This is a genomic window from Polaribacter reichenbachii (assembly GCF_001975665.1).
Taxonomy (GTDB): Bacteria; Bacteroidota; Bacteroidia; order Flavobacteriales; family Flavobacteriaceae; genus Polaribacter; species Polaribacter reichenbachii.
In genome coordinates, this window is sequence record NZ_CP019419.1 from 3,661,615 (window position 1) to 3,719,285 (window position 57,671).

A 57,671-nucleotide genomic window follows, 5' to 3' on the forward strand; every position below is an offset into this window, starting at 1 on the left:
CTTTAGAACCTTCTAAAAGCATTATTTTATCGATAATACCTGTTATTTGTGGCTTAATTTCAATTTCTTCTAAAGGAGTTACTTTACCTGTAGCTACCGTTTTTTTAACAATTGTAGTTTTAAAAGGCGTTTCTGTTTCGTATTCTACAATACTAGTTTTGTTCTTTTTTCCGAACCAAATTAACGCTGCAATAAAACCTATTGCTATGATAATTAAAATAATTTTTGCTCTTTTACTCATGATTTAGTTGATTGATTTTCTTTATTCTTCTCTTAATGCTTCTATTGGTTTTACTACTGTTGCCATATGTGCAGGTATTAAACCTATCATTGTACCTAATACTATTAAGGTAGCAAATGCTATAAAAATAATTGGTATGTTTACTGTTGGGTTTATTAAAATGGCATCATCTCCTTGCCCTAAAAAGTTGTCGATTAAAAATAAGATAAAACCACCAAACACAATACCTAACATACCAGCTATTGTTGTTAGAAAAACTGATTCTAATATAATTTGCTGACGAATACTTTTTGGTGTTGCACCCAAAGCGCGTCGAATTCCGATTTCTTTTGTACGTTCTTTTACAGTTATTAAAAGGATATTACCAATTGCAAAAACTCCTGCAATTAAAGTTGCAATACCAACGAACCATGTTAAAAACTGCATACCTGTTAAAAAACCGGTTACTTTACCTATTTCTTTACCTAAATTTACACTACCAAATGCTCTTTTATCCTCTGGATGTACTTTGTGTAAACCTTTTAAAGTTAAAAGAATATCGGTTTCCATTTGCTCAATATCTGTACCTTTATGAGCAGTAATCATCATCCAATCAACTTTATTAGCTGTGTTATATACTTTTTTAAACGTTGTAAAAGGTATGTAAGCTGTATCACCATCAAAATCTATTGTATTTGAGGGTTTATAAACACCAATAACCTTATAATTTATACTGTTTATTTTAATATATTCTCCAATTGGCATTTCACCTTTATCAAACAATTGTTTGTACATATCTTCTGATATCACAGTAACTTTTGAATTTAAAAGGATATCATTTCCATTTAAAAAACGCCCAAATATCAATTGCTTTTTTTGAATTTGATCTAAAACAGGATAATCTCCACTTACTCTAAAATCACCAGATTTAAAATTGTGTACGAGCAAATTATTAGTTTGATTTCTTGGTGCTAATAATTGTATTTCATCTGAAAATTCTGATTTTAAAACTTCAATATCGTTCATTGTTAAACGAAACCTTCTACCTTCTTGAAAACCTTTAAAAGGTGTATCTGTAGATTGAGTCCAAACAAAAACACTATTGGTTGCAAAGTTTCCAAACAGTTTATTAAAACCATTTTCCATTCCTCTTGCTGCTCCTAAAAGCACAACTAAAAGGAAAATACCCCAAAGCACACCAATAATTGTAATTACGGTTCTCACTTTATTTTTACGGATGCTTCCGTAAATTTCTTGCCAAGTATCTGAATCAAATAAAAACTTCATAATCAATCTGCTCTTAATGCTACAATAGGTTTAATATTTGCTGCTCTTTTTGCGGGTACATAACCTGCAATTAATCCTGATAAAACTAGAATAATTGTTGCTCCAATTACAATACCTGGACTTACACTTGGGTCTTTAATAAAGTAATCTTTTTCTAAACTATCTCCAATCAAAGACAATAAATAAGTACCCAAAGACAAACCTAAATAACCGGCAATTGTAGTGATTAAAACAGATTCTTGTACAACCATACCTACAATAGATGATGGTTTTGCTCCAAGTGCTTTTCTTATCCCAAATTCTTTAGTTCTTTCTTTAATTACAAAAATCATAATATTAGAAATACCTATAATACCTGCAACTAAAGTACCAGAACCAATTAAGATTACAATTGCATATAATGCTCCCATAAATTGACCAACTCCTTTATTCGCTTCTGCCATATTTCTAACAGAAAGGGCACTTTGATCATCTGGATGAATGCTTAATTTTTTACGTAAATCACGCTCCATTTTATTACCAAAAGCAACTGCAGCATCTAAACTTAAATTTGGGTCATAACCCAATGCCATTTGACTAATGTAATCATTGTTACCATAAATCATTTGTGCTGTAGTTAAAGGTATAAAGGCTTTTCTTTCTTCATTATCTCCACCTTCATCAGAAAAAACACCAATAATTAAATAAGAACTTCCATTAACATTTAAACGTTTACCTAAAGCAGGTCTTTCTCCAAATAGATCTTCTTTTATCAATCTACCTATAACAATTACTTTAGATTTTTCTTTAATGTCTCTTTCATTTACATACCTACCTTCGTTTATGATGGTTTTTTCTAAAAATTGATGATCAGGATGTATTGCCATAACACTATAAGTGTCTGCATTATTCTTGTATTTTAAAACAAAGTTTTTATAAATTCTTGCTGACTGATATTGTAATTTGTCTCCAAATTCCTCTTTTACAAAATTATAATCGTCATTTTTTAATTGGATTCTTCGACCTGTTTGTAAACCTTTATATGGTTTAGAAGATTTCCAAACCCTAACAAACATTGCATTTTGAGCATCATCTGCAAAAGCACCTTTAAAAGTGTTACTTAAACCACTAACTATACCAAAAAGTAAGGTGAATAATAAAATGGCAAAAGCTACAGTAAAACCAGACATTACAGAACGTAATCTGTTTTTATTAATGCTTTGAAAAATTTCTCTCCATCTGTCTAAATCAAACATAATTATACTGCTTTAGACGCTTTTGTTAACTCATCACTAATAATAAGACCATCTTTTAAACGTACAATTCTTTTGGTTTGTTCTGCAACTTCTTCTTCGTGTGTAATTACAAAAACTGTCATTCCTTCATCATTAATGTCTTTTAATAAGTCCATTACAGAATCCGTTGTCGTAGAATCTAATGCACCAGTTGGCTCATCTGCTAAAACTACTTTTGGTTTGGTTACTAAAGCTCTTGCAATGGCAACTCTTTGTTTTTGCCCTCCAGAAAGTTCGTTTGGTAAATGGTTTGCCCAATCTTTTAAACCTACTTTTTCTAGATAATCTAAAGCAACTTTTAAACGGTCTTTTCTATTCATACCTTTATAATACAAAGGTAATGCAACGTTTTCTAATGCTGTTTTATAAGAAATTAAGTTAAAAGACTGAAAAATAAAACCTAAGAATTTATTTCTTAAAAGCGCTGCTTTTTTCTCATTCATATCTTTAATTAGCTGACCATTTAAATAATAATCACCTTCGTCATGAATATCTAATAAACCAACAATATTTAATAATGTAGATTTCCCTGAACCAGAAGAACCCATAATAGAAACAAACTCGCCTTCTTTTATGTGTAAATCAATTCCCTTAAGTACGTGTAAAGAATCTTTTCCTATTGGATAAGATTTGTGTAGTTTTTCTATTCTAATCATTTGGTTTGGTTAATTTAACTACTAATGTATTGAATGCTAATGATAGCTTTTATTAATTTTATGTTAAAAGCAATTTCTAATTAACAATACAAACATAAGACGTTGCAATTAAAAAAATGTTACAAGGTTTTTTAAAAAAAGTTAAAGTAATTTTGTTTTTTTACTTTGTAAAGTGATTTTATGGTCGATATTCCTTTAAATAAAAAACTAATTCTTTTTGATGGCGTTTGCAATCTGTGCAATAATTCCGTTTTAAAAGTTATAAAATACGATAAGAAAAATACCTTTCTTTTTACTGCTTTACAATCTGAAACTGGTAAAAAAATCACAAAACAATTACATATAGATACTCAAAAAGTAGATTCAATAATTTTATACGAACCTGGCATTTCTTATGATATAAAATCTACAGCTGCTTTAAAAGTTATGAATGATTTTGGAGGAATTTGGCAACTTACCCAAATAGGATTTCTTTTTCCAGAGTCTTTCAGAAATTTCATTTACGATTTTATTGCAAAAAATAGATACAAATGGTTTGGTAAAAAAGAAAGCTGTATGATACCAACCAAAGAATTAAAAGCTAAATTTTTAGATTAAAATGAAAATACCAAAAGAAATTAAATGTGTTATTTTTGATATGGATGGAGTTATAATAGACTCAGAAGAAATTCATAAAAAAGCGTATTATGAAACATTTACGTCTGTTGGGGTCGATGTTTCTCCTGAACTTTATAAAACACTCACAGGATCATCAACCATAAATACATTTCAGAGATTAATAGCGCATTATAATTTAGATGTAAAACCAGAAGACTTAGTTATTGATAAAAGAAAACGTTATGTAAATTTCTTTGAAAACGATCCAACTTTACATTTAGTAAATGGCGTAGAAAACCTTATAAAATATTGCTACAACAAAGGGTTAACTTTAGTTTTAGCCTCATCTTCTGCAATGGTAAATATTGATAGAGTTTTTAATCGTTTTAATTTAAACTCTTATTTTAATGCTAAAATTAGTGGTGCGGATTTAACGGAATCTAAACCACACCCAGAAATCTTTGAAAAAGCAGCAATTTTAGGTAATACTCCAAAAGAAAACTGTATAGTTATTGAAGATTCAGATAACGGAATTAAAGCTGCAAATGATGCTGGTATTTTTGTCTTCGGATTTAAAAATCCTATGGTTGCAGATCAATCTTTAAAAAATGCTGATTTTGTTATTGATGATTATAACACCATAAAAACGTATTTATAAAACTATTTATTGCCTAAATATTGTTCAATATCTTCTATTTGATGTTGTAAAGCCTCAGCAGAAATTTGAATTTCTTTAATTAATAATGCCAAAGAAATAAGCAGTAAAATTAAGCCAATACCAAAAGCCCAAACTGCAATTATGTAAAAATCAATATAAATTAAGAACATTGTTAATACGCAGAATAACAAACTTGTAATTCCGAATATTTGCATATATCTCGTTAAATTTAAACGAATTCTTAAGTTTTTAATCTGTCTTAAAAGAGAGTCATCATTATTTTCTAAATACTTAGCGTGTAAATTTCTGATAACAGAAGCATACGCCAAAAATCGATTTGTATAAGCAAGCATAATCAAAGAAATCGCCGAAAATAATAAAGCTGGTGTGGTTAAAGTAAGTTGTTCCATATATAACATCAAAAATAAAGAATAATTCCGATTTAAGGTAGGCTTTAATTTTTTCTCTATTTTTGAAAAATGAAAAATATTCTTTTTTTAATCGCTCTTGGTTTTTGTATTACAATAAGTGCTCAAAATTTACCAAAAGGTTTTGTGTATTTATCTGATATTGATGCTTCCATCCAAAAAGAATTACGTTATTTAGGTAACAATAATTTTATAGGTAAACCTATTGATGGTTATATAAACAATTGTGTTATTGTTAGTAAAGAAACTGCTAAAGCTCTAAAAAAAGTACAAACCATTTTAAATAAAAAAGGCTTAAGTCTAAAAATTTTTGATGCTTACAGACCACAACAAGCTGTAAACCATTTTGTAAAATGGGCAAAGGTTTTGAATGATACTTTAATGAAACAACAATACTACCCAAAAGTACCAAAATCACAATTGTTTAATTTAGGGTATATCGCATCAAAATCTGGACATACAAGAGGTAGCACAACAGATTTAACTATTATTGATATAAAAACAGGCAAAGAATTAGATATGGGTAGCCCATTTGATTTTTTCGGAATTGAATCTCATCCTTTCTATAAAAACATTACCCAGAAACGAAAAGAAAACAGAATGTTACTTAGAAAAGTGATGTTAGACAATGGTTTTAAACCTTATGATCATGAATGGTGGCATTTTACCTTAAAAAACGAACCTTTTCCTAAAACGTATTTTAATTTCCCTATTCAATAACAATTTTAACAAAACTGAAACAGCTTCAAAAAAAATCGGCATTATATTTGTATTGTTCTTGCTAGAAATTTAAATGTATGAAACTAATTTTTAAATCTTTTTTTATCCTTTCTTGTGTTTGTTTTACCACAAATATAGTTGCTCAATTAGATACAAATAAAGGCACAAAAGAAAAAGGAAAAACAAAATCTATTGTTTTAAAGAACTCTAAAGAAGTTAATAAGCCAAAGTCTATTGAATTAAATGGTACAGATGGTTTTCAAAAAGCATATGATGCCGAAAAAGAGAAATTAAAAAACGAACAGAAAGAAGACAATTTAAAAAACAAAGGGATTCTTACACAAGCAAAACTAAACGAACAACGTTTTTTAAAATCTTTCCAAAAAATTAATGGTCAATATATAATTCCTAAAATAGATCAAGATTTAGGTAGTTTTAGAACAAGCTCTAAAAGTGTAAATATTATTTGTAGAGATTTTCAATATCCTGATGGAGATCGAGTTACCATTTACGTTAACGATGTTCCCTTAATTTACAACATCCTTTTAAAAACAAGTTATCAAAAATTCAATATTCCTTTAAACGTTGGTATTAATAAAATTGCATTTAAAGCATTAAACCAAGGAACTTCTGGACCAAATACTGCTGCTTTTAAGGTTTATAATGATGCAGGTATGCTAATTTCATCTAACGAATGGAACTTAGCAACAGGTGCAAAAGCTACTTTAGTTATTGCCAAAGATAAATAATTACGAATTCTTCAATTAAATGATGTAATTTTTTAAAAAACAAGTTTTTTTATTCTTTATAAAACTGTTATTTTTGTCGTTAAGATTATTAGCGTGAGTTTATAATTTAACAAAAAATAACAACAAAGACTAAAGAATGAAAAAAATCACCAAACAAACCTATTTAGATTGGTACAAAGACATGCTTTTCTGGCGTAAGTTCGAAGACAAGTTAGCATCTGTTTACATTCAACAAAAAGTAAGAGGATTCTTACACCTGTATAATGGACAGGAAGCTATTTTAGCAGGAGCTTTACATGCAATGGATTTATCGAAAGATAAAATGATTACTGCCTACAGAAATCACGTACAACCAATTGGTATGGGAGAAGATCCTAAACGTGTTATGGCTGAACTTTATGGTAAAGCAACAGGAACTTCTAAAGGTATGGGTGGTTCTATGCATATTTTTTCTAAAGAATTTCGTTTTTATGGTGGTCATGGTATTGTTGGTGGTCAAATTCCTTTAGGTGCTGGTCTTGCATTTGCAGACAAATATAAAGGTAATGATGCCGTAACTTTAACTTGTTTTGGTGATGGTGCTGCAAGACAAGGTTCTTTACATGAAGCTTTTAATATGGCTATGTTATGGAAATTACCTGTTATTTTTATTGTAGAAAATAATGGTTATGCAATGGGGACTTCTGTAGATAGAACTGCGAATCATGATGATATTTGGAAATTAGGTTTAGGTTACGAAATGCCTTGTGGACCAGTAGATGCTATGAATCCTATTAAGGTTGCAGAAGCTGTAGATGAAGCCATTCAAAGAGCTAGACGTGGAGATGGACCAACTTTCTTAGAAATGAAAACATACAGATATAGAGGTCATTCAATGTCTGATGCGCAACACTACAGAACAAAAGATGAAGTTGAAGAGTACAAAAAAATTGATCCAATAACTCAAGTAAAAGATATTATCTTAGAAAAGGGTTATGCTACAGAAGAAGAAATTTCTGAAATAGATAAAGACGTAAAAAGTAAAGTAAAAGAATGCGAAAAGTTCGCAGAAGAATCTCCATATCCAGAAACTCAACAGTTATATGATATGGTATACGAACAAGAAGATTATCCTTTTATAAGTTAAGATATGGCTACAGTAATAAATATGCCGCGTTTAAGTGACACCATGGAAGAAGGTGTTGTGGCACAATGGTTAAAAAAAGTTGGAGATAAAGTTGAAGAAGGCGATATTTTAGCAGAAATCGAAACTGATAAAGCTACAATGGAGTTTGAATCTTTCTATGAAGGAACTTTATTACACATTGGTATTCAAGAAGGAGAAACTTCTCCTGTAGATAAACTTTTAGCCATTATTGGTGAAGAAGGCGAAGATATATCTGCACTTTTAAACGGAGAAGCAGAACCTGTAAAAGAAGAAGCTGCCACAGAAGAAACTAAAGAAGAAACTACTTCTGAAGCTTCAACTGAAAGTGCTGCTATTCCAGAAGGTGTAAATGTTATTGCTATGCCTCGTTTAAGTGATACGATGACAGATGGTACAGTAGCTTCTTGGTTAAAGAAAGTTGGCGACAAAGTTGAAGAAGGTGATATTTTAGCAGAAATTGAAACTGATAAAGCAACAATGGAATTTGAATGTTTCTACGAAGGAACAATCTTACACATTGGTGTTCAAGAAGGTGAAACAGCTCCTGTTGATAGCTTACTTACAATAATTGGCCCAGAAGGAACTGATGTTTCTGCGATTGTAGCAAGTGGTGGAACTGCTTCTGCAGCTCCAGCAGAAGAAAAACCTGCTGCAACTCCAGAAAAGAAAGAAACTAAACCTGTTGCTAAAGTAGAAGAAGCAAAACCTGCTGCAACTACAAGTAATACTTCTAACGGTCGTGTTTTTGCATCTCCATTAGCAAAGAAAATTGCTGCTGATAAAGGTTTTAATCTTGCTGATATTACTGGTTCTGGCGAAAATGGTAGAATTATTAAAAAAGATGTAGAAAACTTTACTCCTGCTGCTAAAGTAGAAGCTAGTGCTGCTACAACTACTGTTATTGCTGCTGGTGAAGAAAAATCTGAGGAAGTTAAAAATTCTCAAATGCGTAAAGCAATTGCAAAATCTTTAGGTAATTCTAAATTTACTGCTCCTGATTTCAGTTTAAATATTGAGGTTGATATGGACAATGCAATGGCTTCTCGTAAAACTATCAATGCAATTCCAGATGTAAAAGTGTCATTTAATGATATGGTTGTTAAAGCTTGTGCTATGGCATTAAAAAAACATCCACAAGTAAACACTTCTTGGTCAGATGCTAATACAATTTACCACAGTCATATTCATGTTGGTGTTGCTGTTGCTGTAGATGATGGCTTATTAGTACCTGTAATTAAACATACAGACTCTTTAAGTTTAACTCAAATTGGTGCAGGTATTAGAGATTTAGCTGGTAAAGCAAGAAACAAAAAATTAGCTCCTGCAGAAATGCAAGGAAGTACTTTTACAGTATCTAACTTAGGTATGTTTGGTATTCAGAATTTTAATTCTATTATCAATCAACCAAACTCTGCAATTTTATCTGTAGGTGCAATTGTGCAAAAACCAGTTGTTAAAGATGGGCAAATTGTTGTTGGTAATACAATGAACTTAACTTTAACTTGCGATCACAGAACTGTTGATGGTGCTGTTGGTGCTCAATTTTTACAAACTTTAAAAACGTTTATAGAAAACCCTGTTACAATGTTAGCATAGTTTCTACAAAACATTTATAAATAAAAAACCTAAACTTAATTGTTTAGGTTTTTTTTGTATCACAAATTAACCAAATCAAGTTTTAGATCAGTTAAAATCATAAAAAAACTAGATTTTAAAATTAAATTTGAAGGAGGAACCAATTGAATCATAACCTTCAAATAAAATGTACGAACTTAAAAAACGAAAAAAAAGCAATCACCACAGAAAAAATATAATTCTACAAGTATTAACTATTACCTTTTTATTAGTAGGATTTTACACAAATGCACAAGTAAATTTTATAAAAGATCGTAAACACATACAATTAACTAACTGGAAATTTCAAAAAGGTGTTTTTTATAAAGGAGAAAGCAAAAACTTTAACGATTCTACTTGGCAAAATATAAAAGTACCACACACCTACTCTATGGATGCCATAGAAAATGTAGGCTATTATAAAGGCATTGCTTGGTATCGTACACATATAAACATCCCTAAATCTATGGAAAACGAACGTGTTTTTCTACGTTTTGGAGCTGTTGGACAAGAAGCTATCATTTATGTAAATGGAATAAAAATAGGCAACCATATAGGTGGTTATTCTGCATTTTGTTATGAAATTACAAAAGCTGTAAAAATTGGAGAACATAATTTAATCGTTGTAAAAACTAGTAATGCACCAAATTATAAGAGAATTCCCGTAAATGATGTTTTGTTTAATCATTATGGAGGCATATATCGTTCAGCGCAAATTTTCTCAACACCAAAATTCAATATTTCACCAACCTTTTATGCTTCTTCTGGTGTTTTTGTCCATTTAATAGAACAATCAAAAAACTCTGCTAAAATTGAAGTGAGAACACATATCACAAATAAAGAAAACCTAAATCAATTAACTTTAAATTATAAAATTTTAGACGCTAATAACCAATATATTAATAGTTTATCAAAAATAATTAAAATTGATAAAAAAAATACTATAGATACTCAGTCTATAGAAATAGAAAATCCTATTTTATGGAATGGACGAAAAAATCCATATTTATATTCAGTAGAAGTTACGCTGAGTGATGGAAAAACTTCGGATAAAATTTGTGAAACTTTTGGTTTAAGAACTTTTAAAGTTGATGCTGATAAAGGTTTCTTTTTAAATGATGAACCTTATCGAATTTACGGTGTAGCTATGCATCAAGAATGGCAACAAGTTGGGCCAGCACTTACATTAGAAAACCATAAAAAAGATATGGAAATTATTGATGAAATTGGTGCTACAGGTTTACGATTATCTCATTATCAACATTCACAAAACACTTATAATTCTGCAGATAAATTAGGTTTATTAGTATGGACAGAAATACCTTTTGTACACGATTATAGTGGTCGTGAACAAGGAAATGCAAAACAACAATTAACTGAATTAATTTATCAAAACTACAATCATCCTAGCATATTTTCTTGGGGATTATGGAACGAAGTTCGTGCTTGGAAAAGCGCTGACGAACCTTGCGTAATTCTTACAAAAGAACTCAACAATTTAGCTCATAAATTAGATAGTACTCGTTTTACAGTTTCTGCTAGCGATCGTGGAATGGAATCAAATATGGGAAACATCAGCGATTTACAAGCTTGGAATAAATATTATGGTTGGTATTATGGGCAATATTCAGATATGGAAAAATGGTTAGATGAATCTCGAATAAAATATCCAAATATTGAATTAGCCATTAGTGAATATGGTGTTGGAGGAAATATTTATCAGCAAAATAGAGCTTTATTAGAGAAACCAATTGGAAATTATTTTCCTGAGCCAGTACAAACAAATTATCACGAAGTTACTTGGAAAAATATTAAGGAACGTCCTTTTATTTGGTCTTCTTTTATCTGGAATATTTTTGATTTTTCTGTAGCTGGCTGGAACAGAGGTGGAATTAAAAACCTAAATCATAAAGGATTAGTTACTTATGACAGAAAAGTTAAAAAGGATGCTTTTTATTTTTATAAAGCAAATTGGAGCGATTCTCCTGTTTTATATATTGCTGAATTAAGAAATACAAAAAGAACGGAAGCTAAAACTCAAGTAAAAGTTTTTACCAATTTAGAAAAAATTACACTTTACATCAATGGTAGAAAAATTGCTACAAAAAAACAATCTGATGATTATAATACCATCATATTTCACGATATTTTATTGAAAAACGAGATTAACAAAATTGAAGTGAAAAGCAAAAAAGGCAAAGAAAAATTTAGTCATAAAGCTGAATGGATTTTATCAAAAAAATAAAAGAAAATGAAATATATTTTAACTGTAATTACTGCTTTACTACTTTTTAACTGTTCGAAAAAAGAAGTAAAAAAAGAAACTATAAACAATCAAAAGCCATTTCCTTTAAAAATAAAAGACATTGAACCAAATAGAGTTATGAGTGCTGCAATGCAAAGATCCTTTAAACACTATGAAGCTCCTAGATTGTTAGACAATGAATTGTATACCAATTTTAAATACACTGAACTTAAAGGTTTTAATTATAACAATGGAAATGGAACCATAAGCAGAAGAGATCCTTCTAAAATCATTTATGAAAATGGTAAATATTATGTTTGGTACACACATCGTGAAACGCCAACTGAACCAAAAGGAAAAAATGGTGCTAATGATACAATACCTTCTACAGACTGGGATTTAGCAGAAATTTGGTATGCAACAAGTAAAGATGGTTTTACTTGGAATGAACAAGGTGTTGCTATAAAAAGACCAAAAAAACCACAACCTGGATGGCGTTCTGTAGCTACTGCTGATATTTTAAAATTTAAGGACAAATATTATTTATACTACCAAGCTTTTAATGCACCAAGTGGAACTTATAACGAAGAAAAAGACGCTTATGATATTTGTCCTGTTGCAATGTCTTGGGCAGATTCTCCTGATGGTCCTTGGATACCTTTTAATGAAGTAGTAATCCCTTTTGGCAAAAGTAACGAATGGGATTGGCGAGTAATTCACGATCCAATGCCTTTGGTGCATAATGGAAAAATTTATCTTTATTACAAATCAGGAATGGATCAAAGAGATAAAAATAGAAAACATTGGGATTGCTGGGGATTAGCAATTGCAGATCAACCAGAAGGTCCTTTTAAAAAACATCCCTTAAGCCCTGTTATGAATTCTGGGCACGAAACCATTTTGTTTCCTTTTAAAGAAGGTGTAGCTGCAATTGTAGGTACAGATGGTATTGAACATTATACAATTCAGTATGCAAAAGATTGGGTAAATTTTGAAATTGCATCAGTTACTCAATTATTACCTACAGCTGCAGGTGTTTTTTCGAAAGATGCTTTTACAGATAACCCTAATGCAGACGGAATTACTTGGGGACTTTCTCATTTTATAAATGCTGGTAAAAACTGGAAAAAACTTTACTCTAAATTAGGACGATTCGACTGTGATTTAAGTCAATCTACTGATGATCCTAGTATGAAAAAATCTAATATTCTATTACCAAATGAACTTTATTTCTCACAAGGATTATCAAAAAAACAAAAAGAAAGAATTATGCTCGAAAATTCTAATAAAAAATAAAACTTGAAATCAATTCATCTTATTTATCATTCAAATTAATAGATATAATTTAAAAATAGACAAAAACTAATTGGCTATAACAACAGCTTCCTTTTCTTTTATCAATCTTAAAGTTAATCTATTAAATCTGATAAACAATAAAACTGATGCTGTAGATAAACCAGCTAACAAGCCTAACCAAATACCAAAACTTCCTAACCTTTCTGCTGCACCAAAATAATACGAAACAGGAAAACCAACACACCAATAAGAAATAAAGGTTAAAATCGTTGGTATTTTAACATCTTGTAAACCACGTAAAGCTCCTAATACCAAAACCTGTATACTATCAGATATTTGAAAAAATGCAGCTGCAATTAAAAGTTTAGAAGCTATTGTAATTACTTCCAAATTATCCACATAATTTACTTTATCATCTAAATCAACATAAATGGTAGGCATTATTTTGTGAAATAAGAAAAATAAAATAGCAAAAACTGTGGCTAAAATTAATCCTAAGAAAAAGATTGAAAATGCAATTCTACGCAATTCTTTAAAATTTTGTAATCCTTTTTGATTACCAACTCTTATCATAGAAGCAACACTTAAACCCATTGCAACCATAAACGTCATCGAAGATAAATTTAATGCAATTTGATTTGCGGCTTGTGGATTTTTACCTAATAACCCACTTAACCAAATGGCAGCTGTAAAAATAGCGACTTCAAAAAACATTTGCATAGCACTTAAAGAACCTAAATTGATAATTTTTTTTATCATTAAAACATCTAAAACAAAGAACTTTAAATTGCTGATAATTCGCTTAGATCGTGTTTTATTTTTTAATAAAAGCCATAAATAAATTACCATAATTATTCTAGAAGCCAATGTACCATAAGCTGCACCAACAATACCTAATTCTGGAAAACCAAACTTACCAAAAATGAATAAATAGTTTAATACAACGTTTACAATATTGGCAATTAAGGTAGCATACATAGGGTATTTAGTCATAGACATACCATCACTAAACTGCTTAATTGCCTGAAAAATAATTAACGGAATTAAAGAAAAAGCCACCAAATCTAAATACGGAATTGCCAACTCAACAACTTCTTTGGGTTGCTGCATTAAATACATTAAAGGTTTGGCAAAAAAGACCATCAAGAACAATAAAATACCTAAAGAAGTACATAAAAATAATCCGTTTTTAAAGGTAGCTCTTGCTTGTTCTAAATTATCAGAGGCATCAGCTTCTGCAATTAAAGGTGTAATTGCTGTAGAAAAACCAATACCAATAGACATTGCAATAAACATAAAACTGTTACCTAAAGAAACTGCAGCCAATTCTGCAGTACCTAATTGCCCAACCATAATATTATCTATAAAAGCAACAAAAGTATGCCCTAACATACCCAACATTACTGGTGCTGCTAGTTTCCAATTGTATTGAAATTCTGATGTATATTGAGTAAGATTCACTTTGTAAATGATAAATTTCGGACTGCGAAGATACATATAAGATTATCATTTTTTAAGGAGAACTTCACAGTTTTAAGTTAAGTTTTTGAATAAAAAATATTACTTTTGATGCAAACCAAAATCAATTACAATGGCAGATATTACATTAAAAGGAAACGCAATAAACACAGTAGGCAACTTACCAAAAACAGGATCTAAAGCACCTGATTTTAAATTAACTACAGTAGATTTAGCTCAAAAAAGTTTATCAGATTTTGCAGGTAAAAACATCATTTTAAATATTTTTCCGAGTGTAGATACTGGCACTTGTGCAACTTCTGTAAGAGAATTTAATAAAAAAGCTGCAGATTTAGAAAACACAGTTGTATTATGTATTTCTAGAGATTTACCATTTGCTCAAGCTCGTTTTTGTGGTGCAGAAGGTATAGATAATGTAGTAATGCTTTCTGATTTTGCAACAGGTACTTTTGGTAAAGATTACGCGTTAGAAATAGCAAATGGTCCTTTAGCAAACTTACACTCTAGAGCAATTGTTATTATTGATGAAAATGGTAAAGTTGCTTACACCGAACAAGTACCAGAAATTGTTGATGAACCTAATTATGAAAATGCTTTAAAAGCGATTTAATAATGAAAGATCCTAAAGATGGTTTTATAATTGGCAGAATTAAAAGTTTAAAATTTGCATTAAAAGGTATGTGGATTTTAGTTACTACAGAAGATAGTATAAAAGCTCAATTATTCTGTGCCATTATTGCAACTATTATGGGTTTTTATTTTGAGATTTCTACTACAGAATGGGCATTGCAATTTATAATAATTGGCTTAGTATTAGTGGCAGAAGCTGCAAATACAGCTATAGAAGAAGTTGCAGATTTTATTCACCCAGATTATCATAAAAAAATTGGCTTAATTAAAGATATTGCTGCTGGTGCACCAAGTTTCGCTGCATTAATATCTTTAATTGTTGCTGGTTTTATTTATGTACCTAAAATAGCTTTATTATTTTAATCAAATACGTATATTTACGCCTTAAAAAAAATCAAATTTTTTAATGGCTAAAAAGAAACAAAGCGTAAAAAAATCATCAATTTTAACAGAAGAAAAATCAAGTATTTTTTCTTTTTTAAAAACAAGACAAACCCAAACTATCTTTGGTTTTTTCTTGATTATATTTTCGCTTTTCTTATGTATTGCCTTTATTTCCTTTTTTTTTAGTTGGCAAGAAGACCAAAGTGTTCTTAATAAATTAGCCGATAAAACTATAAAAAGTAAAAACTTGCTGGGTAAAATTGGAGCAAGTTTAAGTCATTTTTTTATATATAAAGGTTTTGGCTTAGCTGCTTTTGTTATTGCTTATCAAATTTTTATTTCTGGTGTTGCAGTCTTAGTAAAAAAGAAACTTTCTAGAATTATCATTTCTTGGAACTGGAGTTTGTTTATTATGCTTTGGTTTTCGGTTTCATTAGGATTTTTGCATCAAAAATATGCATTATTGTCTGGTGTAATTGGTTTTGAAGTGAATGATTATGTACAAACATTTATAGGTAAAACAGGTTTAGTTTTAATTTTAGTGTTCTTATTAATTGCATATATTGTACTTCGTTATAAAATAACAATAGATGCTTATCTAGAAAAAGTAAAACAAAATAAAATTGAAAGACAAGCAAGAGAATTTGTTGAAAGCGAACAACAAACAACCACTAAAATTAACAAAAAAGTAGAATTTAAAAATCAAGAAGCTGAAAAGAAAACAGAATTAATAGTTGAAAGTAAAAAGGAAAAATCGGAGTTTGAACTTTCTCTAGAAAATTTAAAACCAACTATTACCAATCATTCTGATGTAACTACAAAAAATGAAGAAATTACTTTAAAAGTTGAACAAGAGATTACACCAGAACTTAAAGTTGAAGAAACTGTAATTGAGGATTTAAAAGAGGTAGAAATTGATATAGCAATTGCAAGAGAAGAAGAGCATTCTGTAGAGAATTTATCAGATAAAGTTTTAAAAGATTTTGGCGAGTTTGATCCAACCTTAGAGCTATCAAACTTTAAATTCCCTACTTTTAATTTACTAAAACAATACAACGAAAGTATTTCTATAGATCCTACTGAACTAGAAGCCAATAAAAATAGAATTGTAGAAACTTTAAAAAACTACAAAATTGGTATCGCAGAAATTAAGGCAACTGTTGGACCAACAATTACACTATATGAAATTGTACCAGAAGCAGGAATTCGTATTTCTAAAATTAAAAATTTAGAAGACGACATTGCACTATCTTTATCTGCTTTGGGTATAAGAATTATTGCTCCAATTCCTGGTAAAGGAACTATTGGTATAGAAGTACCTAATAAAAAATCGACTATAGTTTCTATGCATTCTGCCATTTCATCAAAGAAATTTCAAGAATCGCAAATGCAATTGCCAATAGCTTTAGGTAAAACAATTTCTAATGAAACTTTTGTGGTTGATTTAGCAAAAATGCCTCACTTATTAATGGCAGGTGCAACTGGTCAAGGAAAATCTGTAGGTTTAAATGCGGTTTTAACATCACTCTTATATAAAAAACACCCTGCAGAAGTTAAGTTTGTTTTGGTCGATCCTAAAAAAGTAGAGTTAACTTTATTCAATAAAATTGAACGTCATTATTTGGCTAAATTGCCTGATACTGAAGATGCAATTATTACAGATACTACCAAAGTTGTGCATACATTAAACTCTTTGTGTATAGAAATGGATAATCGTTACGATTTGCTAAAAGCAGCAATGGTAAGAAATATTAAAGAGTACAACACTAAATTTAAACAGCGTAAATTAAATCCTAACGATGGACATCAATTTTTACCTTATATCGTTTTGGTTATTGATGAATTTGCAGATTTAATTATGACAGCTGGTAAAGAAGTAGAAACGCCTATTGCACGTTTAGCTCAATTGGCTAGAGCCATTGGTATTCATTTAATTGTAGCTACACAAAGACCTTCTGTAAACGTAATTACAGGTATTATTAAAGCCAATTTCCCTGCAAGAATTGCATTTAGAGTTACTTCAAAAATTGATTCTAGAACCATTTTAGATGCTGGTGGTGCAGATCAATTAATTGGTCGTGGAGATTTATTATATACCAATGGAAATTCGATAACAAGAATACAATGTGCTTTTGTTGATACTCCAGAAGTAGAAAAAATTACTGATTTTATTGGTTCGCAAAAAGCATACACAGAAGCTCATTTATTACCAGAATATGTAGATGATGAAAGTGGCACAAGTATTGATATTGATGTAGCAGACAGAGATAAATTGTTTAAAGAAGCTGCAGAAATTATTGTTACAGCACAACAAGGTTCTGCTTCTTTATTACAAAGAAAATTAAAATTAGGCTACAACAGAGCTGGTAGATTAATAGATCAATTAGAAGCTGCAGGTATTGTTGGTGGCTTTGAAGGTAGTAAAGCAAGACAAGTGTTAGTTTCAGATTTTATGGCTTTAGAACAATTATTAGAAAACGAAAAAAATCAATAGTGGCTCAGAAAGATTAAGAGCAACAAAATTTTAGAACATGAAAAAAATAACAATCTTATTTTTAAGCTTATTTATAACAAGCATAACTTTTTCACAAACCTCACCAAAAGCAAAAGCATTATTAGATGAAGTTTCATCAAAAATGAGTGCCTATAATAATATGTTTCTTGGTTTTAGTCAGACTTTAAGTAACGAAGAAGCAGGAATTAAAGAAGGTGATGAACCACCAATTAGAGGAGAAATAAATTTGCAAGGCGAAAAATACAATCTAAATTATTTAGGGAATAACTTTATTTACGATGGTAGCAAACTCTATGTAATTAACAACGAAGAAAAAGAAATTTCTATTACAGAAGGAGATATGGATGGCGATGATGGTTTTATTTATCCTTCTAAATTACTTACTTTTTATAAAGAAGGTTATAATTTAGAAATGGGTAAATTAGAAAACATAAATGGTAGAAAAATACAATTTGTAACCTTAAATCCAATTGATAGTGATTCTGAAATTGTAAAAGTTGAATTAGGAATTGATGAAAAAACAAAGCACATTTATAAGTTAGTACAAACTGGTACTAATGGCGCAAAAACTAGTTTTACGATTACAACTTTTAAAAGTAATCAAGCTTTATCAGAAGGTTTTTTTAAGTTTGATAAGCAAAAATATTTGGCTCAAAAATATACAATTGATTAAATATTTCAATTAACAATAAATTAGTAGCATCTTATTAATTAAGATGCTACTTTTGTTTTTTATGAAGATTTTAGATAAATACATCCTAAAGAGTTTTCTAGTACCTTTTGTAGCTACATTTCTAATTGTACTTTTTGTATTAGTAATGCAGGCTTTATGGCAAGCTTTCGAGAATATTGCTGGTAAAGGAATTAGTCTTGTCTTTATTTTAAAGTTTTTATACTACACCACTTTAATGATTATTCCGCAAGCGTTACCAATTGGTGTGCTTTTATCGTCTATTATGGCAATGGGTAATTTAGGTGAAAATTATGAATTTGCTGCAGCTAAATCTGCAGGAATTTCTCTACAAAGGTTGGTAAGACCAATGGCAATTTTAGCGATTGCTTTAAGCGGAATTAACTTCTTGTTTTTAAATAATGTATATCCATATGCAATTTTAAATCAATCGAATTTATATTTAAACATCAAAAAGAAAAAGCCAGCAATGGCTTTAGTTCCTGGAAGTTTTAATGCAGATTTACCTGGTTATCAAATTAAATTTGATGAAAAATACGGTGAAGATGAAAACCTATTAAAAAAAGTTTTAATCTACGATTTAAATAGCAGAAAAGGGAATCAAAAAGTAATAACTGCAGATAGAGGTAAAATTATTACAGAAGAAGGCAGTAGATATATGACCTTTGTTTTGTATGATGGCTATTATTACGAAGAACATATAAAGTCTGCAAGAACACAAAATAAAAGAAAAAGAATGGCAGCATCTAATGCCACTTTTAAGGAATATGAATTCAATATTGATATTTCATCGATAATGGGAGGTGATTTAGATACCAACAGAGTTACCAATCATTTTAGAATGCTAACCTTAAAAGAATTAAAGGATACCATACCAAAATTAAAAGGTAGGTATGATGAAATTTTAGGTTTACGAGCAAAAAATATTTACATCAGTACACAAGCTAAAGAATTATATAAATACCCAGATTCTTTAAAAAATAACAAACTAGATAGCATTACTTTAAATAACTTTGAGATTAAAGATAAAATTTCTATTTTAAATTCTGCTACTACAAAAACAAATAGAGTTTTAAGTACATTAAAAAACAATACAGAAACCGTTAAATGGAACAGAAAAGGTCTTAATTTTTACGATACAGAATATTATAATAGAATTGCTTTTTCTTTATCGTGCGTTATTCTCTTTTTTATTGGTGCGCCTTTAGGCTCCATTATTAGAAAAGGTGGTTTTGGTATGCCAATGATATTGGCCATAGCCATCTATGTAACTTATTTCTTTACCAATACTTTTGGTAGAAATTTAGCAGAAGAAAGTACTGTTTCTGCATTTTTAGGTTCTTGGGTTTCTGCAATTATTATGATTCCTGTTGCTATTTTATTAACCAGAAGAGCTACAAAAGACAAAGGAATTTTTAATATTGATTCCTTTTTACAACCTATTACTAAAATATTTAAAAAAATAGTACCTAAAAAAAGGTAGAAAATATGACATCACAAATTTCAGATAAAAAAACACAATTAAATACTATAGAAGAAGCTATTACCGATATTAAAAACGGTAAAGTTATTATAGTTGTAGATGATGAAAACAGAGAGAATGAAGGTGATTTTTTAGCCGCTGCAGAAATGGCTACGCCAGAGATGATTAACTTTATGGCTACTCATGGCCGTGGATTAATTTGTGCGCCTTTAACTGAAACTCGTTGTAAAGAATTACAGTTGGGTATGATGGTGAATAATAACACAGACCCAATGGAAACCGCTTTTACAGTTTCTGTAGATTTACGTGGTAAAGGAGTTACAACTGGTATTTCTGCATCTGATAGAGCATTAACAATTAAAGCTTTAATAGATAAAGAAACCAAACCATTCGATTTAGGAAGACCAGGTCATATTTTTCCGTTAATTGCTAGAGAAGGTGGTGTTTTACGTAGAACAGGTCATACAGAAGCAGCCATAGATTTTGCAAGATTAGCAGGTTTACAACCAGCAGGAGTTATTGTAGAAATTATGAATGATGATGGTTCAATGGCTCGTTTACCTCAACTTTTAGAAGTCGCTAAAAAGTTTGATATTAAAATAGTTTCTATCGAAGATTTAGTAGCTTATAGAATGGAACACGATTCGTTAATAGAAAAGAAAGAAGACTTTAATATAGAAACTCGTTTTGGTAAATTTAGATTAAGAGCTTACCAACAAACTACAAATAACCAAGTACACATTGCCTTAACCAAAGGGAATTGGATCAATGATGAAGGCGTTTTAACAAGAATAAATTCCACTTTGGTAAATAACGATATTCTTGGAACTTTAACCAATAATGCCGATAAGAAATTAGACCAAATGTTTAAGGTGATTAATGATCATGAAAAAGGAGCAATTTTATTCATCAATCAACAAAATCAATCTAAAAACTTATTAAGTAGATTAGCTGTTTTAAAAGAAAGTCAGAAAAATGGTGAAATGAAAGCACCTGCAATTTCTATGGATCAAAGAGATTTTGGAATTGGTGCTCAAATTCTGCACGATTTAAATATCAGCAAACTAAAATTGATAACGAATACTCAACAAACCAAAAGAGTGGGAATGATTGGTTATGGTTTAGAAATTATTGATTATGTTAATTATTAAACTATTAACAAATCTAACTTTCTAAAAAAACACGAAATACTTACCTTTTTACTTTCTAAAAAAACATTTAATTTATGAAAGTAAAAGATAAAGTTGTAATTGTAACTGGAGCATCCAAAGGAATAGGAAAAGAAATTGCAATACTCTTAGCCAAAAATGGTGCTAAAGTTGTTGTTAATTATTCCAATAGCGAAAAAGAAGCAAATGCTGTAGTTGATGCTATTAAAAAAAATAATGGTAAAGCTTTTGCTTTTAAAGCTGATGTTAGCAAAAAAGAAGAAGTAATTGCTCTTTTTGATAAAACTATTGCCAGCTTTGGTAAAATAGATGTTTTAGTAAATAATGCTGGTGTAATGTCTGCCAAAAAACTAAAAGATAATTCAGAAGCAGATTTCGACAAGCATTTTAATGTAAACGTAAAAGGTATTTTAAATACGCTACAAGAAGCAGAAAGCAAACTTGCAGATAATGGAAATATTGTAAATATTTCTTCTAGTACTGTAAAATTAATGTTACCAACTTACGCAATTTACTCAGCATCTAAAGCAGCAGTAGAACAAATTACACGTGTATTTTCTAAAGAGATTGGTAGAGGGATTTCTGTAAATGCCGTAGCTCCTGGTCCAACAGAAACCAACTTGTTTTTAGAAGGAAAGTCTGATGAATTTATAGAAAAACTAAAAGGAATGAATGCTTTTCATAGACTTGCTAAACCAATAGACATTGCTCAAGTGGTTTTATTTATGGCAAGTGATGAATCTAAATGGATTTCTGGACAAGTTATTGGAGCAAATGGAGCAATGGTTTAAATTAAAACCTCTACTCCACTTTTTAATTCAATTGGTTTTTGGTTTTTACGAAACAATCTTGCTGTTAATTTTCCACGTAAATAAATAGCATTATCCACAACCTCTAACCAACTACCTTCTCGTAAACCTAACACAGAAATATCATTAAAAACGTGAAATTCTTTTATTCTGGTTTCTCGAGTTTCTCCCATATGTTTAGAACCTTTTATAGGATCTAAATAATGGGCGTTAATATTAAAGGGAATACAACCTAAAGTAGTAAAACTTGGCGGATACACAATTGGCATATCATTAGTATTCTTCATATTTATACCACAAATATTGCTCCCTGCACTTGTACCTAAATAAGCTGTCCCGTTTTCTAAAACTTCTTTTAAGGTTGATAAAACATCATTTTTATACAATTGATTTACCAACTCAAAAGTATTACCACCTCCTGTAAAAATAGCTTCTGCATTTAATATTGCTTCTTTAGGATTTTTAAATTGATGAATTCCTTTTACCTCTATATTTATGGTAGAAAATGCTTTGTGTGCAATTGCTGTATATGCATCGTAAGTAATGCCACTTGGTCTTGCATAAGGTATAAAAAGTAACGTTTTTACATCAGCAAAAAAAGACTTTAATGTTAGTAATAAATATTCTAAATAACCACTTCCGTGAATGGTAGATGTACTTGCAATAATCATTTTTTTCATAAAAGAGAAATCGATCTAATTGATAATAATCTTAATAATTCTAAAATTATTTTTTTTGTAAATATTAATTGGCTAAATTAACTAATTAAATATTTAAGCCTCAAAATATGAAAACTAAAATTTTTATGCTCACGTTATTTATTAGTTTGTTTTATGCTTGCGAAATTTCTAATACAACAGACGTAGAAATTAATACTTTAGATTTAGTAGGTACTTGGTCTTTAACAAATATTGTAATAGATAATGCTGAATTAAACGTAACAAGTCCTGTTATTACTACAATTACAGGTAGCGGATTTGGAAAAGATTTGAATGCAACACTTACTTTTTCTGAAAATCCTAATCTTGCTGAAATTAATGGCGATTTAACTTTTGTTTTAAACTATAATTTAACTGGCGAAACTTATACAGAAGAACTTTATTTAGATAATATCTTTTTCAATGACACTTTTAGTTTTTTATCAAGTTCCTGGGAGTTAGATGGTAATGTACTAACACTAAACGAAGGTGGTGAACAATTAAATATTGATCTTATCTCTTATATTGATGACATTTTAACCATAGAAGTAGATGTTAACAAAACAATTACTGTAGATGATGTTACTTCTATTGTAACTGGTAAAGCCACTTTAACTATAGAAAAATAATATTTTTAAACAAATTATCTTAAAAGCATCGTAAAATTTATGATGCTTTTTCTGTTTAACAAAAGTTTATAAAAGCATTAATAGAGTTTTAAGAGCTACTCCCCTTTTCTTTGTTAATATGAGAAATTTGGCACTACTTTGTTGTATGTTATTTTGTATTTTGTCTTACAGTCAAGAAACAAGAAAAGTAATTACTGGTAAAATCTTGTTTGATGATGAAGCTGTTAAAGATGCACATATCATCAATAAAAACTCTAATCAAGGAGCAAGTACCAACGATTTTGGCTTGTTCGAAATTCCGGTTGCTATTGGTGATGTAATCACGTTTTCTCACATCAATCTTCAAAAAAAAGAAATTACAATTACCCAAGAAATTATAGACCAAGAAATCTTTCTAATTACTCTAAAAGGTAAAACTTATGAATTAGAAGAAATTGTTTTAGAAAAACCAAAGAGCATATTTTATGTAGATCCAGAAATAATGCCACCACCAACCGTAAATGCAAAAACACTGAATTTACCTTATGCAAATACAATTGCTAAAAAAGATTATGCTGTTGTAAAATTTAGATCTGGTGCAGCTGTAAATTTAGACAATTTAATAATTTCTTTAAACGGAAATCTTAGACGTGAAAAAGAATTAAAAAAAATAAAGTTAGAAGATAAAGCACTTGCAAAAATTAGAAAATATTTTACAGATGATTTTTTTATAACAGACTTAAATATAAAACCAGAAAATATATATCCGTTTTTAAATTATTGTTATAAGAAAAACATCATAAATTATTTTAACAAAGAAAACAATTTGGCTGTTACAAGAATTTTAATTCAAGAAAGCAGAACTTTTCCGCAGAAGAAAACCGAAATCACATTGCTCGAAGAAAAGTAAGATTATCAATCTAAAAATGCTATATGATAAAAAAACTACTCTTATTTTTTTCGTTTTTTATTATAATTTTAAACGCTTCTTCACAAGAAAATAAAACTATAATTAACGGAAAAATTTTAGATTCTTTAGGTATTGTTAAAAATGCAAACATCATAAACCTAAATACAAAACTAGGTACTTTTTCTAATGATTTTGGTGTATTCAGAATGTTAGTTTCTAAAGGAGATTCTTTAATAATTTCTTCTGTACAGCATAGATCAAAAAAAATATACGTTTCAGATAAAATTATATCAGAAAATAATTTAGAAATTTCTTTAAAATTAAACATCTACACTTTAGATGAATTTGTGTTAAAAAGACACGATTTAATGGGTAGATTGGCTGTTGATGTAAAATCTTTACCCAAAAATAAACAAGATTCCATATTAAGAGATGTTATGGATTTTTCTAAAGTGAATTTTGAGCATCAAGATACTAGAATTGATGCAAATATAAGAGCAAAACCTATAATTGCTAAAACTGTTTCCAATCAATATTCTGGTTTAAAAGTCGGTAAAGTTTTAAGTAAACTCAATCCTTTTAAAAAAGACAAAAAAACGAAACCTTTAGAAGATAATTTAAGTTATTTAGAGGCATTTCCTACTAAATTATTAAGTGAACTTGGTGAAGACTACTTTTATAATCAATTAAAGATTCCCAAAGAAAAATATTATCATTTTTTAGAATATTGCAAACCTTTAAATATCGAAAAAATGTACAAAAATGGTAGGGTTTTAGAAGTTATAGAGGTACTAAGAACCCAAAGTTTTCAATATCTTAAAATTATCAGTAAAAAATAACTGAACAAAATTCATCCATAGTAAATTCTTTAAACTACTTCTTAATAATAGTTTTTAACATAAGTTTAAAACAGATTTTTTAAACCATAAACAATAAAAGTTTTACTTTGTAAGTAAAGTTTTATTTATGATAAAAAAATTATTGCTATTTTTTCTTTTTTTAGGATGCACTTTAAGCGCTTATTCACAAAAGAAACCTAAAATAATTATTGGTAAAATCACAGATTCTTTAGGTATTGTTAAGAATGCGAATATCATCAACCTAAAAACAAATCAAGGTACTTTCTCTAGTGAGCAAGGTTTGTATAGAATTTTTGCTTCAGAAGGAGATACACTTCGCTTTTCTTCTGTACAGCATCAATCTAAAAAAATTGTAATTACAGAACGTATTATAGATGCTAAAGAACTAAACGTAAAACTAAAACTTACCATTTATACTTTAGATGAGTTTGATTTAAAAAGACACAATTTAATGGGTAGATTAGGTGTAGATTTAAAAGATGTACCTAATAATAAGAAAGACTCTTTATTAAGAAGTGCTTTAGATTTTTCTAATATCGATTTTAGTGAAGTAGACCCTAGAATAGATGCCAACATAAGAGCAAAACCACCAGAAAATAATGTAGATCCTATTAGTAAATTTTCTGGTGCAGGAGCTGCAGCTGTTATGCCTTTTAAATATTCTGAAAGGTTATGGGCTTTGCGTAAAGAATTGGCTCGAAAAAAAGCATTTCCTTATCAAATACTATCTGAACTTGGTGAGCAGTTTTTCTTTGATCAATTAAAAATACCAATAGAAAACTATTTTCACTTTTTAGAGTACTGTAATCCTTTAGGTATAGAAGATTTGCATAAAGAAGGTAAAACTCTAGAATTGATTAAAATATTAAGAGCTGAAAGTATTTCTTACCTAAAAATCGAGAAAAAAGAGTAATTTAGCTCAAAACTTGAATAATTATTATCAAAATAAACAAAAAGCAAAGAATTCACTAATAAAAAATACAGTTTATATCACATTTTAAAGTGAGTTTATAGTAAAGCAATTCTAATGAAATTAAAAAACACCTTATTACTCTTTTTAATTATTCCGCTTTTATCTTTTTCGGTTCATAAATATTATTTGAGTTTAACCCAAATAAATTACAAGCCAGAAGCCAAAGCAATTCAAATTACCATTAATGTTTTTATGGATGATATTGAAACAGCTTTAAACAAAGACAACAACATAGATTTACAATTAACCACAAAAAAAGAACTTAAAAATAACGATATCTATTTCGAAAATTATTTAAAAGATAAACTCTTTTTTAAGGTAGATAATATCTCAAAAAACTTTAATTATATTGGCAAAGAATATGATGGAGATTTGGTTTTCTTTTATTTAGAAATAGAAAACATAGAAAAAGTAACTACAATCGATGTTACCAACAAGATTTTAATTGAGCATTTTGATGAACAACAAAACTTAATAAAATCGAAAGTAAATGGTAAAAGCAAAAGTAAGTTATTAACCAAAGAAGAAAATTCAGTACAACTCAAATATTAACACAAACAAACATTTTATGAAAAAAATTGGACTCTTATTGTTCTCATTTGCATTTGCTGCCAATTCTTATGGCCAAATCACAAAACAAGGACATACAAATCAAAATAAGTTTAAGCAATTAAAACAAGAATTACCAACACCAAATTTAGAGAGAACTGCCTCTGGTAAACCTGGTAAAGAGTACACACAGCAGAAAGTAGATTATGTAATGGACATTACTTTAGATGATGCCAATACAAAAATTACAGGCTCAGAAACCATTACTTATCATAACAATTCTAAAGACGATTTAGAGTATTTATGGGTACAATTAGACCAGAATATGAGAGCTGCAGACTCTAAAACTCCAGACATTAGTCCGAGTAGAATTAGAACTAAAATGAGTAAAGGCAGATATAATAGAGCTTTTCCAGAAGAACGTTTTGATGGTGGTTTTAATATAATGAGTGTTACTAATAAAGATGGTAGCCCATTATTACATACTATTAACCAAACAATGATGCGTATTAACTTAGTAGAACCTTTAGCTTCTGGAGCTACTTTTGAGTTTAATATTTCTTGGTGGTACAACATCAACAATCATAGAACAGATGGTGGTAGATCTGGTTACGAGCATTTTGATGAAAATGACAATAACAATTATGTAATTGCACAGTTTTACCCAAGAATGTGTGTTTATGATAATGTAGAAGGATGGCAAAACGACCAATTCTGGGGAAGAAGTGAATTCGCATTAGAATTTGGAGATTTTACGGTTAACATTACAGTACCAGAAGACCATATGTTAGGTGCAACAGGAGTTTTACAAAACGAAAGTGAAGTTTTAACCAAAAAGGAACAAAAAAGATTAGAAACTGCAAGAAAAACTTTTGATGATGTAGTTGTTATTAGAACTCAAAAAGAAGCAGAAAAGATTGAAAAATCGAAAGCAACAGGTACTAAAACTTGGAAATTTGTTGCAGAAAACGTGCGTGATTATGCATTTGCAACATCAAGAAAATTTATTTGGGATGCTATGGCTGTAGATATTAATGGTAAAACTGTAATGGCTTATTCATTATATTCTAAAGAAGCAAATCCATTATATGGTGATCATTCTACAAAAGCAGTTGCACAAACTTTAGAAACATATTCTAAATATACTTTCGATTATCCTTACCACAAAGCAATTTCTGTTGATGGGCAAATGGGTATGGAATATCCTCAAATTTGTTTTAATCCTGGTAGACCAGATTTACCAGATGGTGGTTATTCTGATAGAATGAAATACAGAATGGTTAAAGTTACAATTCACGAAGTTGGCCATAACTTTTTCCCAATGATTGTAAATTCTGATGAAAGACAATGGACTTGGATGGACGAAGGTTTAAACTCATATATGGAAATGTTAGCTGAGTTAGATTACGATCCTAACTTTCCAATTACAAGAGGTTATCCTAAAAATATTGTAAGATATATGTCTGGAGATCAATCTAGAATTGCTCCAATTATGTCTAAAGGAGATAACGTATATAGTTTTGGTTCTAACGCTTATGGTAAACCAGCAACAGCTCTTTGGATTTTAAGAGAAACCATTATGGGTAAAGAATTATTTGACCACGCTTTTAGAACTTATTCACAAAGATGGATGTTTAAACGCCCATCACCAGCAGATTTCTTTAGAACTATGGAAGATGCCTCTGGTATAGATTTAGACTGGTTTTGGAGAGGATGGTTTTACACTACAGATGTTACTGATATAGGTATTAAAGGTGTTAAAAAATATGCTACAAAAGAATCTGGAGATACAGTTGAGTTTGTAGAAGATACTACAGAAGGTTTAGGTTTTGCTAAAAATGAAAACAAATATCATTACGAAATCACTTACGAAAAACCAGGTGGATTAGTAATGCCAATTATTGTAGAATTTACTTATAAAGATGGTACAAAAGAGAAAAAAACATACCCAGCACAAATCTGGAGATATAATGATAAAGAAGTAACTAAAGTTTTTTCATCATCTAAACAAATAGAAAGCATAATGATAGATCCTGATTTAGAAACTGCAGATGTAGATACTTCTAACAATGCATTTCCTAAAGAAACAGCAAACAAATTCGACAAGTTTAAATCGAAAATAAAAGGATAAAATCTTAAGTCTGTAAAAGACACTATTTACTTTACTAAAAGTTAATTTAAAAGGCAATATGTGTACATATTGCCTTTTATTATGATAAAGGTTTGTTAAAATTTTAACAAACCTTTACCTCTTTGTATAGTAATTGTTAATTTTAGCCTAAATAAAATTCAAATCATAACAAATGAAAAAAATCTCTTTATTCGTATTTTCTTTATTCTTTATAAGCACTGTTAGCATTGCGCAAGAAAAAAAGGAAGAAAAGAAAACGCAACAAGGACACACAGACCAAAACAAATTCAGACAAATGAAAGATGTTTTGGCAACGCCTAACGATCAGCATACAGCTTCTGGTGCTCCAGGACATCAATATACGCAACAAAAAGTTGATTATATTATGGACATTCGTTTAGAAGAAAGTACAAATAAAATTTATGGTGATGAAAAAATAACGTATCACAATAACTCTAAAGACAATTTAGAATATTTATGGGTACAGTTAGACCAAAATATGAGAGCTGACGATTCTAAAACTCCGTTAGCAAAATCTGAAGGTGCATCTGCATTTATAACACCAAGTAACTTTAAAAGTACCTATTTAAAAGAAGGTAAAGGTTTTGGTTTTAATATAGAAAAAGTAACAAGTGCTGGTAAACCATTATCACATTTCATCAACAGAACAATGATGAGAGTTAATTTACCTAAAGCTTTAGCTCCTGGTGAAAGCTTTGAGTTTAGCATAAAATGGAATTATAAAATTAACGACATTAACAAAGATGGAGGTCGTTCTGGTTTAGAATCTTTTCCTGATGGAAACAACAACTACACAATTGCACAATTTTTTCCAAGATTAGCAGTATATAATAATGTAGAAGGATGGCAAAATATGCAATTCTGGGGACGTTCTGAGTGGGCTTTAGAATTTGGAGATTATGAAGTTAACTTAACTGTACCAGAAGATCATATTGTAGATGCTACAGGTGTTTTACAAAACGAAAAAGATGTTTTAACTAAAACACAACGTAAACGTTGGGAAGCTGCCAGAAAATCTTTTGATAAACCAGTTTTAATCGTAACTCAAGAAGAAGCTGAAAAAGCTGAAAAAGGACGTGCAACAGGTACAAAAACTTGGACATTTAAAGCACAACAGGTAAGAGATTTTGCTTTTGCAACATCAAGAAAATACATTTGGGATGCTATGGCTACAGATGTAAATGGTAAAACGGTTATGGCTGTATCATTATACCCTAAAGAAGGTAATCCTTTATGGGAAGAGCACTCAACAAGAGCTGTAGCCACTACTTTAATTGAATATTCTAAGTTAACGTTTACCTATCCTTATCCTAAAGCAATTTCTGTACATTCAGAAAGACAAGGTATGGAGTACCCAATGATTTGTTTCAACTTTGGTCGTCCAAATCCTGATGGAACGTATTCAGACAGAACTAAAAAAGGAATGTTAGGTGTAATTATCCACGAAGTTGGGCACAACTTTTTCCCAATGATTGTAAATTCTGATGAAAGACAATGGACATGGATGGATGAAGGTTTAAACTCTTTTGTAGAAATTTTAGCAGAAGATGTTTACGATCCTGAATTATTTGCATCAAACCCTGCAAAAAATATTACACGTTATATGGGTGGAGATCAATCTAACATCTCTCCTATCATGTCTCAAGGAGATTATGTAAAACAATTCGGACCAAATGCATATTCTAAACCAGCTGCTGGTTTATATATGTTACGTAAAACAATTATGGGTCCAGAATTATTTGATCACGCTTTTAGAACTTATTCACAAAGATGGATGTTTAAACACCCAACTCCAGAAGATTTCTTTAGATCTATGGAAGATGCATCTGGTATGGATTTAGATTGGTTTTTTAGAGGATGGTTTTATACTACAGATGTTACAGACATAGGTATTAAAAATGTGAAACCTTTATATTTAACTGATAAGCCAAGTGAAAGAGTAACTAAGTTAAAAGAACAATACAAACAGTATTTTGATAACTTAGGAGACTTAGTTTACATTACTGATAAAAAAGAAGATGCAAACCCAAAAGCAATGGATAAATATTTAGATGGTGTAGAAGCGCCAAGCTATATTTACTCAGTAGAATTCGAAAAACCAGGAGGTTTAGTAATGCCATTAATCGTAGAATTAACCTATGCTGATGGTACTACAGAAAGACAAACTTTCCCAGCACAAATTTGGATGAAAGATGATGCCACTGTAAAAAGAATTTTCTCTTCTACACAAGAAATTAAAAGTTTTAAAGTAGATCCAGATCAAGAAACTGCAGATGTAAATACATCTAACAACAGCTGGCCAAAACCACAAACTGATAAGTTTGATCAATTTAAAGCTAAAGTAAAAGGATAAGATTTTCTACTTATATTATTTGAACGTAAACCTCGTAATTACTACAATTCAGTAATTACGAGGTTTATTTTTTTAAGTGATTTTTTTAGTTTAGAAATCATACAATTAGAAGAATTGAAGTCGATTTAAATTAAGGAAACTATAATAATTGAATATGTAAAGTCATCCAATTTATTGGTAAGAAAAAAGGTTAAACTAATTTTCGAATTAGCTAAAATGATATATTTTAAAAAAATACATTATTCTTTTTATATATAGACAGTTATACCATTTTTTAATTTTCTTTTAATTAGAATTGCAGGTTGGTGATTAATATCGAATTTTGGGAAGTTTCGTTTTTCGCTAAGTACTTCTGGTTTATCTTCTGCTGTACCTTTAAAACCATTTTAAATTTACCCACTGCAATTTTACCATCTGCCAAATACTCTTCTAATTTAATACCTAATACCAACAAAACAGCTTTTACATCTTCACTATGCAATGTATACTAAATACAAATCATATCTAGATCTATTGTATCCGTATTTATTGCTTGCAAAATATATTGTTCTTTGTTAACACCAATACAATTATTTCTTTTTGTTATTCTAAACCTTAATGCCATACCATTTAAAATTTCTATTGTTAGAATATATAAATACTTAAGTATCTGTTTACAATTTATTCTTAATTAACTATAATAAAAATATGTATTTTATACTTATTTATTTCAATAGATACGTTTAAGATTATAAAAAGGTTACTATGCTTGATTATTTAATAAGATAGTTTTTGGGTTATGTACCTACTCTTAAAAAATTTAATCAGAATTAAGAAAGTATCATTAAAATTGTTAACTTTACTGATAGCTATGAAAACAATAACTTTAAAACCAAAAAAACACCGAGAAAAAGAAGTTTTTTCTATTGAGTATCCTTTTGATAAGGAAATAAAAACTCACTTAAAAAAACTACCTTTTGTTTTTTGGAGCAATACACTTAGATGTTATTATGCTGAGTTAAATAAAGAAAATGTTGGTTTAATTTTTGATCATTTAAGACTTAAAAAATGGTTTATAGATTACAGTAGTCTTCAATTAAAAAACAAATCTATAACCAAGAAAAAAGAAGCAACTCCCCTATTTTTACCAAATCTTTCAGAAGCATTAAAAATTGATATTAATAAATTTAAAAGATGGTTACAACAAAAAAGATTAAGTGAAAATACTGTAAATACCTATGCAGATGTAACTACATCTTTCTTAAAATATAGTGTATTAAAAAACTCAAATAATTATTCAACAAAGCTTATTGAAGCCTTTAATTACGATTTTATTTTTAAACAAAACAAATCTGTTTCATATCAAAATCAATGCATAAATGGCATAAAGAAATACTTTGAGTTTAAAGGTTTACAGGTTGAGAACATGTACATAGAAAGACCTAAAAAAGAAAGAAAATTACCATCGGTTTTAAGTGTAATAGAAATTAAATCCATCTTAGCCAACACAAAAAATTTAAAGCATAAAACACTATTATCATTAATTTATTCAGCAGGATTAAGGATTGGAGAAGCTCTAAATTTAAAAGTGAAAGATGTTGATGGACAGAGAATGTTAATCCATATTCATCAGGCAAAAGGTAAAAAGGATAGATATACATTATTATCTGCCAGCTTTTTAAAATTATTGAGAGATTATTACAAAGCCTACAAACCAAAAGATTATTTATTTGAAGGACAAAAAGGAGCACAATATACAAACTCAAGTGCACAATCAGTATTAAAAATTGCAACTCAAAAAGCAGGAATAAAAAAAAGAGTCACCTTACATACATTAAGGCATAGTTTTGCAACCCATTTATTAGAAAACGGAACAGATATAAGATATATTCAGGAATTGTTGGGTCATAATAGTCCAAAAACCACAATGATTTACACACACGTAACAGAAACCAGCATAAAAAACATTAAAAATCCGTTTGATGATTTATAGTAAAATGATATCTTTAACTAAACTAAATGAATATTTATAATAACAACAAAAACTCAGCATAGCCCACCAAAAAAGATCAAAAGGCTTATAAAAGTTGAGTGTATATACAAGTTACCTACAATACAAAAAAAACGAACTATGAGTTTATTTAACGACATAATTGAAGGACTTATTAAAGGTTTTACTTCTTCAAATAAGAATTTAAAACTAATTGTAAAAGTCTCAATTGCTTTTGTGATTTTAGCAATACTTGTAGTTCTTGTAGGAGAATTAAAAGCTGACGATGTTAACAAAAAAAGTTTTGACCTTGTTGCTGGAGTTCTAGGGTTAGTTGGAGCATTTTTAGGTTTTGGAATAAAGGTTTATGAAGACACTAAAGAAAACGAAAAAAGAGCTGAAAAAATAGAGTCTCTTGAAAAAGAAATAAAAGAAAAACCAGATGAAAGTCAAACAGCTTGGGAACTTGCTCGATTAAAATTAGAAAGTTATTTGAATAAAAACTTAAAACAAGTTTCATCAATTTTTTATCTTTCTGCTACAGTAATGTTAGTTGGATTTGGATTAATAATTTTTGGAGTTTATAAAGTTTATTCAAATCCAGAATTATTAAACCCTTCAATTTTAGTTACTTGTACAGGAGTAATTGTTAATTTTATTGGCGGAACTTTATTATTAATTTATCGTTCTACAATGAATCAAGCAAAAGGATATGTCGAAGTACTTGAAAGAATTAATGCAGTCGGAATGTCTATCCAAATTTTAGAATCAATAGATGATAAAAATCTTGAATTAAAAGATTCGACAACAGCAGAAATTGCAAAGGAACTTTTAAAAATTTATGGAAAGAATAATCTGAAAAGTACTGTAGGTAACACCGTATAAACTTTATTGCTGGTTTTAGCTCACTTGGGAAATTCCTTCGGAATTTCGCCGTTCGTGTTTTATTTAGTAAATTCAGTGCTTAAACAACGCAACAAAGCTTATACAACAACGTTACCACACATTTGAGAAAAACGCTTTTCATATCGACAATTTTAGTTTTGAATTCATTCTTTTCGTTTGCCCAAAACAGAATTGAATTAGTTACGAATGATTGTAGTCAAGAAAATGGATTTACAATGTTTTTATTGGATAGAGCTAAACCAAAAATTCTAACTGAACAAAAATTTGAACAAGAAGAAAAATATTGGAATAGCCAAAAGAAGATTTTACTCAATAATTCGGACATTCTAAAAATAGAATACACGAATATTTTTGGACAGATAATCGACACAACTTTCACAAACGCAAAGGAACTGAATGAAATAAAAATCTGTGTAAATAAATTCAAAGATTACGAAAAGAAATCTCTAATAAAAGAATCAATCCAAAACGACCAAAGCTGGGTTTTAAACTCAACTTGGGGACATCAAACTTTTGAATCTGACAAATTAATTTTAAAACCTAAAAAAGGATTTCTAAAATATAAATATTACAAAAACGGAAAAAGAATAAAACGTGGAAAAATAAAAATAACAGAATTTGTTATAGACAAAATAGCTTTGTTTGAGCGAAAACTGAATTTAATGAAAAACGTCGACAACTCTTGTAATTTTGGAATCAATTATAACCTGAACAATGGAATTGAAAAAATTAATTTTCAAGACGACAGTTGTTCTGGATTTTCGAATGAACAATTATTGTCTGATTTAAAAATATCGGAATAAAAAAACGTGTGGTAACACCGTGTATAATTAATTGCTTTTTAGAGCTTACTTACGAAAATTCCTGCGGAATTTTCTCGGGTTCGTAAAAGTTTACTAACTTAGTTACTTAACCACGCAACTAACCATACACAAACACGTTACCTGTAATTATGAAAAAAACGAAAGTCATTCTTTATTTAATAATTGCTTCTTCAATTTTTATTTCTTGTAAAAAGGAAATTAAAGAAATGAATGAGTTGTTAGAAACGGATTTTAAAATTATTGAATTTTATTATGGTTATGACAATTATGAGAAAAATATCAGAAATGCTGAATCTGAACCAATAATAATAAAAGAAAGAAATTTTCTTGAAATTAATGTAGATGTAGATGGAAATTGTGAAATAGAAGGAAAAAGAATTGAATCCAATTTAATTATTCCTGAACTAAAAAAATATCTAATTCCAAATCCCGAAAATGAAAGTATGCCAAAAACTATTGAGAAGGAATTTACTTACGCTGGAAAAATAATAGTAAATGAAAATTTATTAATTTCTGCATTATTTGACAAAGATTTGAGTTATAAGAAATATAGTGAAATAAGGAACAAAATTTATATTGCACGAAATGAAATTAGAAATGAATTTGCAACAAAGAATTACGGAAAAACTTTAGCTGAATTAATGATATCTGACAAAAAAACTGAAAATGAACAATTTTATGAATTAAATGATATTTTCCCTTTTAATTATTCAGAAATAATGGAGGAATAAAAAAACTACAGGTAACACCGTGTATAAAAAATTGCTACTTTAGTACTTAACCAAAAGCAGTTGCAATTTTATGCACTTTGATTTTCCGTTGGAAAATCCTCGCACACAAAAACGCAACTTTCCATAACACAAACACGTTGTAGCTAATTACAGAAAATGAAAAATTTCCTCTTAATATTAATACTTTTTTTTTCAATTTCTTGCGCAAATAAAAAGAAAAACAATAAAGATGAGTTAGAGAAAAACAAAACTCTAAAAGCCTCATTAATTCTTGGGGAAAGAATAGATGGTCCTGCAAACATTAGAGATACGATTAATGGAAAGTTACTATTCGAATTGAATGATTTAACATTAATAGAAACAACAGAAATAAAAAACAACTGGCTTGAAGTAGGAGTATTTATAAAACCAACCATAGAACAGGCTGAGAATTTCTACATCTTACCAAACACAAAAATTTATTCAAAAAACAAATTAATTGGAATAACTAAAGATACTGTAAACTTTCTTTTTGGTGCGGAAGATTATGCCTTTATCAATGGGTTTTCTCATAAGAACAATATCAAGTCAAATACTATTCCTGAGAATGAACTTAAATCTATAATAAAAAAGAATGAATTTTCATTATCAGATTTCAATCCTTTTATTGAAAATTTTGGATTTGAAATCTCTGAACTGGGTAAACTAGAGGATATCGAACAGTACTACATTAGTCAAAGTATACTAGTTGACATCTCTCCAAGAGACAGAATTACACTTCTGTTTAGAGACAAAATGCTAATTGGATTTATTCATTCCCGAAAAATTTCTTTAGAAAAATTTAAAACCTATGATTTAGTTCGTGGACATAAATTGACAATAACTTCAGATTTAAAAGATTATGAAATCAAAAAAATAATTGAATCTAAAATACAAGTATATAACTCTATTGATTAAAAAACTAGCTACAACAACGCGTATAATTAATGGCTAGTTTTAGCCTGCTTACGAACATTCCTGCGGAATATTCTATCTGTGATTTATTTGCTAACTTAGTTGCTTAAACACGCCACAAATCATACGCAAGACCGTTACCCAACATTAACCACTCAACTCAAAACTGAAAGAAAAATTGAAAGCTGAATTTATTAATCAACCAACATCTGGACAATATGAGGAAAAAATTTTTGACTTAAATACAGTTTGGAAAAGTCAAATTTGGAGTTGGACAAAATTCGTAACAAAAAGTGGATTTGAATGGGTAGGAATGTTTCGTGGAGAACAGAAAAGAATTGCAATTGCGGAAAAAATTAATCAAATAGGAATTCTAACAAGTGACGGACTTTATATTTTAGATATTGAGGAAAAAGAAATCCTATATTTTGACCAAAAAGTAGAATATGGAGAATTAGCTGAAATCCCAACAAAAGATAAATTCATTGTTTCGGAATTTGGCAAAATCGGAATAATTGACGAAAATTTTAAAATAAAGTATTTAAATCTTGAATTTGAGATTGAAAATATTGTGTTTGGAAAATATGAGGAAAAAAGATTGAAAATAAACTTTGAGAAACTACCTAATTATGAAATAATAGATGGCTTTTTAAATACTGAAAATTGGAAAATAGAAATGAAATAAAAAACGTTGGGTAACACCGTATAAACTTTATTGCTAGTTATAGCTCACTTGGGAAATTCCTCCGGAATTTCGCCGTTCGTGGTTTATTTACTAAATTCACTGCTTAAACAACGCAACAAAGCTTATACAACAACGTTCTACGCAATTTAAAATCAACATAATGGAAACATTCGGAAATAGGATAAATGATTTAATACAAGTTAACAAAAGTCTTCTTTTTTTACAAGGAGAAATGGCTCAACTAACTTATCTTTCATTTGAACAAAATATTAAATGGATTAATAATTTGGAAGAAGGTGCAACAATCCCAATTTCATATCCTTTAGGATTTAAGGCTGACAATACAGCTATAATGAGTACTCCTCGAAATTATACAAAAGATGAACTAACTGAAAAATATGCTCATTTAGGTATGAATAAATTACCTATAGATGCAATTTTTCAGCTTGTTACTATTATGGAAACTTTGATGAATGATATTTTACGAACAATTTTAATAGAATATCCAAGCAAAATACCTTCAAAGAAAAAAGTTGATATTGATTGTGTTTTAAACGCTTCCTCTTTAGAACAAGCTAAAATTACAATTATAGATGGAATTTTAAATGAAATAGCATATAAATCTCCAAAAGATTACGCTTCTGAATTTGAGAAATATACGAGTGTGAAACTACTGGAAAATCCTGTTTTTCATAAATACATTGAACTAAAAGCCACAAGAGATATTCATATACATAATGGAGGAACTGCAAATGAAATTTATTTAATAAAATCTGGAGTGGTTGCAAGAGTTAAGAATGGAGAATTTTTACCTGTAGATATTCAATATTTTTTAATGTCTTATGAACAGTGTTTACAATTAAACGAAATTTTAGAAAAAGAATTAGACAAAATATGGCCAAGTGAAAATTTCAGAAAAAGCGAAACAAAAAAGGAAAGTACTGAAAAAGAGGAAGTAGTTCAAAAAGTAATTGAAGAATCAAAAACGGAAAATAAAGAAGAAACAGAAAAAACTGCGTAGAACACCGTATAAACTTTATTGCTGGCTTTTTGCTTACTTGCGAAAGTCCTTGCGGACTTTCTTGGTCAGTAATTATTTAGTAACTTTACTGCTAAACCATCGCAACAAAGCTTATACATCAACGTTGGGCGTCATACAACAAAATTACTGCAAATAAGAGAAATTAGGATGATTGATAAAATAGAACTAAAAGAAACAAACACCTATATTCAAAAAGTCGAAGTAAATAATCTAGCTAAAGTTAATTTCTTTTTCGGGAGTAATGGTTCTGGAAAATCTACTATTGCTAAGTTATTGTATAACCAAAGCTTATCAGATGTAGAAAAAGATAATAAATTTGAACAATGTAAAATTTCAGGCTTTAATCTTAAAAATGATGAAATTTTAGTTTTTGATGAAAAGTATGTTGAAAGAAATTTTATTTCAAACAAAGAATTATCTGGATTATTTACCCTTAATGAGGAAAACAAAGATATTGATGACAAAATTCGTACAAATCAAAAGGAGTTAAACAAACTAGACAATTATTTAGAAAACTTTTCTAAACGTGAGAGAAAAATAAAAAAAGCATTAAATGACAAACACGAAGAATTAAAGAGAAATTGTTGGTGGGAAAGAAATTCGTTTGACACTTTTTATGAAATTGAATTAGAATATTCGAGAAATAAAGAAAACCATCTAAGAAATATTAGAAATTACCTGCCTATAGATAAATCTGATGAAGAACTATCGTTAGAATCATTATCTGCTAGATATAAAGATTTATTTGAGATTAAAAGAGAGAAGATTGACATTAAAATATCTTCAGATTTATTCAAAAAACTTGGAAAACTTGAAAATGATATAATTCCATTAATGGAAGAAGTTATAACTACCAACAAAGAAGTAAATATCGCAGAATTAATAGACGCATTAGGCATAAGGAAATGGGTTGAAGAAGGACGTAATTTTGTTCTTGATGAGAAAAAAAACATTTGTCCTTTTTGTCAAAGTGAAACATACGATGACAATTTAAAACAGAGTTTTGAAGAGTATTTTAATAAAACCTATCAAGAAAAAATTAACAAAATTAAATCTTTAAAAGAAGCATATTTAATAACATTCAATCAATTGTTAGAAAATATTATTCAAGTGTCTAAAGTTTACAACAAGGATAATCAGACTACAGACCTACATACTGAATGTAGTAACTTACTTGCTGACAATATTAAAAAACTTGAGAGAAAACTTGAGTATTCAAATGAAATTATTGAATTCTTTGATATTTATAATTTCGACCTAGAATTAGATATTATTAATGATGAAATTGAAGATAATAATGAGAAAATTGAAGATTTTCAAAAAAACAAAGAACAATTAATAGAAGATATTTGGAACTATTTAGCAAAAGAAAGTGTTAATGAGATAAAAGAATACGATAACTATAACTCAAGAATAACTAAGATTTTACTTCAACTGAACACTCTTTCATCTCACTTTGAAAACTCTAAAAAAACAATCAAAGACAAAGTTGAAAAATTAAAATCAAAAACAGTTTCAACAGATAAAGCTGTTAAAGCTATAAATGGAATTCTAAAAAGTTCTGGTTTTGATAATTTTGAAATAGAAGAAAAAGAAACCTCAAATAATATTTCAAGATATATTTTAAAACGTGAAAATAATTCTGAACAAGATGTATTTAAAACGCTTAGTGAAGGCGAAAAGAATTTTATAGCCTTTCTTTACTTCTATCAATTAGTATTAGGAACAGATGATAAAGATTCAGAATTAAAGAAAAGAATAGTTGTAATTGATGATCCTGTTTCAAGTTTAGATAGTCAGGTGTTATTCGTTGTATCAACACTAATTCATTCCCTAATAAAATATTCTGAAACAGATAAAAATCAATTTAAAAATTCAACTATAAAACAAGTATTTATATTATCTCATAATTTATATTTCTATAAAGAGGTATCGTTTAAACAAAGACCTATTTGTAGAAATAAAGCACACTTTTCAGTTTCAAAATTTAACGGCATTTCAAATATTGAGCATAAAGGAGTCGATACTTTCGTACACAATGACTATATGTTACTTTGGAAAAGTATAAAAGAATTAAAAGAAACAAATAATAAAGTATTCAATATTACTATCGGAAATAGTATGAGAAGAATTATTGAAAGCTACGTGAATTTTATAGGTTTAGGCAAAAGTCCTTGGGATAGTCTTAAAAGCTTAGACGTTTCAGACCCAATTTACCCAATATGCTCTTCTTTAATATCTGAAATTAATGATGTTAGTCACAAATCACTACCATTTGATGATTTATATTATCAAAGAATTGTTAATGAGGAGCCTGACAAACTTTATTCTGCCTTCCAAAAAATATTTAAAAGTATCGGAGAAGAACACTATAAGATGATGATGAACTAAAAAGTACGAACGCCCAACACCGTATATAATTTATTGCTGGCTTCTCGCCTACTTACGAAAGTCCTCGCGGACTTTCTTGGTCTGTATTTATTTACTAAATTAGTTGCTTAAACCACGCAACAAACCATATACAAACACGTTGTGCATAATTTGAACTGAACGAAATGAAACTAACATTAATACTATTTTCAACACTATTTTTTCTGATCAATTCTTGTGAAAAAGGAAATGATAAGACAAAAATTTCACCTGAAAATGGAATGGAAAAATTATTCGTTGCGGAAGATATATTTAATCAGAAATGGATTGATACTTTAATGCCAATCAGAAATGCCGATTTTTATGAATTTAAAAATGAAAATAAAAACTTAATAAAATACTCTTACATTTTAGATTATAGTTCTGACCAAAATCAGATTTATGGAAAAATGGAATCAAATACTTATATTTTTGACAACATTGATTTGGTGCTTATTGACAAATTAATTGCTGAACACAATAAAACGAATCTGAATGGAATGGAATATTTGATAGAAGAAACAGATGAATTTAACTTACCTTTTGAGTCGTGTAAAACATTTGCTCTTCTCAACCCAAACAACAGAGATTTCAAAGGATTTACGATTAATTATATTAAAGAAAATAAACTAATTCAATCAAAAATTTTATTCAATAATTTTTTCCCAATTGATTGGGATATTGCTGTTAAAAAACTGAATGAATTATAAAAAACTATGCACAACATTGTATAAAAATAATGCTTAAATTTAATCCTAAATCAAAAGGTTAGTGCGCATTTGGTCACTCTGATTTTCCTGCGGAAAATCCTCGGACGCAAACCCGCACTATTCTTATACGAGACCGTTGTGCATAATGCGAAAATCGTGCTAAACATCAACATTTGAACTAAAAAAGCCAACCGCACAAACAGCACATTTATTTTTTCCAGACACCTAAAGCCAACGCTTAAAAAAATAAAAGAGCTGTTTTTAGCCAACGCTCAAAAACGGAACGCAAAACAGAATTAAGAAATGACTTTGCAATACCATTGCATTAATAATTCTCTATCTTTGTGACAATGAAATTTATCACTATCATATTATCCTTATTAATACTTGTTTTGTCAATCAAACCTTGTTCTGACGGAAATAATGCCGAAGACCTGCACCAAGACGAAATAACTGCTGAACACAATCATCAAAATGATAGTGATGATACTTGTCCAATAACTTGTATTTGTAATTGTTGTGGAATCGCAATTACATATCAACCAATTCAAACTTTTGAATTAGGTATTAACAATCAGATTTCTACAGAAATTCTATCTGTTTATCAATCAATCTACAGATTTAATTTTCATTCCAACATCTGGCAACCGCCTCAATTGATTAGCTAATTTATCGACCACAAGTCAAGAATTTTTAGTTAATTAATTTTTACATTTTCAATGAATAAATACATATTGAGCGCAATGCTCACAATTATAATATGCTTTTCAGTAAAAGCACAAACCTCTGATATCTTAATAAAAGTCCTTTCAGAATCCGAAAACGAACCGTTATTAGGAGCAACAGTATATTTTGAGGAATTAGAAAAAGGAGCAGTAACCGATTTTGACGGAATTGCAACTTTTACAGAAATTCCAAACGGAGAACTTATTCTAATAATTTCATATTTAGGTTTTGAAACCTTAAAAACTACTATTCTAATCCCTAATGGTTCAAACTTAATTTTCAAGTTAAAAAGTGGAGGAAATGAATTGGATGAAGTTGTGTTACAATCTTCAAGAAGTACAAGAACGGTAAGAAAAATTCCAACAAGAATAGAATATATTGGTGCAGAAGAATTAGGAGAAAAAGCCATAATGAATCCCACCAATATCTCAATGGTACTTCGTGAAAGCACAGGAATTCAAATGCAACAAACTTCTTTAAGTAGCGGAAGTACAAATATTAGAATACAAGGACTTGATGGACGCTACACGCAACTTTTAAGAGATGGATTTCCTCTTTATGGAGGTTTTTCAAGTGGTTTGAGCATATTGCAAATTCCACCATTAGACTTACAACAGTTTGAAATTATTAAAGGAAGTTCTTCAACACTATATGGTGGTGGAGCAATTGCAGGTTTAATAAATATGGTTTCAAAAACACCTGACGAAGAACCAGCTTTAGATATTATGTTGACGCAAACCCAAGCATTAGGAAGTACAGCAAATGTATTTTACAGCAAGCGAAATGAGAAATTTGGTGTTTCACTTTACGGTTCTGGTCATTACCAAAAAGTTTATGACCCAGAAAATGATGGATTTAGTAATTTACCAAAAACAACATCAATTTCATTCAACCCAAAATTCTTTTATTATCCATCAGAAAAAACAACGTTTTGGATTGGTTTAAATGGTACTTACGATGACAGAATTGGTGGAGATGTAACAAAAATTGAAAGTGGAGAAAACGGAATTCATCAATATACAGAAGAAAATATCTCAAAGAGGTTGAGCAGTCAAGCAGTTTATAAAACGCAAATAGATTCAATAAGTTCTTTGAACATAAAAAATAGTATTTCCTTTTTCGATAGAAACCTTACTATTCCAGATTTTAATTTTGACGGTAAACAAATCAACACGTTTACAGAAATCACTTATCAAAAAGCATCTTCAAAAGCTGATTGGATTTTTGGAGCAAACTTATACACTTCAAATTTTGATGAAAATGATAATGCAACTTTACAACGTGACCAAACAGATATAACGTATGGAATGTTCGCAAACAACATTTATGACCTTTCAGATAATTGGATTTTAGAAACTGGATTGAGAGCTGATTACAACACAGACTTTGGATTTTTTCCACTTCCAAGAATTTCATTATTGTATAAAAATGACAATGGATTTTCAAGCAGAATTGGTGGTGGTTTAGGCTACAAAATACCAGATATTTTTACAGAAGAAGCAGAATTTATAAATTTTGAAAATGTACTTGGTATAGATAAATCAAACTTAAAAGCAGAACGTTCTTACGGTTTAAATCTTGACTTTAATTATAAAACTCGTCTATTTGAGAGTATAGGTTTTTCTATTAATCAGCTTTTTTACGTTTCTGCAATAAACAACGGTTTATTATTAAATAGTACAGATAATGGATTGTTTGCATTTGAAAATGCAACCGACGAAATTTTAAGTAAAGGAGCAGAAACAAACATAAAGTTTACCTACAAAGACTTTCGATGGTTTTTAAATTATGCGCTAATAGATACAAAATTGAACTATTTGGCAGGAAATCCGCAAAAGCCATTAACAGCAAAACATAATGCAGGAAGCGTACTGATGTACGAATCTGAAAAATGGCGAATCGGTTATGAAACATTTTATACAGGAAAGCAATTTTTGTCAAACGGAACTGAAACAACAGACTTTGTAACTATGGGTTTACTTTTAATGAGGAATTTTAAGTTTGGTAGTGCTTTCGTAAATTTTGAAAATTTCACAGATAGAAGGCAAAGTAGGTTTTCACCTTTGGTTTTGCCACCTCACGAAAATCCTATATTTCCAGAAATATATGCACCAACAGATGGATTTATATTTAGCGTAGGAATAATAATTAAACCATTTGGAAACGAAGACCACGATTAATTATGCAAACAATAGAAAAATTATTAGAGTCAAAAGATATACGAGTTACGGCAATGCGTTTACTTATTTATAAGTTTCTTGCAGAAAAAGAAGTCGCTGTTACATTGAGTGATATCGAAAGTGCTTTTGATAAAGCAGATAGAACGACATTGTATAGAACAGTAAAAACATTTGAGGAAAAAGCGATAGTGCATCAAATAGACGATGGTACAGGAATTACAAAATATGCTTTGTGTGAAAAAGGTTGTAATTGCGAAATTGAAACCGATTTGCATTTGCATTTTCATTGCAACAACTGTAACGAAACTGTTTGTTTAACAGAGCATAAAATCCCTCAAATTAAAGTGCCTGATGGTTTTGTTTCAGAAAATGTAAACTTGGTTGTAAAAGGAATTTGTGATAAATGTAGTGGTCAATAATTGCACTTCCATTGCATTGATATTTAGAGCATTTTTGTATCAAATTAGAAATTATGTTATTATTTGCTTATCTGATATTATATTTTTTATTGGTCTTTGTATTAAGGTCTTTATTACTATGGAAAAAAACAGGTATAAACCCATTAACGTTTAATAAAACTGATGATGCTCACGGTTTTAATGGCAAGGTATTTACATTTATCTCGTTTTTGGAATTAATAGTTGTTGGAATCTATGCTTTTAAAAGTGAATGGTATGAATACTTGCTTCCATTTTGGTATATAGAAAACTCTACTTTACACAAGATTGGTTGGGCACTTTTGTTTCTATCGTTAATTGTAGTATGGATTTCTCAAAGTCAAATGGCGAATTCTTGGAGAATTGGGATTGATGAAAATAACAAAACTAAATTAGTTACAAATGGAATGTTTTCAATTTCAAGAAACCCAATTTTTCTTGGTATTATGATAGCAAATATCGGATTGTTTTTAGCGATACCAAACGCTTTTACATTATTAATAATTTCGTTATCAACAATAAGTATAAACACACAAATTAGATTAGAAGAAGAGTTTTTAAAAAGAGAATTCGAAAATGATTATTTAGAGTATGCAAAAAAAGTAAGACGTTGGATATAAATATTTCTTATCTAAAGAATTAAATAATGATGAAAAAAAAGAAAATCAATTTAAGAGATTTAAAACCAAATTCGGAAGAGCAACATAGTCACGATGATGGTCATAATCATAGTGGTCAACCCAATAACTTTAAAGCCTATATACCAGCTATAATTAGCTTTACGATGCTCATTATTGGTATTGCTTTAGATAATTTTGATGTTGCATTTTTTAAAGATTGGCTTCGAATTGTGTGGTATATCATTGCCTATTTACCAGTAGGATTCCCAGTATTAAAAGAAGGTTGGGAAAGTATTAAAAAAGGCGATGTATTTACAGAGTTCTTTTTAATGTCAATAGCAACAATTGGTGCATTCATCATTGGCGAATATCCCGAAGGAGTTGCAGTAATGTTATTTTATGCAGTTGGCGAATTGTTTCAAAATGCAGCAGTCAACAGAGCGAAATCTAATATCAAAGCATTGCTCGATGTAAGACCTAATGAGGCTTTGGTTTATCGGAATAACGATTACATTTCGGTTAATCCCGAAACAGTTGAAATTGGAGAAAAAGTACAAGTGCGTGTGGGCGAAAAAGTTCCTTTAGATGGTATTTTGATTTCCGAAAAAGGCTCTTTCAATACAGCAGCATTAACAGGCGAAAGCAAACCTGACACTATTGCGAAAAACGAAAAAGTCTTTGCTGGAAGTATTAATATGGATAGTGTAATTGAAATTGAAACAACTAAAGAATTTAAGGATAGTTCCATTGCTCGAATTTTGGATATGGTTCAAAATGCGACAGCTCGTAAATCAAAAACGGAATTATTCATTAGACAATTTGCAAGAATTTACACGCCAATCGTTGTGTTTTTAGCAATTGGAGTTACGTTTTTACCGTACTTTTTTGTGGATGATTATGTATTTAGAGATTGGTTGTATCGTGCCTTAATTTTTCTCGTGATTTCGTGTCCTTGTGCGTTGGTAATTTCAATTCCGTTAGGCTACTTTGGCGGATTGGGAGCAGCTTCAAAAAACGGAATTTTATTTAAAGGCGCTTCGTTTCTAGATGCAATGACAAAAATAAATACGTTGGTTATGGATAAAACAGGAACTGTAACCAAAGGTGTTTTCAAGATTAAAGAAATTAAAGCAATTGATTGGGAAGAAACCGAATTTATGAAATATTTGATGGCGATGGAAGAACAATCTACGCATCCAATCGCCAAAGCTATTTTAGAATATAAAGCAAACGGAGCAGATTTTGAGGCTACAGAAGTTTCAGAAATCGCTGGAAAAGGTTTGAAAGGTATTGTAAATGGCAAAACCGTTTTAGTTGGAAACAAAGCGTTGATGACAGCAAATAATGTTGAAGTTTCGAAGGAAACGGAAAACATTGTTGAATCAATTGTTTTAGTCGCTATCGATGTAAAATTTGCAGGTTATGTGGTTATTGCGGATGAATTGAAAGACGATGCAAAAGACACAATTATTAATTTACAAAAAGTAGGCATTAAAAATATTATGATGCTTTCGGGAGACAAAGATTCCATAACTCAAAAAGTTGCTGCCGAATTAAACATTGAAAAAGCCAAAGGCGGATTATTGCCAGAAGATAAACTGAATGAGGTTGAGCTTTTAAAGAAGAATCCCGAAAACAAAATTGCCTTCATTGGAGATGGAATTAACGATGCGCCAGTTTTAGCCGCAAGTGATGTCGGAATTGCAATGGGTGGTTTAGGAAGTGATGTTGCAATAGAAACCGCAGATGTGATAATTCAAACCGACCAACCTTCGAAAGTTGTAAAAGCAATACAAATAGGTCGTTCCACTCGAAAAATTGTTTGGCAAAATATTGGTTTAGCTTTTGGAGTAAAAGTGATTGTATTGATTTTAGGAGCAGGTGGATTGGCGACAATGTGGGAAGCAGTTTTTGCCGATGTTGGTGTGGCTTTATTAGCAATCTTAAACGCTGTAAGATTACAGAAAATGAAGTGGGATTGAGAAATGTTGCGGAAAAATTTGGTGCTAACATTAAAAATCGATTATTGAAAAGCCAACGCTAAAAGCCATACACATTCACAGTCGCATCATCCACGCTTCACCCAAACTGTAAAAGAGTATGTCTTGCCAACGCTTACTTTTGAACTAAATAACAAACATCGGAAAACCAAGCTGAACGTGAAAAGCACTATGCACAACAATGTATATAAAACATAGCTATTATAGGCTTTCCGAGAGGTTTTTACTTCTTTATTAAGTCCGCCAAATTTTTATTTTTGTATATTTAGAAAATAGAAAGATAAACATAAAAAATAAAAATTCGGCTAGTGTTTAATCCGAAAAGTTAGCGTCTATTTATACGCTACGTTTCATATACGGAGACGTTGTGCATAATGCGGAAAATCGAGCAAAACAGTAAATTTTCGTTCTGAAAAGCCAACCGCATAGTCAAGCACATTTCATTTTTTTCGTGCCTCAAAAAATAAAAAGAGCTTGCCTTTCCCCACCACTCACTTTTTAGTATGATGATTTTAATACTCATTTAGTGAGATATTGAAAATAGTTCTTTACATTAGTGGACTGAATAAAAAATTCAAAAATGAACCGAATAAAAGAGGTTTTAGAAGAAAAAGGAATAAAACAAATCTGGCTATCCGAACAGTTAGGGAAAAGTTACAATATGGTTAATTCTTACGCTCAAAACAGAAGACAACCAAGTATTGAAGACTTGTATAAAATAGCGAAAATATTAAATGTAAATCCAAAAGATTTACTAAAAGAAAAAGTAAATTAATTTGGAACAATTAGAAATTAATCAAATAAGTGCGCTAGCAAAACCTATGCAATATCTTGGTGCAAAAAACCGAGTTATTGATTTAATCCTTAGTGAAAGTGAAAAATATATTGAAACAGGTTATGTTCTAGATTTATTTAGTGGTTCTTCAATTGTATCACAAGCTTATAGTAATATTGGTAAAAATGTCATCTCTAATGATGTGCAAAAATTTAGCGGAATTATATCAAAAACCTTCTTGAAAATTGATTTTGAACCTAGCTTTTTAAATTTTCCTCTTGATGTTTTATTTAAAAATTCGGACAATAAATATTTCGGAATTTATAAAGACTGGATAAAAAAAGAAGAAAATTATTTACAAAAAGGAGACACAAAGAGCCTTTTAAATCTTTACAAAAACTTTCCTCTAATATGGAATGGTAAAAAAAACAATTCGGATGAGATAAATAGCATTTTTTCAAAAATGACAATTCATTTAAATAAACCTGCATTTAATATTGCACCTCTATTTACAACAATATATGCTGGAACATATTTTGGAATAAAACAATCAATCCAAATTGACAATCATAGAAGTAGGCTGGAAGAATTACTAAATAATAATGAAATTAATTCTTGGCAATACAATTTAATACTTACTTCTCTGATTAGTGTCATTTCACAAATCGTAAATAGTGCAGGTAAACATTTTGCACAACCAATAAAATTTGAAAATATTCTAAAAAATGATTTATTAGAATCTAGATTGTATAAAAACAGACTAATTGATATCGATACAGCATTATTAGAAAATATTACGAGCAATATTGCTCTCATTAAAAATAATATTTTACCCACTAATAATATAGTCCTTAGTAAAACAATGGAATCAGTAATTAGCGATATAAATGAATTACCAAATATTGACTTAATTTATGCTGACCCACCTTATACTGCTCAGCAATATTCAAGATTTTATCATATACCTGAAATTTTAATTGAATACAAAATACCTGAATTACAAATTCATAGAGATAAAGTAACAACTGGTCTTTATCCATCAGATAAATTCAAATCAAGGTTTTGTTCAATGATAAAAGCACCTGAAGCTTTTTCTGATTTACTTAAATTAACAAAAAAAACAAAGTCAACATTATTATTAAGTTATTCAAAGTCATTATCGGAAGATAATGGAAACAAAAGAATGATTACAATAGAGCAATTAGAAAAGCTGAAAGAAAAAATCATTCCAAATTATCAAATGCAAGTTGTTGAATTAGATTTAAAATACAAGCAACTTAATAACCAAGATGCAATTAATCAAAAAACAGAAAGCATAGAAGTTTTAATTGTTTTTTCTAAAAATAATATCAATCAATGATTCAAAGATATTTAGGAAATAAGGCATCTATTATAGATTCGATAATTGAAGAAGTAGACAATTTGTGTGATAAAGGAGATACAGTTTGTGATATATTCTCTGGAACAATGTCTGTTTCGCTTAACTTAAAACTAAATGGCTACAATGTTATTTCTAACGACATTAATAGTTTTTCTTACGTTTTCGGAAAAAGCTACTTATTGAACAACGAAATTCCCTCAATAAATTTTAAATCACTTAAAATTAATCCTGATGATTTTATCAAAAAATCAAAAAAAATAGTAGCCACATTAGATTCAAACGAAAAGGGATATAAATTTTTAAAGAAAAAAGCATTCAAAAGCAATTTTATAGATTTTATAAATATTCTTCAATATTTAGAATCTATAGACAGGTCGTCAATATCTAAAAATTATAGAGAGAGTTATTTTTTCAATTATTATACTGAAAAAGGCAATGAAAGTAATTTCAAAAGTTCTAGAGGCTCAACTGGAAAAAGAAGATATTTTTCACCAGAAAATGGTATTAAACTAGATAATATTTTAAATAAAATAAGAGAATGGTATCAAGAACAAGTAATTGATGACAATCTATATTATCTATTAATAAGTGTGGTTTTGATTTCGGTTGAAAAAATTAGTAATACTCAAGGAACTTATCACGACTTTATAAGAGAATCCTATGATTCAAGAGCATTAAACACGATTAAACTACTTCCCCCAAAGTTTGACTTTATATTATCAAATTTAAATGGTCATCAAATTGGAAAGGAAAGAGATTCACTTGATTATATAAAAGAAATCCCAAGACATAAAGTTTTATATATTGACCCACCATATAATTTTAGGCAATACACTTCTTATTATTTTATGTTGAACCTAATCTCTGACTATTGTAAAATAAATGATTTACAAGATTATTTTAATAAGACGAAATTTGTTAGAGGTCAGAATATGGAAAAAGATTTTTCTTCTACCTTTTGTAAAAATGCACTTTTTATTTCTTCATTAAATGAATTAATTAGTAATGCCAAAACAGAATGGATAATTATGAGCTATTATAACGGTAGAAATCATAAATCTGGCAACAATGGAGATAAGGAAGGAATATTAGATGATTTAGACACCTTTTTTAATTCAGACTTATTTGAAGAAGGCTCGTTACAAGTTAAAAATATTGAAAGAACAAATTATCAAAGTTATGGTGGTCATAATGCCCAAAAAGTTAATGAAATACTATTTATCGTAAAAAAGAATAATATATGAACTGGTTAAAATTAATTAATAATGAAGCCTTTAAAGAATGGCTAATAAATACTGGTAGTTCATCAACACTACCTCAAGGAGATTTTAGATTAGACCCTTTTGGTTCTTCATTGCGTAAATTTAATAATGCTCATAGCTGGTTAGAAGTTCTTGCTAATACTGGTGTTTTTACACCAACAGGAAGAAAAAGTCAAGCTATTTCAGATTTAGCATCTGCTGAATTATTAAAGTCTGATGAAAATTTCTCAGATTTTGGTAAATTAGTTTATGATAAATGGGTAGAATATTCAATTCCAGCGGGAAATTCCAACTATGAAATCCATAGGTGTTTATTAATTATTTCAGCTTCATTTAATGAATCAAGTTCTGTTTATAAAGATTATTATTCTAGATGGTTAGAATTAAGAAAAATCTTTAGTTTCAATTTCCTAATTACCAATAAAGTTTATTTATATCTATTTTCTTATTTAGACAAAGATGCTATTGGTTTTAATCCATTTCAATTTATTAAATCTTTAAACTTATCTGAAACAGATTTTGCTTCAACTGTAGATTGGTCATCAATTAAAACCCATTATAGTGATGCAACTGTCAATACTGCTGTAGATAAATACGAATCAACAATAAACGGTTATTTATCTAGAGAAGGTCGTTCAAGTATGTGTATTGCTATGGAATTATTTAACAGCAATCAATCAGAAAGAGAAACTATATTAACTGAAATTGGAATAACCAGTCCTGAATTAGATGTTTTAAATAATATATTAACTGATATAAAACCAAGTATTAGTGTATTTCAAAGAATATATTATGGTGCACCAGGAACTGGTAAATCACATAAAGTTAAAGAAATTTTAAAAGGAAAAGAAGCTAGAACAGAAAGAGTAACATTTCATCCAGAATATGATTACGCTTCTTTTATCGGAGGTTTCAAACCAATATCTGAAAAAGATCCAGTTTCTGGATTAGATGAAATCAAATACAAGTTTGTTCCACAAATATTTACAAATATTTATATTGATGCTTGGCAAAATCAGTTTCAAGATTATTTCTTAGTAATTGAAGAAATTAACAGAGGGAACTGTGCTGAAATTTTTGGAGATATATTTCAACTATTAGATGAAGGTTATGAAATTACACCTTCAAATGAATTAGCATCACATTTAACAAAAGAGTTAACTAAAAAAGGCCATAATGGATTTACAAATGGTAAAATGAAGTTGCCATCAAACTTGAGTATTTTAGCGACTATGAATACTTCTGATCAATCTTTATTCCCTATGGATAGTGCTTTCAAAAGAAGGTGGGATTGGGAATACATTCCTATCTGTTATACGCCAATTGACGATTTTAAAAAGAAAAATGAGTCATTCGATTTCAAAATTGATATAAAAGATGGCAATGAGTATAGCTGGATTAAATTTATTGAAAAAATAAACTTAAATCATATTAAAAACAATCAGTCGTTAGGTATGGATAAATGTATTGGTAATTATTTTATAAAACCGGATACAGATAAAACAATATCGTTAAATCCATTTATAAATAAAGTGATTTTCTATTTATGGAATGATGTTTTCAAGGATGAAGAAAATAAGGTGTTTGAAGAAAATACTACCTACGAAGATTTCTTTCCTATGAATACAAATGGTAAAACTAAAATCAAAGAATTGTTCGACAGAATTGAATTGAAACCAATCCAAAGCTTGGAAATTACAGAAGATGATACCCAACTTAGGCAAGTAGCAGAAGATAACGAAGGAATTGATTCTTAAATAATGAAAATTCTAATTGAAAACGAAATATATCCGATTGAATTACTTCAAGAATTATTCGCTGACCCAAAATTTTATAAACAAAATGGTTTAGATGGGACAATTACTTCTGTAGGATATTACCATTCTTTCGAGAAAAATAGTTTGGTGTTTATGTTACCAAAAGTTTTTATGAAGGAAGAAGATAAAACTGTTTTTGGTTGTTCAAAAAAAGAATTAGTAGATTTAATTTTAGATGAATCCATAAAACATAAAACACAATATAATTGGGTTCGCCAATTATCCGTACATTTTTATAAAAGTCTAATTGAGTTCAGAAAGAGATACGATGATACATCTATAATTCATAATATCGAAACTTTTGAATTAAACACAAATTTAAACCTTAAAGAATATTCTTATCTAGACCTATTACTGTCTTTCGTAAATTTTTACAAAAAGAATAAAAACCATATTTTATATAAACATATTGAGTACAATTCAAACCAAGCAATAAAACCAAAATGGGAAAAAACGATAAGAAAATCATTACCCATTCTAAATTCAAATAATATACCTATCTACGTTTCAATAAAAAATAAAAGAAAAACTGTAAATAAAGAAGAAGAATTATTGACATACTTTTTTTCTATTCTAAACAACTTCAACCACGAACATAAACTTAATTTAAGAATTGATAAATCATTTTCAATAATAAAGGGTAAGTCATTTAAAAATCTTCAATCAAATGGTCTTTCTAAACTACGAAAAATCAAGTATCGATATTTTAATGACACTTTAAAGAGAATGTATGCCTTATGTGAAATATATTTTTCTCAAACAGATAAGAGTAGCTCAAAAAGAAAAAGGGAGGATTTTTTATCGGTAAATAATTATAATATCGTATTTGAAGATATGGTAGATAAATTATTCTCTGACGAGTTAAATGATACTGAAGTAAACAATGTATCACTTAAAGATTTGAAAAAAAATGACGATGGGAAGATAATTGACCATATTTATGACTATCAGTCCATTATAGACACTAGCAATATTTTTTATATTGGAGATTCAAAATATTACAAATCAAATAGTGAAGCAGGGAAATTATCTAAATATAAGCAATTCACGTATGCGAAAAATGTTATTCAGTTCAATATAGATTTATTGAATGAAGATAAGGATAAGCCTTATAAAAAGGGTATTAAATATAGAGACGAAATAACAGAAGGTTATAATATTACACCTAACTTTTTCATTTATGGTTATATAGAAGATGAAGATAATTTTGATGAACACTTGATTGAAAAAAAGACAGAATTACCAATCAAATCTTATCATTTTAAAGATCGGTTATTTGATAGAGACACGCTTTTTGTTCATCAGTATAAAATTAATTTTTTGTACGTTTTAAAAGCATACACTAGTTTTAATTCAACAAATACTCAAGAGTTCAGAAAGGAAGTAAAAAGAGGCTTTAGAAAACATTTTATTGACTTTTTTAATAATTCTAAAAGCTGTGAGTTTGAGTTCTATAAATGTAAATCTAAAACAGAAGAAAAATATAAATCTATTGTAACGGACAATTTTAAATCCTTAAATGGTAAATGTTATGTGAATATGGAAAATGAATTAATTTTAGCGAAACATATTGAAGACACTATAGTTAAATCTATTATGGACGAGTTTGAAGTAATGACTGAATTACTATAAATAAGCCAACACTCAAAGCCATACACATTCGCAATTCGCATCAGCCAACGCTACGCCAAAAATTGCAAAAGAGTATGTCTTGCCAACGCTCAATTCCGAACTAAACAAGAAACATCGGAAAACCAAGCAGAACGTGAAAAGCACTATGCACAACAACGTGTATAAAACATAGCTATTATAAGCTTTCCGAGAGGTTTTTACATATTTACAAAGTACGCCAAATTTTTTATTTGGTTATATTTATAAAAGAAAATTAAACATAAAAATAAAAAATTCGGCTCGTGCTAAATCTGAAAAGTTAGTGTCTATTTATACGCTACGTTTCATACACAAGACCGTTGTGCAACATACCCAAAAACCGAACTAAAATTTGACAAGAATATACTCTTACGTACTTAGATTTGATGACGGTGCTGCGCCAAATCCATTTTGGAAAATCTGCACTTTGACAATTTGTAAACCTGCAATAAGACGAACAGCTCGAGTTGGTGATTGGGTTATCGGAACAGGTTCAAAAAACTCAAAACTTAAAGACGGAAAAAAATATGATTTATCAGATAGCTTAGTTTATGCAATGCGAATTACTGATAAGTTAACTCTTTCTGAATATAACAAATTTTGCTTTGAGAAACTAACCGAAAAAATCCCATCTTGGTTTAGTAAAGATTGGCGGAAAAGAATGGGAGATTGTATTTACGATTATTCTAAATCGGACGAGCCAACTTTAAGAAAAGGAGTTCATAATGAATTAAATGTAAAGAGAGATTTAAGCGGTAATAATGCTTTATTATCAACTGAATTTTATTATTTCGGAGAGGAACCAAGAGTAATTCCCGAAAACCTTAGGCGGATTATAAAGAAAAATCAAGGACACTTGAGAATTGAGGACTTAAACATACTGACTGATTTTGAAAGTTGGATAAGCCAGTTCAATAAAAATAAGATTTACGCTGAACCACAACTCGGATTTGAATTTAAGCTTGAACCGAGCGAAGAGCAAATAAACAAGTGCTCGACAAGACATAAGGAAACTGACAAAGACGAAATTGAAGAAACAATATGTTAAGAAAGTACGTTGCACAACACGGTGTATAAAACATAGCTAATAAGTGCTAAATCGAAAGGTTTGTGTATATTTAGAAAGTCCGCCAAATTTTTAATTTGGCTTTTAAAAAAGAAAAATTAAAAAACAAAATATAAAAATTCGGCTCTGTGTTAATCCGAAAAGTTAGTGTCTTTTTGCACGCTACGTTTCATACACAAGTCCGTTGGCAGTAATTAAACCAAAACTATGGCACATAAATGTTTTATAACATTCAAAACAGAGGATATCGCTTATAAAGAATACATAAGAGATGAAATGCAAGTTGATATGATTGATAAATCTTTAAACGAACCTATAGATTCAGATAATGAAGATTATATAATGAGAAAAATCAGAGAAGATTATCTTTCTGACTCAACAGTTACTATTTGTTTAATTGGAGCCAATAGTAACGAAAATTTAGGTTGGAATGAACAAAGATTTATAAAACGAGAACTACAAGCATCTCTTTATAATGGTCAAAATAATTCTAAAAGTGGAATTTTAGGTATTGTTTTACCTTCGATGTATGATACTATTTATACAGGTTCTGGAAATTGCGATACTTGTGGAAAATCACATATATATGTTAACATAAAAGATTCAACGATAGTTAAAGAGTTCAGTTATAATTACTACATTCCAAATAACAAATGTGCTTGGTCTGAAGATGATAGATATTGTGTATTAGTTAAATGGGAAGATTTTGAAAAAAACCCAAATAATTACATAGACAAAGCTTTTGACAAAAGAACAAGCGATATTTCAAGTAAAACTAAAGTTAGACCATAATGGAATTCAAAGATTTCCCAGGCTTATATCAGGCATCAGATACAGCGTCCTTATCCGCTCAAAAGAATTACAAAAACATTATAGCATATGACTTAATAATGATGATTGTTGCGTCAGGACTTGCTATCTATAATTACAAACAAGTAGAACCAAAACTCTTCGTGTATGTCATTTCAGGAATATTTTTACTAATCAGTTTTACTTTAACATTAATCATTAGAACAAAAAAATTTGAAGATATTTGGTATCAAGGAAGAGCACTTGCTGAATCTTGCAAAACCCTCTCTTGGAGATTTATAACTTGTGCAAAAAGTTTTGAAAGCAATTTAACAAAACAAGAAGTAGAAGACTATTTTATAACTAGAGTAAAAGAATTAAGCAGCGAATTTAAAGACTTAAATGAGTCTTTAAATGCAAAAATCGTAGTCCTTCCTATTATTACAGATAAAATGTGGGAAATTAGAAATTTAAATACATTAGAACGAAAACAGTATTATATAGAGAAAAGAATCAACGAACAAAAAGATTGGTATGCGACTAAAGCTGAGTTTAATAAAACCAAATACAATAATTGGTTTTATGTAATAATTGCTTCACAATTAATCGCTATTATAAGTGTTGGATTCTTAATAAAATATCCTAATTCAAATTGGAATTTTGTAGGTTTATTTACCACAATTTCTGCTTCTGCTATTAGTTGGCTTCAGTTGAAACAACATCAAGAATTAAAACAAGCATATACGACTGCCGCACAAGAATTAAATTTTATTCAAGCCTCATTTGGTAATATTAACACAGATACTGAATTGGCTGAATTTGTACTTGATTCTGAAAATGCTATTTCTCGTGAACATACATTATGGCAAGCTCAAAAACAAAAATAAATTAATGAATAATAACAATAATAATTCCTCTTGGTTACCGCTAATAATCTCAATTGGTGGTATTTTACTTTTTGCTCATCTTATTTCTAAATTAATTGATTATTTAATTGGTAATGAATTTAGCGAAGAAGATGACTATCTAGAAAAAAGAAAAAAAAGAAAACCTAGAATATTTGTAAGCCATTCTTGGAAACATAATAAAGATTATAATAATCTAATTAAAGGGTTTGAAAAACAAGGTTTCGATTATTACAATCACAGTATTTCAATAGACAAAGCAGAGGATTTGAAAAATGAAAAAGAAATCGAAAATAAAATCAAAAACCAATTATTATACAGTAGATGCTTATTAGTTTTAGGAGGGAGTTATTCAAATAAGTTTTGGATAAAAAAAGAAGTGGAAATCGCAAAATCTCTTGGAAAAAAAGTAATTGCAGTAAGACCTTGGAACACCAACAGTATTCCGAAATATTTAGAAAAATCTGCTGACGAAGTAATAGGATTTAATTCAAAAGCCATAATTGAAAAAATAAAATAACTACTGCCAACACCGTATATAATTTATTGCTGGTTCTAGCCTACTTACGAAAATCCTCGCGGATTTTCTATTCGGTTTTTATTTGCTAAATTACGTGCTTAACCACGCAACAAACCATATACAAACACGTTGTGCAACATTAAAAAAAAACATCGAAAATAAAACAAACTAACGACTAAA

The 57,671-nt window shown here is 29.2% G+C and carries 52 protein-coding genes (1 of these 52 running past the window's edge); 45 read left to right on the forward strand and 7 right to left on the reverse strand.

The genetic code is table 11. The annotated features are described in order from the left end of the window. The 4 genes in view from BW723_RS15610 to BW723_RS15625 are tightly spaced (at most 21 nt apart) and all read right to left on the reverse strand, a layout consistent with a single transcriptional unit that may run on beyond the window. Nucleotides 1–241 carry the beginning of an efflux RND transporter periplasmic adaptor subunit gene (locus tag BW723_RS15610; RefSeq protein ID WP_068357982.1) on the reverse strand. Its footprint begins 875 nt before the window's first position, so 241 of the gene's 1,116 nt are visible here — the first part of the coding sequence; its start codon is at nt 239–241; the stop codon falls past the left edge of the window. 21 nt (nt 242–262) lie between these two features. Then, entirely contained in the window at nt 263–1,507 is a 1,245-nt protein-coding gene (locus BW723_RS15615; RefSeq protein ID WP_068357979.1) for an ABC transporter permease, read from the reverse strand. 2 nt (nt 1,508–1,509) lie between these two features. Continuing rightward, the gene (locus BW723_RS15620) at nt 1,510–2,742 is read right to left on the reverse strand and encodes an ABC transporter permease (RefSeq protein ID WP_068357976.1); all 1,233 of its coding nucleotides are present in this window, start codon (nt 2,740–2,742) and stop codon (nt 1,510–1,512) included. A gap of 2 nt (nt 2,743–2,744) precedes the next feature. Next, on the reverse strand, nt 2,745–3,437 hold the full coding sequence (locus BW723_RS15625; RefSeq protein WP_068357972.1) for an ABC transporter ATP-binding protein: 693 nt from the start codon (nt 3,435–3,437) through the stop codon (nt 2,745–2,747). A gap of 180 nt (nt 3,438–3,617) precedes the next feature. Between BW723_RS15625 and BW723_RS15630 the strand changes: the two genes are divergently transcribed. After that, nucleotides 3,618–4,034 (forward strand): thiol-disulfide oxidoreductase DCC family protein, encoded by a 417-nt coding sequence (locus tag BW723_RS15630; RefSeq protein WP_068357969.1) that lies wholly within the window; start codon nt 3,618–3,620, stop codon nt 4,032–4,034. A 1-nt stretch (nt 4,035) separates the two neighbouring features. Further along, a complete protein-coding gene (locus BW723_RS15635) occupies nt 4,036–4,692 on the forward strand; it encodes an HAD family hydrolase (protein ID WP_068357964.1) in 657 nt (218 codons plus the stop codon). Between the two features lie 2 nt (nt 4,693–4,694). Here BW723_RS15635 and BW723_RS15640 read toward each other — a convergent pair whose 3' ends face one another. Continuing rightward, entirely contained in the window at nt 4,695–5,102 is a 408-nt protein-coding gene (locus BW723_RS15640; RefSeq protein WP_068357958.1) for a DUF2721 domain-containing protein, read from the reverse strand. 69 nt (nt 5,103–5,171) lie between these two features. Here BW723_RS15640 and BW723_RS15645 point away from each other — a divergent pair, with 69 nt between their 5' ends. The 6 genes from BW723_RS15645 to BW723_RS15670 all read left to right on the forward strand — a co-directional run bounded on the left by BW723_RS15645 (nt 5,172) and on the right by BW723_RS15670 (nt 12,891). Further along, on the forward strand, nt 5,172–5,840 hold the full coding sequence (locus BW723_RS15645) for a M15 family metallopeptidase (protein ID WP_068357955.1): 669 nt from the start codon (nt 5,172–5,174) through the stop codon (nt 5,838–5,840). Nucleotides 5,841–5,917: 77 nt separating this feature from the next. Continuing rightward, complete coding sequence (locus tag BW723_RS15650) at nt 5,918–6,589, forward strand: hypothetical protein (RefSeq protein WP_068357951.1); 672 nt, start codon at nt 5,918–5,920, stop codon at nt 6,587–6,589. Nucleotides 6,590–6,725: 136 nt separating this feature from the next. Beyond that, nucleotides 6,726–7,715 carry a pyruvate dehydrogenase (acetyl-transferring) E1 component subunit alpha gene (pdhA, locus tag BW723_RS15655; protein ID WP_068357949.1) on the forward strand — a complete coding sequence of 330 codons (990 nt, stop codon included), beginning with the start codon at nt 6,726–6,728 and terminating at the stop codon, nt 7,713–7,715. Nucleotides 7,716–7,718: 3 nt separating this feature from the next. Then, a complete protein-coding gene (locus BW723_RS15660; protein WP_068357946.1) occupies nt 7,719–9,332 on the forward strand; it encodes a pyruvate dehydrogenase complex dihydrolipoamide acetyltransferase in 1,614 nt (537 codons plus the stop codon). Nucleotides 9,333–9,498: 166 nt separating this feature from the next. Next, complete coding sequence (locus BW723_RS15665) at nt 9,499–11,595, forward strand: glycoside hydrolase family 2 protein (RefSeq protein ID WP_068357944.1); 2,097 nt, start codon at nt 9,499–9,501, stop codon at nt 11,593–11,595. A 6-nt stretch (nt 11,596–11,601) separates the two neighbouring features. Then, a complete protein-coding gene (locus BW723_RS15670; protein WP_068357941.1) occupies nt 11,602–12,891 on the forward strand; it encodes a glycoside hydrolase family 117 protein in 1,290 nt (429 codons plus the stop codon). A gap of 66 nt (nt 12,892–12,957) precedes the next feature. Here the strand turns inward: BW723_RS15670 and BW723_RS15675 are convergent, their stop codons facing one another. Continuing rightward, nucleotides 12,958–14,352, reverse strand: coding sequence for an MATE family efflux transporter (locus BW723_RS15675; protein WP_175335391.1), 1,395 nt, complete (start codon nt 14,350–14,352; stop codon nt 12,958–12,960). Nucleotides 14,353–14,482: 130 nt separating this feature from the next. On the opposite strand from BW723_RS15675, the gene tpx reads away from it, so the two are divergent. From tpx to BW723_RS15710, 7 genes are all read left to right on the forward strand, one after another. Next, entirely contained in the window at nt 14,483–14,980 is a 498-nt protein-coding gene (gene tpx, locus BW723_RS15680; protein WP_068357935.1) for a thiol peroxidase, read from the forward strand. Between the two features lie 2 nt (nt 14,981–14,982). Next, a complete protein-coding gene (locus BW723_RS15685; protein WP_068357931.1) occupies nt 14,983–15,363 on the forward strand; it encodes a diacylglycerol kinase family protein in 381 nt (126 codons plus the stop codon). Between the two features lie 43 nt (nt 15,364–15,406). Continuing rightward, nucleotides 15,407–17,878 (forward strand): FtsK/SpoIIIE family DNA translocase, encoded by a 2,472-nt coding sequence (locus BW723_RS15690; RefSeq protein ID WP_068357928.1) that lies wholly within the window; start codon nt 15,407–15,409, stop codon nt 17,876–17,878. Nucleotides 17,879–17,915: 37 nt separating this feature from the next. Beyond that, entirely contained in the window at nt 17,916–18,572 is a 657-nt protein-coding gene (gene lolA1 / locus BW723_RS15695) for an outer membrane lipoprotein periplasmic chaperone LolA1 (protein ID WP_068357925.1), read from the forward strand. A gap of 61 nt (nt 18,573–18,633) precedes the next feature. Next, nucleotides 18,634–20,073 carry an LptF/LptG family permease gene (locus tag BW723_RS15700; RefSeq protein WP_068357922.1) on the forward strand — a complete coding sequence of 480 codons (1,440 nt, stop codon included), beginning with the start codon at nt 18,634–18,636 and terminating at the stop codon, nt 20,071–20,073. A 5-nt stretch (nt 20,074–20,078) separates the two neighbouring features. After that, nucleotides 20,079–21,224: a 3,4-dihydroxy-2-butanone-4-phosphate synthase gene (gene ribB / locus BW723_RS15705; RefSeq protein WP_068357919.1), complete on the forward strand. Its 1,146-nt coding sequence runs from the start codon at nt 20,079–20,081 to the stop codon at nt 21,222–21,224. Nucleotides 21,225–21,298: 74 nt separating this feature from the next. Beyond that, nucleotides 21,299–22,033, forward strand: a complete 735-nt coding sequence (locus BW723_RS15710) for an SDR family oxidoreductase (protein ID WP_068357916.1) — start codon at nt 21,299–21,301, stop codon at nt 22,031–22,033. Here the strand turns inward: BW723_RS15710 and pepE are convergent. Further along, nucleotides 22,030–22,731, reverse strand: a complete 702-nt coding sequence (gene pepE / locus BW723_RS15715; RefSeq protein ID WP_068357913.1) for a dipeptidase PepE — start codon at nt 22,729–22,731, stop codon at nt 22,030–22,032. The genes BW723_RS15710 and pepE overlap by 4 nt on opposite strands. A gap of 107 nt (nt 22,732–22,838) precedes the next feature. Here pepE and BW723_RS15720 point away from each other — a divergent pair, with 107 nt between their 5' ends. The 30 genes from BW723_RS15720 (at nt 22,839) to BW723_RS15870 (ending at nt 57,491) form a co-directional block, all read left to right on the forward strand. After that, nucleotides 22,839–23,378, forward strand: a complete 540-nt coding sequence (locus BW723_RS15720) for a lipocalin family protein (protein ID WP_139059069.1) — start codon at nt 22,839–22,841, stop codon at nt 23,376–23,378. 145 nt (nt 23,379–23,523) lie between these two features. Continuing rightward, the gene (locus BW723_RS15725; protein WP_227431581.1) at nt 23,524–24,267 is read left to right on the forward strand and encodes a peptidase associated/transthyretin-like domain-containing protein; all 744 of its coding nucleotides are present in this window, start codon (nt 23,524–23,526) and stop codon (nt 24,265–24,267) included. A 23-nt stretch (nt 24,268–24,290) separates the two neighbouring features. Next, on the forward strand, nt 24,291–25,106 hold the full coding sequence (locus BW723_RS15730) for a hypothetical protein (RefSeq protein ID WP_068357905.1): 816 nt from the start codon (nt 24,291–24,293) through the stop codon (nt 25,104–25,106). Nucleotides 25,107–25,233: 127 nt separating this feature from the next. Then, the gene (locus tag BW723_RS15735; protein ID WP_068357902.1) at nt 25,234–26,040 is read left to right on the forward strand and encodes a peptidase associated/transthyretin-like domain-containing protein; all 807 of its coding nucleotides are present in this window, start codon (nt 25,234–25,236) and stop codon (nt 26,038–26,040) included. A gap of 114 nt (nt 26,041–26,154) precedes the next feature. Then, nucleotides 26,155–26,652, forward strand: coding sequence for a DUF6702 family protein (locus BW723_RS15740; RefSeq protein WP_068357900.1), 498 nt, complete (start codon nt 26,155–26,157; stop codon nt 26,650–26,652). A gap of 16 nt (nt 26,653–26,668) precedes the next feature. Beyond that, nucleotides 26,669–28,780, forward strand: a complete 2,112-nt coding sequence (locus tag BW723_RS15745; RefSeq protein ID WP_068357898.1) for a M1 family metallopeptidase — start codon at nt 26,669–26,671, stop codon at nt 28,778–28,780. Between the two features lie 172 nt (nt 28,781–28,952). Further along, entirely contained in the window at nt 28,953–31,154 is a 2,202-nt protein-coding gene (locus tag BW723_RS15750; RefSeq protein WP_068357895.1) for a M1 family metallopeptidase, read from the forward strand. 850 nt (nt 31,155–32,004) lie between these two features. Beyond that, the gene (gene xerA, locus BW723_RS15760; RefSeq protein WP_068357892.1) at nt 32,005–33,126 is read left to right on the forward strand and encodes a site-specific tyrosine recombinase/integron integrase; all 1,122 of its coding nucleotides are present in this window, start codon (nt 32,005–32,007) and stop codon (nt 33,124–33,126) included. 138 nt (nt 33,127–33,264) lie between these two features. Beyond that, nucleotides 33,265–34,008, forward strand: a complete 744-nt coding sequence (locus BW723_RS15765; protein ID WP_068357888.1) for a TRADD-N-associated membrane domain-containing protein — start codon at nt 33,265–33,267, stop codon at nt 34,006–34,008. Nucleotides 34,009–34,166: 158 nt separating this feature from the next. Then, on the forward strand, nt 34,167–34,832 hold the full coding sequence (locus BW723_RS15770; RefSeq protein ID WP_068357885.1) for a hypothetical protein: 666 nt from the start codon (nt 34,167–34,169) through the stop codon (nt 34,830–34,832). Between the two features lie 149 nt (nt 34,833–34,981). Continuing rightward, entirely contained in the window at nt 34,982–35,584 is a 603-nt protein-coding gene (locus tag BW723_RS15775) for a hypothetical protein (protein WP_068357882.1), read from the forward strand. A 156-nt stretch (nt 35,585–35,740) separates the two neighbouring features. Further along, on the forward strand, nt 35,741–36,520 hold the full coding sequence (locus tag BW723_RS15780) for a hypothetical protein (protein ID WP_068357879.1): 780 nt from the start codon (nt 35,741–35,743) through the stop codon (nt 36,518–36,520). A gap of 175 nt (nt 36,521–36,695) precedes the next feature. Then, the gene (locus BW723_RS15785) at nt 36,696–37,202 is read left to right on the forward strand and encodes a hypothetical protein (protein WP_068357876.1); all 507 of its coding nucleotides are present in this window, start codon (nt 36,696–36,698) and stop codon (nt 37,200–37,202) included. 160 nt (nt 37,203–37,362) lie between these two features. Then, nucleotides 37,363–38,223 (forward strand): hypothetical protein, encoded by an 861-nt coding sequence (locus BW723_RS15790; protein ID WP_068357873.1) that lies wholly within the window; start codon nt 37,363–37,365, stop codon nt 38,221–38,223. A 168-nt stretch (nt 38,224–38,391) separates the two neighbouring features. Continuing rightward, nucleotides 38,392–40,635 (forward strand): AAA family ATPase, encoded by a 2,244-nt coding sequence (locus tag BW723_RS15795; RefSeq protein ID WP_068357871.1) that lies wholly within the window; start codon nt 38,392–38,394, stop codon nt 40,633–40,635. A gap of 164 nt (nt 40,636–40,799) precedes the next feature. Then, nucleotides 40,800–41,363 (forward strand): hypothetical protein, encoded by a 564-nt coding sequence (locus BW723_RS15800; RefSeq protein WP_068357868.1) that lies wholly within the window; start codon nt 40,800–40,802, stop codon nt 41,361–41,363. 350 nt (nt 41,364–41,713) lie between these two features. Beyond that, nucleotides 41,714–42,031: a DUF6660 family protein gene (locus BW723_RS15805; RefSeq protein WP_068357865.1), complete on the forward strand. Its 318-nt coding sequence runs from the start codon at nt 41,714–41,716 to the stop codon at nt 42,029–42,031. A 51-nt stretch (nt 42,032–42,082) separates the two neighbouring features. Continuing rightward, nucleotides 42,083–44,269 carry a TonB-dependent receptor gene (locus tag BW723_RS15810; protein ID WP_068357861.1) on the forward strand — a complete coding sequence of 729 codons (2,187 nt, stop codon included), beginning with the start codon at nt 42,083–42,085 and terminating at the stop codon, nt 44,267–44,269. A gap of 2 nt (nt 44,270–44,271) precedes the next feature. Beyond that, entirely contained in the window at nt 44,272–44,688 is a 417-nt protein-coding gene (locus BW723_RS15815; protein ID WP_068357858.1) for a Fur family transcriptional regulator, read from the forward strand. 53 nt (nt 44,689–44,741) lie between these two features. After that, nucleotides 44,742–45,326: a methyltransferase family protein gene (locus tag BW723_RS15820; RefSeq protein ID WP_068357855.1), complete on the forward strand. Its 585-nt coding sequence runs from the start codon at nt 44,742–44,744 to the stop codon at nt 45,324–45,326. Nucleotides 45,327–45,355: 29 nt separating this feature from the next. Next, entirely contained in the window at nt 45,356–47,308 is a 1,953-nt protein-coding gene (locus tag BW723_RS15825) for a heavy metal translocating P-type ATPase (RefSeq protein ID WP_068357852.1), read from the forward strand. A 598-nt stretch (nt 47,309–47,906) separates the two neighbouring features. Then, a complete protein-coding gene (locus BW723_RS15830; RefSeq protein ID WP_068357850.1) occupies nt 47,907–48,101 on the forward strand; it encodes a helix-turn-helix domain-containing protein in 195 nt (64 codons plus the stop codon). 1 nt (nt 48,102) lies between these two features. Further along, the gene (locus BW723_RS15835; RefSeq protein ID WP_068357847.1) at nt 48,103–49,461 is read left to right on the forward strand and encodes a DNA adenine methylase; all 1,359 of its coding nucleotides are present in this window, start codon (nt 48,103–48,105) and stop codon (nt 49,459–49,461) included. After that, nucleotides 49,458–50,726 carry a DNA adenine methylase gene (locus tag BW723_RS15840; protein WP_068357844.1) on the forward strand — a complete coding sequence of 423 codons (1,269 nt, stop codon included), beginning with the start codon at nt 49,458–49,460 and terminating at the stop codon, nt 50,724–50,726. The genes BW723_RS15835 and BW723_RS15840 overlap by 4 nt, the downstream gene beginning before the upstream one ends. After that, entirely contained in the window at nt 50,723–52,501 is a 1,779-nt protein-coding gene (locus BW723_RS15845; RefSeq protein WP_068357841.1) for an McrB family protein, read from the forward strand. Before BW723_RS15840 ends, BW723_RS15845 begins: the two co-directional genes overlap by 4 nt. A 3-nt stretch (nt 52,502–52,504) precedes the next feature. Next, complete coding sequence (locus BW723_RS15850) at nt 52,505–54,193, forward strand: hypothetical protein (RefSeq protein WP_068357838.1); 1,689 nt, start codon at nt 52,505–52,507, stop codon at nt 54,191–54,193. 370 nt (nt 54,194–54,563) lie between these two features. Next, nucleotides 54,564–55,259, forward strand: coding sequence for an Nmad2 family putative nucleotide modification protein (locus BW723_RS15855; RefSeq protein WP_068357835.1), 696 nt, complete (start codon nt 54,564–54,566; stop codon nt 55,257–55,259). A gap of 225 nt (nt 55,260–55,484) precedes the next feature. Then, nucleotides 55,485–56,069 (forward strand): TIR domain-containing protein, encoded by a 585-nt coding sequence (locus BW723_RS15860; RefSeq protein ID WP_068357832.1) that lies wholly within the window; start codon nt 55,485–55,487, stop codon nt 56,067–56,069. Further along, nucleotides 56,069–56,953, forward strand: coding sequence for a DUF4231 domain-containing protein (locus BW723_RS15865; RefSeq protein WP_068357828.1), 885 nt, complete (start codon nt 56,069–56,071; stop codon nt 56,951–56,953). Before BW723_RS15860 ends, BW723_RS15865 begins: the two co-directional genes overlap by 1 nt. 4 nt (nt 56,954–56,957) lie before the next feature. Continuing rightward, nucleotides 56,958–57,491 (forward strand): TIR domain-containing protein, encoded by a 534-nt coding sequence (locus tag BW723_RS15870; RefSeq protein ID WP_162274047.1) that lies wholly within the window; start codon nt 56,958–56,960, stop codon nt 57,489–57,491. The last annotated feature ends 180 nt before the right edge of the window (nt 57,492–57,671 follow it).

Coding starts and splice junctions, on each gene's coding strand:
- BW723_RS15615 (WP_068357979.1), bottom strand. CDS start 1,507: ATGAAGTTTTTATTTGATTCAGATACTTGGCAAGAAATTTACGGAAGC.
- BW723_RS15620 (WP_068357976.1), bottom strand. CDS start 2,742: ATGTTTGATTTAGACAGATGGAGAGAAATTTTTCAAAGCATTAATAAA.
- BW723_RS15625 (WP_068357972.1), bottom strand. CDS start 3,437: ATGATTAGAATAGAAAAACTACACAAATCTTATCCAATAGGAAAAGAT.
- BW723_RS15630 (WP_068357969.1), top strand. CDS start 3,618: ATGGTCGATATTCCTTTAAATAAAAAACTAATTCTTTTTGATGGCGTT.
- BW723_RS15635 (WP_068357964.1), top strand. CDS start 4,036: ATGAAAATACCAAAAGAAATTAAATGTGTTATTTTTGATATGGATGGA.
- BW723_RS15640 (WP_068357958.1), bottom strand. CDS start 5,102: ATGGAACAACTTACTTTAACCACACCAGCTTTATTATTTTCGGCGATT.
- BW723_RS15645 (WP_068357955.1), top strand. CDS start 5,172: ATGAAAAATATTCTTTTTTTAATCGCTCTTGGTTTTTGTATTACAATA.
- BW723_RS15650 (WP_068357951.1), top strand. CDS start 5,918: ATGAAACTAATTTTTAAATCTTTTTTTATCCTTTCTTGTGTTTGTTTT.
- pdhA (WP_068357949.1), top strand. CDS start 6,726: ATGAAAAAAATCACCAAACAAACCTATTTAGATTGGTACAAAGACATG.
- BW723_RS15660 (WP_068357946.1), top strand. CDS start 7,719: ATGGCTACAGTAATAAATATGCCGCGTTTAAGTGACACCATGGAAGAA.
- BW723_RS15665 (WP_068357944.1), top strand. CDS start 9,499: ATGTACGAACTTAAAAAACGAAAAAAAAGCAATCACCACAGAAAAAAT.
- BW723_RS15670 (WP_068357941.1), top strand. CDS start 11,602: ATGAAATATATTTTAACTGTAATTACTGCTTTACTACTTTTTAACTGT.
- tpx (WP_068357935.1), top strand. CDS start 14,483: ATGGCAGATATTACATTAAAAGGAAACGCAATAAACACAGTAGGCAAC.
- BW723_RS15685 (WP_068357931.1), top strand. CDS start 14,983: ATGAAAGATCCTAAAGATGGTTTTATAATTGGCAGAATTAAAAGTTTA.
- BW723_RS15690 (WP_068357928.1), top strand. CDS start 15,407: ATGGCTAAAAAGAAACAAAGCGTAAAAAAATCATCAATTTTAACAGAA.
- lolA1 (WP_068357925.1), top strand. CDS start 17,916: ATGAAAAAAATAACAATCTTATTTTTAAGCTTATTTATAACAAGCATA.
- BW723_RS15700 (WP_068357922.1), top strand. CDS start 18,634: ATGAAGATTTTAGATAAATACATCCTAAAGAGTTTTCTAGTACCTTTT.
- ribB (WP_068357919.1), top strand. CDS start 20,079: ATGACATCACAAATTTCAGATAAAAAAACACAATTAAATACTATAGAA.
- BW723_RS15710 (WP_068357916.1), top strand. CDS start 21,299: ATGAAAGTAAAAGATAAAGTTGTAATTGTAACTGGAGCATCCAAAGGA.
- pepE (WP_068357913.1), bottom strand. CDS start 22,731: ATGAAAAAAATGATTATTGCAAGTACATCTACCATTCACGGAAGTGGT.
- BW723_RS15720 (WP_139059069.1), top strand. CDS start 22,839: ATGAAAACTAAAATTTTTATGCTCACGTTATTTATTAGTTTGTTTTAT.
- BW723_RS15725 (WP_227431581.1), top strand. CDS start 23,524: ATGTTATTTTGTATTTTGTCTTACAGTCAAGAAACAAGAAAAGTAATT.
- BW723_RS15730 (WP_068357905.1), top strand. CDS start 24,291: ATGATAAAAAAACTACTCTTATTTTTTTCGTTTTTTATTATAATTTTA.
- BW723_RS15735 (WP_068357902.1), top strand. CDS start 25,234: ATGATAAAAAAATTATTGCTATTTTTTCTTTTTTTAGGATGCACTTTA.
- BW723_RS15740 (WP_068357900.1), top strand. CDS start 26,155: ATGAAATTAAAAAACACCTTATTACTCTTTTTAATTATTCCGCTTTTA.
- BW723_RS15745 (WP_068357898.1), top strand. CDS start 26,669: ATGAAAAAAATTGGACTCTTATTGTTCTCATTTGCATTTGCTGCCAAT.
- BW723_RS15750 (WP_068357895.1), top strand. CDS start 28,953: ATGAAAAAAATCTCTTTATTCGTATTTTCTTTATTCTTTATAAGCACT.
- xerA (WP_068357892.1), top strand. CDS start 32,005: ATGAAAACAATAACTTTAAAACCAAAAAAACACCGAGAAAAAGAAGTT.
- BW723_RS15765 (WP_068357888.1), top strand. CDS start 33,265: ATGAGTTTATTTAACGACATAATTGAAGGACTTATTAAAGGTTTTACT.
- BW723_RS15775 (WP_068357882.1), top strand. CDS start 34,982: ATGAAAAAAACGAAAGTCATTCTTTATTTAATAATTGCTTCTTCAATT.
- BW723_RS15780 (WP_068357879.1), top strand. CDS start 35,741: ATGAAAAATTTCCTCTTAATATTAATACTTTTTTTTTCAATTTCTTGC.
- BW723_RS15790 (WP_068357873.1), top strand. CDS start 37,363: ATGGAAACATTCGGAAATAGGATAAATGATTTAATACAAGTTAACAAA.
- BW723_RS15795 (WP_068357871.1), top strand. CDS start 38,392: ATGATTGATAAAATAGAACTAAAAGAAACAAACACCTATATTCAAAAA.
- BW723_RS15800 (WP_068357868.1), top strand. CDS start 40,800: ATGAAACTAACATTAATACTATTTTCAACACTATTTTTTCTGATCAAT.
- BW723_RS15805 (WP_068357865.1), top strand. CDS start 41,714: ATGAAATTTATCACTATCATATTATCCTTATTAATACTTGTTTTGTCA.
- BW723_RS15810 (WP_068357861.1), top strand. CDS start 42,083: ATGAATAAATACATATTGAGCGCAATGCTCACAATTATAATATGCTTT.
- BW723_RS15815 (WP_068357858.1), top strand. CDS start 44,272: ATGCAAACAATAGAAAAATTATTAGAGTCAAAAGATATACGAGTTACG.
- BW723_RS15820 (WP_068357855.1), top strand. CDS start 44,742: ATGTTATTATTTGCTTATCTGATATTATATTTTTTATTGGTCTTTGTA.
- BW723_RS15825 (WP_068357852.1), top strand. CDS start 45,356: ATGAAAAAAAAGAAAATCAATTTAAGAGATTTAAAACCAAATTCGGAA.
- BW723_RS15830 (WP_068357850.1), top strand. CDS start 47,907: ATGAACCGAATAAAAGAGGTTTTAGAAGAAAAAGGAATAAAACAAATC.
- BW723_RS15840 (WP_068357844.1), top strand. CDS start 49,458: ATGATTCAAAGATATTTAGGAAATAAGGCATCTATTATAGATTCGATA.
- BW723_RS15845 (WP_068357841.1), top strand. CDS start 50,723: ATGAACTGGTTAAAATTAATTAATAATGAAGCCTTTAAAGAATGGCTA.
- BW723_RS15850 (WP_068357838.1), top strand. CDS start 52,505: ATGAAAATTCTAATTGAAAACGAAATATATCCGATTGAATTACTTCAA.
- BW723_RS15860 (WP_068357832.1), top strand. CDS start 55,485: ATGGCACATAAATGTTTTATAACATTCAAAACAGAGGATATCGCTTAT.
- BW723_RS15865 (WP_068357828.1), top strand. CDS start 56,069: ATGGAATTCAAAGATTTCCCAGGCTTATATCAGGCATCAGATACAGCG.
- BW723_RS15870 (WP_162274047.1), top strand. CDS start 56,958: ATGAATAATAACAATAATAATTCCTCTTGGTTACCGCTAATAATCTCA.